Source organism: Aggregatibacter sp. (genome assembly GCF_057314075.1).
On sequence record NZ_DBHLAR010000011.1, the window covers coordinates 56,631 to 114,301 of the forward strand.

A 57,671-nucleotide genomic window follows, 5' to 3' on the forward strand; every position below is an offset into this window, starting at 1 on the left:
TTGGCTCGTGCGGAGATTGCTTACCTAAAGGAGTTGGAGAAGCTCGACCGTCAAAAACAACGACAGAAAAAAGAAAAATCATTGAAAGATTGAAGCCGGACCACGCATTAAATGATTTACTTTATGTGGCTAAAATGCCTCGTTCAAGCTTTTACTATAAAGAGATTAAGCGAAATTATCACGAGGTAAAAGAGACTATCTTATCGCTGTACAAAAAGAACAGAAAACGAGATGGTTATCGCCCCGTGACATTTAAATTACGCCAAATGGGTAACGGATGTAACGGAATTTCATGTTGGGCAAGAAAAGCTTTATTTTTCACCGTTGATGGACTTGGCTAACCGAGAAATTATTGCCTATAACTTTGCAACATGCCCGAAGTTTTCATTGGTGAAAGGTATGCTAGAACAAGGGCTTAGTCGGCTTAAACCGACAGAATGCCCGATTATTCATAGCGACCAAGGCGTATTGTATGGCTCGGCGGAATGGGTAAAGATGTTGGAAGGTAAAGCGGTTCAAAGTATGAGCCGCCGAGGAAATCGCTACGACAATGCGGTGATTAAAAGTTTTTTTGCGATACTAAAATCAGAGTGTTTTTATTCACGGAGCTATCATTCAATCGCTGAATTACAGGCTGAAATTGAAGAATATTTGGTGTATTACAATCAAGAACGAATTAAACTTGATTTAAAAGGATTAAGCCCAGTGCAATACCGAGCTCAATATTTAAGTTAACTAACCTGTCCAACTTTTTGGGGGCAAATCACTTTGTAGAAAATAAATCGATTAACTCATTTGCGTAAAGAAATCGCGAATCCCTACCAACATATTGTTAATGGCGACAGCGGCTAAAATTAATCCCATCACGCGACTAATCACCGCAGCGCCGGTGTTACCAATCCAGCGTTGAATGCGGTTGGCGGCGAGGAATAAAAGATAGGTAATCAACAACACAGAAAGCATGATTAAGGTTGTCATGGTTTGATCGAACAGGCTGAAACGATGGTTGTCAGTGAGCAACACAATCGCCATCATGGCGCCGGGCGAGGCAATAGACGGCACGGCTAACGGATACACCGCCAGTTCGTTGAGATTGGATGAGAGTTTAATTTCTTGTTCCGGTTTGCCTTCACCGAAAATCATGGTCAAAGCGAACAGCAATAACACCAAACCACCGGCAATTTGGAAGGCGGTGAGCGGAATTTGCATGGCTTCTAACAAAGCCTGTCCGGCGATGAGGAAGAAAATCAAAATGCCGGCGGAAATCATGACTGCTTTTAAAGCGATTTTGCGGCGATCTTCCACTGAAAGACCCACTGTTTTGGTTAAATAAACGGGAATAGAACCTATCGGATCGATGACCGCCCACAGCACCACGAATTGAACGACGAGAGAATCAAACATTGGCAACTCCGAGAAAAAAGTGGAAAATAACGCGTCTTTTTACAAATCAATATCTTATATTAAATTCGTTATAAACCAATGCTTTTTTTCACAAATTTAACCCTAAAACGGGGCTTGACTACGCTCCTCGAAAACGCCAATGCCACCATTAATCCGGGACAAAAAGTTGGTCTGGTCGGCAAAAACGGTTGCGGCAAATCCTCCTTATTTGCGTTGCTTAAAAATGAAATGAGCGCCGAAGGTGGTGAGGTTTCTTTCCCGTCAACTTGGGCGTTGGCATGGGTGAATCAAGAAACGCCCGCACTGGATTGTCGCGCCATTGATTATGTGATTCAGGGCGACCGTGAATATAGCCGTCTGCAACAGGCATTACAGCAAGCGAATGCTGACAATGACGGTAATGCGATCGCCACTTTGCATAATCAACTTGATGCTATTGATGCTTGGACGATAGAAGCACGCGCCGGCGAGTTGTTGCACGGTTTGGGCTTTTCTCAGGCGGAATTGTCTCAGCCGGTGAAGGCGTTTTCCGGTGGTTGGCGGATGCGGTTGAATTTGGCTCAAGCCTTGATTTGTCGCTCTGATTTATTATTGCTTGACGAACCGACCAACCACTTGGATTTGGACGCCGTGATTTGGTTGGAACGCTGGTTAAAGCAATATCCGGGGACATTGATTCTAATCTCGCACGATCGCGACTTTTTAGACCCGATTGTCGGCAAAATTCTGCATATTGAACAACAAAAACTCAATGAATACACGGGCGATTATTCTTCCTTTGAATTGCAACGGGCAACGAAATTAGCGCAACAAAATGCGATGTATCGCCAACAACAGCTGAAAATCGATCACTTGCAGCGTTATATCGACCGTTTTAAAGCCAAAGCCACCAAAGCTAAACAGGCGCAAAGCCGTATTAAAGCGTTGGAACGTATGGAAAAAATTGCACCGGCGTATGTGGATAATCCGTTTCATTTTGAATTCCGCGAACCGCTCTCCCTGCCAAGCTCGTTATTAATGATGGAAAACGCCTCTGCCGGTTATGGTTTGGGCGAAAGTGCGGTGGAAATTTTAAGTAAAATTAAACTGAATCTGGTGCCCGGTTCACGTATCGGGCTGCTCGGTAAAAATGGTGCAGGGAAATCCACCTTAATTAAATTATTAGCGGGTGAAATCGCACCGACCGGTGGCACGATTCAATTAGCCAAAGGCGTACAATTAGGCTATTTCGCCCAGCACCAATTAGACACGTTGCGCGCGGATGAAAGCGCCTTGTGGCATTTGCAAAAAATTGCGCCCCAACAAACAGAGCAACAACTGCGCGATTATTTAGGTGGTTTTGCTTTTCACGGCGACAAAGTGAATCAGCCGGTGGCGTCTTTTTCTGGTGGCGAAAAAGCGCGTTTGGTGTTGGCGCTTATTGTGTGGCAACGCCCGAACTTACTCTTGTTGGATGAACCGACCAACCACTTGGATTTGGATATGCGTCAGGCGCTGACCGAAGCGTTGGTGGATTATCAAGGTTCTTTGGTGTTGGTGTCGCACGATCGCCATTTGTTGCGCAATACCGTGGATGAATTCTATTTGGTGCATGACAAGCAAGTGGAAGAATTTAAAGGGGATTTGGCGGATTATCAGAAGTGGCTGAACGAGCAGAATGCACAGCCGGCAGAGATAAAAGCACAAAATGAGCCCAGTGAAAATGAAAATTCTGCTGCCAACCGTAAAGAGCAAAAACGTAAGGAAGCGGAACTTCGCCAACAACTTGCGCCATTACGCAAACAGGCAACGGAGCGAGAAACTCAAATGGAAAAACTGGGGGCTAAATTACAGCAGATTGAAACGGAGTTGGCGGATCCGAGTTTGTACGATGTAGAAATGAAAGCAAAATTAACCGCACTTTTAGCCGAGCAGGTGCAGGTGAAAAAGCAGCTGGAAGAGGTAGAAGTTGACTGGTTGGCACTCCAAGAAAGCATAGAAGACATCATGTCTCAAGCAGAATAAACCGCAAAATAATGCGGTTTTGGAAGCAGTGTCACATTATTTTTAAAAAGATCAAAATTTCACTTGATACTGTATATTGATACAGTTATTATAAGCGCGAATGTTGATAATGATTTTCCCGAGGTAAAAAATGGCAACTCAAGAAGAAAAACAAAAAGCGCTCGAAGCCGCGTTAGGTCAAATCGAAAAACAATTTGGTAAAGGCGCCATCATGAAATTAGGCGACAGCCAAAAATTGGATATTGAAGCGATTTCCACCGGTTCCTTCGGTCTTGACTTAGCGTTAGGGATCGGCGGTTTGCCAATGGGACGTATCGTTGAAATTTTTGGCCCGGAATCTTCCGGTAAAACCACTTTGACGCTTTCTGTGATCGCTGAAGCGCAAAAAGCAGGTAAAACCTGTGCCTTTATCGATGCGGAGCATGCCTTAGACCCAATTTATGCCTCTAAACTGGGCGTGGATGTGAAAGAGTTGTTGGTTTCTCAACCGGATAACGGTGAGCAAGCGTTAGAAATCTGTGATGCCTTAGTACGTTCCGGTGCCGTGGATGTGATTATTGTTGACTCCGTTGCGGCCTTAACGCCGAAAGCGGAAATCGAAGGCGACATGGGCGATTCTCATGTGGGCTTGCAAGCGCGTCTCATGTCTCAAGCGTTGCGTAAATTGACCGGACAAATTAAAAATGCCAACTGCTTAGTGATTTTCATTAACCAAATTCGTATGAAGATCGGCGTGATGTTTGGTAACCCGGAAACCACCACCGGTGGTAATGCGCTGAAATTTTATGCCTCTGTGCGTTTGGATATTCGCCGTGTTGGCTCAATCAAAGAAGGCGATGAGGTCATTGGTAATGAAACGCGCGTGAAAGTGGTGAAAAACAAAGTTGCGCCGCCATTCCGTCAAGTGGATTTCCAAATCCTGTACGGTGAAGGGATTTCTAAAGAAAGCGAATTGATTGATCTTGGCGTAAAACACAAGCTCATCAGCAAAGCCGGCGCATGGTATGCTTATGAAAACGAGAAAATCGGTCAGGGTAAAACCAATGCGATGAAATGGTTAAAAGAGAATCCGGAGCAAGCGAAATTAATTGAAAGCACTTTGCGTGATGAATTATTGGCGCATCCGGAAACGGCCATTACCGCCGACGTTGAAGACGAAGCCGGTGACGCTGATTTCGAATAAAATGAGTGATGTAAAAAAGTGCGGTCATTTTTGCCCGCACTTTTTCTATCTGTTCTTTAACCATAATCACAAGTGACACAATATGTCCTCCCTTGCTCTTAATTATGTGATGAATTTACTTTCTCGCCGTGAATACAGCGAATTTGAACTGCGTTGTAAAATGCAGGAAAAAGCCTTTTCCGAGGAAGACATTGATCAGACTATTACGCATTGCCAGCAAAAAAACTGGCAAAGTGATCAACGTTTTACCGAAAGTTATTTGAACAGCCGTTCTCAACGAGGCTATGGTGTCAATAGAATTAAACAAGAATTGCGCCAGTTAAAAGGTATTGAAAGTGCCACCATTGAAGCGGTTGTCCGTGAATACGATATTGATTGGTCGGCATTGGCGTTAAATGTGTTACGCAAAAAGTTTCCTGATTATAAGGAAAAGCAACCGCCGAAAATGCGCCAAAAAATTTGGCAATACATGCTGTCACATGGTTTTAATCAAGAGGATTTTGCGGATTATGTGGGGTCTGACCCGAGCGAGTTTGATTAGTGTTATATGGTAACTGACATGTTATCGATTTCAACGTAGAATAGCGTTCCACAAAATCATCAGTTAGGAGAAAAAATGACGAAAGTAGTTCATACAGAGAAGGCGCCGGCTGCTATCGGGCCTTATGTACAAGCCGTTGATTTAGGCAATTTAGTGCTGACTTCAGGACAAATTCCGGTCAATCCGGCAACCGGTGAAGTGCCGAAAGATATTGTGGCACAAGCTCGCCAGTCGTTAGAGAATGTGAAAGCGATTATTGAACAAGCCGGACTCACTGTTGCTGATATTGTGAAAACAACGGTATTCGTGAAAGATTTAAATGATTTTGCGGCAGTCAATGGCGAATATGAGCGTTTCTTCAAAGAAAATCATCACCCGAGTTTCCCTGCACGTTCTTGTGTGGAAGTGGTCCGCCTGCCGAAAGATGTTGGCTTAGAAATTGAAGCCATCGCGGTAAGAGCGTAGTTTTGTTCACCGATGTGTTTATAAAAAATCCCGCAAGTGAGTTTGCGGGATTTTTTATGTTTCACCTTGCGTTACAGCAATAAGCTTTCTAATTGCCACAATTCGTTTAAAGTCTCGCGGCGACGAATAAGATACGCTTTATCGCCATCCACCATGACTTCCGCCGTTCTTGGGCGAGAGTTATAGTTGGAAGACATACTTGCGCCGTAGGCACCGGCAGATCGTTGGGCTAAATAATCCCCTTCCGCAATGGCAAGTTTGCGTTGTTTGCCGAGGAAATCGGAGGTTTCGCAAATCGGGCCGACGACATCGTACATTTTTTCTTCACGCGCTAAAGTGCGGTCTATTTCGAGAATGTTCATGTAGGCTTGATACAACGCCGGGCGAATCATGTCGTTCATGCCGGCATCCACAATGGCAAAATTACGGCTTTCGTTGGATTTTAAATACTCTACTTTGGTTACCAAAATACCCGCGTTGGCGGTAATGGCGCGCCCCGGTTCAACGATGATTTCCAGTTCGCTAAAGGCACTCAATTTTTCCCACAACGCTTTGGCATATTCTGTCGGATGTGGCGGGGCTTCATCAGTGTAAGTCACGCCTAAGCCGCCGCCTAAGTCTAAGTGTTTTAAATGAATGCCATCTTGTTTTAATTGTTCCATGAGTACAATTAAGCGATCTACGGCATCTAAAAAGGGTTGTAATTCAGTGAGTTGTGAGCCGATGTGACAATCCATGCCGACAATTTCAATATTTGGTAAGGTGGCGGCTAATTTATAGACTTCTCGAGCCTGTTCTACACTCACGCCGAATTTATTTTCTTTCAAACCGGTGGAGATATAAGGGTGGGTATGAGCATCCACATCCGGATTTACGCGCAATGAAATTGGGGCGATTTTGCCCATATCACCGGCGATTTGGTTAATGCGCAACAATTCTGCTTCCGACTCCACGTTGAAACAACGAATATTGACTTCTAAGGCACGAGCGATTTCTTGGTGAGATTTTGCGACGCCGGAAAAGACTACTTTGGCCGCGTCACCGCCGGCGGCAAGGACTCGTTCCAATTCCCCTTGGGACACAATGTCAAAGCCTGATCCTAATTTTGCCATTACGTTTAAAATCGCAATATTCGGGTTGGATTTCACCGCAAAACACACCAAGTGCGGATGCTCATCGAAAGCGTTATTAAATGCGTGCCAATGGCGTTCAAGGGTGGCTCGGGAATAAACATACAACGGCGTACCAAATTGTTCGGCCAATTGTTTGACCGGCAGATTTTCCGCCATGAGTTGATTGTTTTTATATTGGAAAAAGTCCATAAGGTTGCCTATAAAAAGTTATTTGCTTGTTTTCTGAGCGCTGTCTTGTTCCGGAAAATATAATGGGCCTTTGACGCCGCAGCCGGTACTTAGCGCACACAATGTGATGAGTAAAAATACGGAAATCAGTTTTTTCATTGGTTGCTCCTTGTGCTCAAATTAGACTGTTCTTTTTACCACTAAATCCGGCTTTGTGCTATCACAACGCACAGAAAATCTTTATAATTTCCGCCCTACAGTCATTTATTGGAGTGATTTTATGAATATCGTTGAGTTTCATCAGAAAATCGAGCAAATTTGGGATGAAATTGAAGAGCAACTGGAAGCGCAAGATTGTGATGCCGATTGTGAACGCCAAGGCTCCGTGTTCACGATTACGCTTGGCGATCGCAGTCAAATTGTGATCAACAAACAAGAACCGTTGTTGGAATTATGGTTGGCGAGCCACAATGGTGGTTTCCATTTTGCCTATAAAAACGAGCGTTGGGTCAGCAACGACGGCTTGGATTTTTGGCAGGCTCTAACTGAAGCGCTTGCTAAACATGGTGAGCAGGTGCAGCTCGGTTAATGAATCACCTGACCTCATACGAACCGATGAAAAGTGCGGTGGATTTTCTCGATAAATCGTCGGCAAAATCCACCGCACTTTATGCGACGGCAAAGAATGTGTTGCATTCGGTGTTCGGCTATCAAGCTTTCCGTAAAGGGCAAGAGGAAATTATCCAGGCGGCGCTGAACGGTCAGGACTGTTTGGTCATCATGGCGACGGGCACGGGAAAATCGTTGTGCTACCAAATTCCAGCATTGTGTTTTGATGGGATGACCTTGGTGGTGTCGCCGTTGATTTCTTTGATGAAAGACCAAGTGGATCAACTGCGCGCCAGCGGCGTAGAAGCGGATTATTTAAATTCTTCACAAACGTTTGAAGAACAACAACAGGTGCAAAATAGGGCAATTTCCGGGCAGTTAAAATTATTGTATTTATCTCCGGAAAAAGTCATGACCAACAGCTTTTTCCAATTTATTTCTTTATGCCAGGTGAGCTTTATCGCCATTGATGAAGCGCACTGCATTTCCCAATGGGGGCACGATTTTCGCCCTGAATATACCCAACTTGGCGGCTTAAAAGGCAGTTTCCCGAACGTACCGATTATGGCGCTGACAGCTACTGCAGACCCCACAACGCAACAAGATATTCTGCAAAATCTCCGGCTAAATCGACCGCATTTTCATGTGGGCAGTTTCGATCGTCCGAATATTCGTTACACCTTAGTGGAAAAATTTAAGCCGATGGAACAGCTTTGTCGTTTCGTAGTGGCACAAAAAGGCAAAAGTGGCATTGTGTATTGCAACAGCCGCAACAAAGTAGAGCGCATTGCGGAAACGCTGTGTAACAAAGGTGTGCGAGCGGCGGCGTATCATGCGGGCATGGAAAATAGCTTGCGAGAAAAGGTACAACGGGATTTTCAGCGGGACAACATCCAAGTAGTGGTGGCGACGATCGCCTTCGGCATGGGGATCAATAAATCTAACGTGCGTTTTGTGGCACATTTCGATTTACCGCGTAGCATTGAATCCTACTATCAAGAAACCGGTCGTGCAGGGCGTGACGATTTGCCGGCAGAAGCGGTGTTGTTTTACGATCCGGCGGATTATGTGTGGCTGAACAAAATGTTGATGGAAAAGCCGGAAACGCCACAGCGCCAAATTGAACAGCATAAATTGCAAGCCATCGGCGAATTTGCCGAAAGTCAAACCTGTCGCCGTTTGGTCTTATTGAATTATTTCGGCGAACATCGTCAAACAGCCTGTCAAAATTGCGATATTTGTCTCGATCCACCGAAAAAATACGATGGGTTGTTGGACGCACAAAAAATCATGTCGGCAATTTATCGCACCGGTCAATCTTATGGCGCCCATTATGTCATTGCCGTATTGCGTGGCATGAATAATCAGAAAATTCGTGACCAGCAGCACGACCAACTGAGTGTGTATGGCATCGGCAAAGAACACAGTACGGAATACTGGCAGTCCGTGTTGCGTCAGCTCATTCATTTGGGCTTAGTTCGCCAAATCATTGGCGAGTATGGCAATACGTTACAGCTCACAGAAAACGCCAAGCCGATTTTGCGGGGAGAGATGCCGTTGGAATTGGCAACGCCACGTCTATCGTCTATCGTTACCACTGCGATGATGCACAAAAGTGCGGTCGGTTCTTACGACAAAGATTTATTTGCACGTTTGCGCTTCTTGCGTAAGCAAATTGCCGATAAGGAAAATATTCCCCCGTATATCGTGTTTAACGATGCGACTTTGCAAGAAATGGCGCAATATCAACCGGTTAGCAATATTGAAATGTTGCAAATTAATGGCGTGGGTAGCATTAAACTGGAACGTTTTGGGCAGCCGTTTATGGCGTTAATTCGTGAACATAAAAATGCCCGAAAAACCGAAGGATAAAACACGTTGTTGTGATGAATTTTGCGCCTTTTTATGTGTGTGATCTCACTTATTTTTAGCTAATGACGCAAAATTTTGCTATAATTCCGCCCAATTTTTTACGAATAAAATAGAGAAAGATTATGTCAACAAATACCCCTGAAAATTACGGTGCAAACAGTATTAAAGTACTCAAAGGCCTTGATGCAGTGCGTAAACGTCCCGGTATGTATATTGGGGATACAGACGATGGAACAGGTTTACACCATATGGTTTTCGAGGTCGTGGATAACGCTATTGACGAAGCCTTAGCCGGGTATTGTGATGATATTATCGTGACCATTCATTCCGATAATTCCGTTTCCGTGCAAGATGATGGGCGCGGTATTCCGGTGGATATTCACCCGGAAGAAGGCGTTTCCGCCGCCGAAGTGATCATGACCGTCTTGCACGCCGGCGGGAAATTTGACGATAACTCCTATAAAGTCTCTGGTGGTTTGCACGGTGTGGGCGTGTCTGTGGTTAATGCGTTGTCTGATAAATTACAACTGACTATTCGCCGTCAAGGCAAAGTGCATGAACAATTTTATCGCCTTGGCGATCCCGTTGCTCCGTTAGCGGTCATTGGTGAAACCGACCAAACCGGCACAACCGTACGCTTTTGGCCAAGCCCAACGATTTTTACGAACATTGAATTTGAATACGATATTTTAGCCAAACGCTTAAGAGAGTTATCTTTCTTAAACTCCGGTGTTTCTATTCGTTTAATTGACGAACGCACCGATAAACAAGACCATTTCCATTACGAAGGTGGTATTCAAGCGTTTGTGGAATATATCAATCGAGGTAAAACGCCAATTCATCCGAAACCGTTCTATTTCTCTGCGGAAAAAGACGGTATTGGCGTGGAAATTGCGTTGCAATGGAACGATGGTTATGCCGAAAATATTTACTGCTTTACCAACAACATTCCACAACGCGATGGTGGTACGCACTTGGCTGGTTTCCGTGGGGCGATGACCCGTACGCTGAATAACTACATGGAAAATGAAGGTTATACCAAAAAATCTAAAGTCGCGACTTCCGGTGACGATGCTCGTGAAGGCTTGGTGGCCGTGATTTCCGTGAAAGTACCGGATCCAAAATTCTCTTCTCAAACAAAAGACAAATTGGTTTCCTCCGAAGTGAAAAGTGCGGTGGAATCTTTAATGAATGAGTATTTGCAAACTTATTTATTGGAAAATCCAAACGATGTCAAAATCATCGTGAGCAAAATTATCGATGCGGCACGTGCGCGTGAAGCTGCACGTAAAGCCCGTGAAATGACCCGTCGTAAAGGCGCATTAGATTTGGGCGGCTTGCCGGGTAAATTAGCCGATTGTCAGGAGCGTGATCCGGCGTTATCCGAACTTTATATCGTGGAGGGTGACTCTGCGGGCGGTTCGGCAAAACAAGGGCGTAATCGTAAAAACCAAGCGATTCTGCCGTTAAAAGGGAAAATTCTGAACGTGGAAAAAGCCCGCTTTGACAAAATGTTATCTTCCGCAGAAGTGGGTACATTGATTACGGCGTTAGGTTGCGGTATCGGTCGTGACGAATATAACCCGGATAAATTGCGTTATCACAGCATTATTATCATGACCGATGCGGATGTGGACGGCTCGCACATTCGTACGTTGTTATTGACCTTCTTCTATCGTCAAATGCCGGAGCTGATTGAGCGCGGTTATGTCTATATTGCCCAGCCACCGTTGTATAAAGTGAAAAAAGGTAAACAAGAGCAATACATTAAAGACGATGAAGCCATGGCAGAATTTGAATTGGCGATTGCGTTGGAAAATGCGGCGCTTTATGTGAATGACAATGCACCGGGCATGCAAGGCGTGGCGTTACAAAATCTCGCTTCCGAATATCTTGCAGTTCAAAAAATGACGACCCGCTTGAGTCGTTATTACCCGGAAAGTGTATTAAAAGAATTGATTTATCAACCGGCGTTAACCACCGCGTTAATGCAACAGGAAAGTGCGGTCAATTCTTGGGCTGATTCTTTGGTTGTTTCTTTAAATGGAAAAGAAACCGACGGCAGACATTATCGCTATCGTTTGCAATTCAACGCTGAACGGAACCTGCATGAAGTGGTATTGACGGTAAGAACGCATGGGATTGATACGGATTATTTCTTGAACTTCCAATTTGTGACCGGTAATGAATATGCCCGCTTAATTGCGTTGGGTGAAAAATTGGTCGGTTTATTAGAAGAAAACGCTTATGTGATGCGTGGCGAACGTAAACAAGCGGTGACCTCATTTGAGCAGGCAATTGACTGGTTAATGAAAGAGTCTCGCCGTGGTTTGATGATTCAACGCTATAAAGGGTTAGGTGAAATGAACCCGGAACAGCTTTGGGAAACAACAATGGATCCAAACACTCGCCGCATGTTGAAAGTGTCTATCAAAGATGCGGTGGCGGCAGATCAGTTATTCACCACCTTGATGGGAGATGAAGTTGAGCCTCGCCGTGAGTTCATTGAGAGCAATGCGTTAAGAGCGAATTTGGATATTTAAAATCCATTTAAAAAAAGCACCGCACTTTGAATAATAAAGTGCGGTGCTTTTTTTGTTATTTTCTTAAGGTGACCAATTCGACTTCATGGTTTGCGCCTTTCTTTAGAATTAAGTCTGCGCGTTCTCGCGTTGGTAAAATATTTTCCTTCAGGTTCAATCCGTTAATTTCATCCCAAATTTTCCCTGCCGTGGTAACCGCTTCTTGTTCAGAGAGATTCGCATAATGTTTGAAATATGAGTTCGGATCGGTAAAAGCACTTTGGCGGAACTTCAGAAAGCGGTGAATATACCATTCTTTTAATAAGTCTTCTTCCGCATCAACATAAATAGAGAAATCGACAAAATCAGACACAAACAGCTCATTGGATTGATTTCTATTGGGTTGCAAGACGTTTAACCCTTCTAAAATCAAAATGTCAGGTTGATCGATGACATTAAATTGATTAGGAATAATGTCATAGGTTAGATGAGAATAAATTGGCGCAGTAACATTTGGCTTGCCGGATTTTATATCTGCTAAAAAACGAATCAGTTTTGGCGTGTTGTAAGAAATCGGAAAGCCTTTTTTATGCAATAAATTGTGTTCTTGAAGATAGGCTAACGGGTGTAGGAAACCATCTGTCGTAATCAAATCGACTTTACGTTGTTGTGGCCAATGGCTTAAGAGCGATTGCAGAATCCGGGCAGAGGTGCTTTTCCCTACCGCTACGCTACCTGCAATACTAATAATGTAGGGCACTTTCGTGTTTTGTCCGCCAAGAAAACGGCGCAACACATTTTGGCGACGAATGTTTTCATCTATATAGTAGTTAATCAAACGGACTAACGGCAAATAGATAGTGCGAACTTCGTCAAGGGAAAGTTCTTCATTTATCCCAAGCAGAGGTTTGAGATCCTGTTCGGTTAATGTTAACGGAACCGATTTACGCAATTCTGCCCAACGTTGCCGATCAAATGATAAAAATGGCGTAAGTTGTTCCGACATAGAAGGAGAAACCGAAAAGTCCACGTGCTGAATTACTCTTTTTTAGCCAATGATAGGTTGCAAAATATACCCTATAAATAAGAGATTGAGCAGTAAAATTTTTGCATAATCAGCTAAATTCACCGACGTTAGAGAGTTTTTGCTTGATAATTAAACGAATAACCAAAAAAAACTTTATTTACTAAAAAAAAACTTGTCAGGCATAAAAAAATCCCTATAATACGCCTCACTTGTTTACGACGCCGACTTAGCTCAGTAGGTAGAGCAACTGACTTGTAATCAGTAGGTCATCAGTTCGATTCCGATAGTCGGCACCATTTCTCGTATTCAAGTTCCAACTTAGAGTGGAGGGATTCCCGAGCGGCCAAAGGGAGCAGACTGTAAATCTGCCGGCTCAGCCTTCGAAGGTTCGAATCCTTCTCCCTCCACCATTTCTAAGCGATCGATGGGACAGATGAATTAAGAACGGCGGGCATCGTATAATGGCTATTACCTTAGCCTTCCAAGCTAATGACGCGGGTTCGATTCCCGCTGCCCGCTCCAAGCGCTGATATAGCTCAGTTGGTAGAGCGCACCCTTGGTAAGGGTGAGGTCGGCAGTTCGAATCTGCCTATCAGCACCACTTCTTAATAATCTCTCCATTACAAATTTTAATACTTTGGTTAGTCTGGTAAATTGAACCATCGATAACCGTGTTTGTTTAGAGGGACTCTCAATGTCTAAAGAAAAATTTGAACGTACAAAACCGCACGTTAACGTGGGTACAATCGGCCACGTTGACCATGGTAAAACCACTTTAACTGCAGCTATCACAACCGTATTAGCAAAACACTACGGTGGTGCAGCTCGTGCATTCGACCAAATCGATAACGCGCCGGAAGAAAAAGCGCGTGGTATCACCATCAATACATCCCACGTTGAATACGACACTCCAACACGTCACTACGCACACGTTGACTGTCCGGGACACGCCGACTATGTTAAAAACATGATTACCGGTGCGGCGCAAATGGATGGTGCTATCTTAGTAGTAGCAGCAACTGATGGTCCTATGCCACAAACTCGTGAGCACATCTTATTAGGTCGCCAAGTAGGTGTTCCTTACATCATCGTATTCTTAAACAAATGCGACATGGTAGATGACGAAGAGTTATTAGAATTAGTTGAAATGGAAGTTCGTGAACTTCTTTCTCAATATGACTTCCCGGGTGACGATACACCAATCATTCGTGGTTCTGCATTACAAGCGTTAAACGGCGTAGCAGAATGGGAAGAAAAAATCCTTGAATTAGCTCAAGCATTAGATACTTACATTCCTGAACCTGAGCGTGCAATCGACCAACCGTTCCTTCTTCCAATTGAAGACGTGTTCTCTATTTCCGGTCGTGGTACAGTAGTAACTGGTCGTGTAGAGCGTGGTATCATCCGTACTGGTGATGAAGTTGAAATCGTAGGTATCAAACCAACTGCGAAAACAACCGTAACCGGTGTTGAAATGTTCCGTAAATTACTTGACGAAGGTCGTGCAGGTGAAAACATCGGTGCATTATTACGTGGTACAAAACGTGAAGAAATCGAACGTGGTCAAGTATTAGCGAAACCAGGTTCAATCACTCCACACACTGATTTCGAATCTGAAGTGTACGTATTATCCAAAGAAGAAGGTGGTCGTCATACTCCATTCTTCAAAGGTTACCGTCCACAATTCTATTTCCGTACAACTGACGTAACCGGTACTATCGAGTTACCGGAAGGTGTGGAAATGGTTATGCCTGGCGATAACATCAAAATGACCGTATCCTTAATCCACCCAATCGCGATGGACCAAGGTTTACGTTTCGCTATCCGTGAAGGTGGCCGTACAGTAGGTGCTGGCGTGGTAGCTAAAATTATCAAATAATTGATAAAACCCAATTGAAAAGGCGTATCGAATGATACGCCTTTTTGTTTTCATCATGTTGATAAAACGAATCTGATGAAAATACAATAAAAAATGACCGCTCTTTATTTCATTAAAGTGCGGTCATTTTTTTTCTATTATTTTTTATTTTCTAGCAAGTGGTGGAACGAAACAAATGCCCATATCCCAAGGTTGTTCGATCCATGTGTTTTGTGGGATATCAACTACATAATCATCAACTAATTCAGCACCGGCTGGTTTTGCGAAAATAGTAACGAAATGAGCATTCGGGTACATCTCACGAATAGCGCGCGCAGTGTTTCCGGTGTCCACTAAATCGTCAATGACGATAAATCCTTCCCCACCGTTTTCTAATTGAGCTGCATGTAAGACCTGCAATTCACCTTGTTTATCGTGGTTATAGCTGGCGATACAAATGGTTTCTACATGACGAATACCTAACTCACGGGCAAGTACTGCACCAGGAAATAAACCACCACGGCTGACTGCGACAATGCCTTTCCATTGGGAAGCCGGAAGTAAACGTTCAGATAATTTGCGTGCGTGCATATGGAACATATCCCACGTCACAACATATTTTTCACTCATAAACACACCTTTTTAAAATTTTACGGGCATCGCCCTGGAAATAAAAATTGCGTTAGGATAACCCGAAATGGCATTTTATGCTATTATTTTCCCTAATTTTTTAAGGAGGAACTATGTCAGAAATACAACAATTAAATCCGAATTTATTATGGAAATGGTTTGATCAAATTTGTGCAATCCCACATCCATCCTACCAAGAAAATGAACTTGCGGAATTCATCATCAACTGGGCAAAAGGGAAAGGCTTTTACGCGGAACGGGATGATGTAGGCAATGTGTTAATCCGTAAACCGGCAACAAAAGGCATGGAAAATCGTCCAAAAGTTGCTTTACAGGCGCATTTGGATATGGTGCCTCAAGCCAATGAAGGTAGCTCACATAATTTTGCCACCGATCCTATCCGTCCTTATATTGATGGTGAGTGGGTACGTGCCACAGACACAACCTTAGGGGCAGACAACGGTATTGGGATGGCATCGACGTTAGCGATTTTAGACAGTGATGATATTGCTCATCCGGATTTGGAAGTGTTACTCACCATGACAGAAGAACGTGGCATGGAAGGGGCTATCGGATTGCGCCCAAATTGGCTACAAAGCGATATCATGATTAACACTGACACAGAAGAAAACGCAGAAATTTATGTGGGTTGCGCCGGGGGCGAAAATGCGAATGTGACATTGCCGGTGGAATATCAAGATAATGCCTTCGCTCACAGTTACCAAATCATTCTGAAAGGCTTGCGTGGCGGGCATTCCGGTTGCGATATTCATACCGGACGTGCTAATGCGATTAAAGTGCTTGCGCGTTTCTTAGCAAAACTCACCCAAAATCAACCGCACTTTGATTTCCTTTTAGGTGACATTCGCGGTGGTTCTATTCGTAATGCTATTCCGCGCGAAGCGTTTGCAACGTTAAACTTCAACGGTGACGTGGCTCAACTAAAAAGTGCGGTAGAAAATTTTGCTGTTTTATTAAAAGCTGAACTGGCACTAATTGAACCGAATCTTACTTTTGATTTGCAGCCCGCTGAGAAATCTGAGAAAACCTTTACTGCGGCTAGCACACAACGTGTGATTCATTTCTTGAACGTCTTGCCGAATGGTGTGATTCGTAATAGCGACGTATTAGAAAACACCGTGGAAACATCCCTCAGTGTTGGCGTATTAAAAACAGAAGAGAATCAAATTAAAGCCACAATTTTAGTACGTTCACTTATTGATAGTGGCAAAGAATATGTTGCTGAGATGTTGACATCGCTTGCTTCATTAAGTGGTGCTTGTGCTGAATTCTCCGGATCTTATCCGGGTTGGGAGCCACAGGCACATTCACCAATTGTTGATTTAACCCATAAAATCTATGCGGACGTCTTGGGCTATGAGCCAACAATCAAAGTGATTCACGCCGGTCTGGAATGTGGTTTACTGAAGAAAATTTATCCGAATATGGATATGGTGTCTATCGGGCCAACAATCAAAAATGCGCACTCACCGGATGAGAAGGTTCATATTCCGGCAGTGCAAATTTATTGGTCGTTAATCACGAAATTATTGGCAGAAATTCCAGCAAAATAAATTGCTTTGGAAAAGAAAAACCCGCTCTCGATGGAGCGGGTTTTCTCTTTTTATACGCTTCAAAAATGCATTAAAAACTGACCGCACTTTTTAGTTTTTTCAGTGCGTTAGTCTCTAGCTGACGAACACGTTCCGCAGAGATGTTGTATTTTGCGGCCAGGTCTTGCAAGGTCGCCTTCGTTTCATCTAACCAGCGGGCTTTGATGATGTCTTGGCTACGTGCATCAAGATTATTTAACGCTACCGCAAGTTGATCTGTGGCTTGTGCCTCATAGTTTTCGTTTTCTAACTCGGCAGCAAAATTGGAGCCTTTGTCTTCCAAGTACAATGCCGGCGCATAGGTTTCTTCATCATGATCATCTGTTGGCAAATCAAATGCCACATCAGCACCAGTCATGCGTGATTCCATTTCCACCACATCTTGCGGGGATACGCCCAACTCATTCGCCACCATGTCCACTTCATTTTCATTAAACCAACCTAAGCGTTGTTTGGTTTTACGTAGATTAAAGAACAATTTACGTTGTGCTTTGGTTGTCGCGACTTTCACAATACGCCAGTTACGTAAAACATATTCGTGAATTTCTGCTTTGATCCAATGCACCGCAAAAGACACTAAGCGAACGCCTACTTCTGGGTTAAAACGCTTAACTGCTTTCATTAAACCGATATTGCCTTCTTGAATTAAATCCGCTTGTGGCAAGCCATAACCGGAATAACCACGGGCAACATGGATAACAAAGCGCAAGTGAGATAACACGAGTTTTTTTGCTGCTTCAATATCTTCGTTGTAATACAAACGTTCCGCGAGTTCCTTTTCCTCTTCCGCCGTTAGCATCGGGTATTCATTCGCTGCGCGAATATAGGCTTCTAAGCTTCCTTGGAGAACTAACATCATGGTTTGAGTTTCTTTATCCATCATCTTCCTTCTTACTAAAGTCACCAGGCTTGATTGAGAGAGCCCAGTTATAACACAATTTATGAGAATTTCAATCGGTTTTAGCGATTGGAATTCGTCTTTTCATCGTTTATATGACCAATTTTTTGTCTGAAAGTTCTTTTATTTTACTAAAAAACGATCGCGCATCATGAGGTAAATTGTCCCTAAAATCAATAGGCCAATCATCGTTGAAGCAAACCAAAATAGGGATAGGCCAATAACGCTTAGGATAGGGTCTGATGTACCTTGATAAATATGCAATCCCACGTTTGCCATGGATGCTAGTCCAAACGAGAATGCCCAAAATGAAACCGTGAAACCATTTTGGAATAGCCAAGGCAATAAACGGATTAAGAACAACAGTTGCAATACACCATAACCGACGAATAGCTTCACCAATAAATCTATCTCACCACCATTTAACGTTAAGTAAGTGGAACAACCCACAAATGCCGGTGCAAGTTGAATACCTATCGCTGGTCGGACGGCAGGTGCAACGGGCTCTAAATTGCGTAAGCGCTGCAAAATTGCGGGTTCAAGGCTTAGCCATGAAAACACACCGGCACCAAAAAAGAGCATTCCCAACTCGTTATACCCCAAATAGCCTAATGCTGTGCCACTGACAAAATTAGTTGCTACGGTTGGTAAATACATAATCGGTGTTGCGGCTTCTGCTTTGTGAATGCCGCGCCATAACCCAGCAACGCGGAAAGCAGCGAAACCTAACTGCCCTATGATCCCTAATGCAATTAATCCTATGGATAATGGAAAGGCATATGGCAAGACAGCCAAGCCAATTAAAATGGTGGTGATGGGAATTAAACTGATAAAACAACCCAGAATTAAGTGATGTAATTCTTCTTTGGCTTGTTGAGGGAAACGTAACCATTTCACGCTATAAGCCACAATAAATATCAACCAAATGATAGTCGCTAAACCTAGCAAGGTTTCGCTAACAATCGAAGGCAGTCCTAGAGTATGTGTGCCATAACGCCAAGCCAAGCCTAATGCGGACAAACCTAAAACAATACTGAAATAATTGACAGGAATAGGAAATGGTTTTTGCTGTTCCATTAGTGAGCCTCAATGTGATAATACAAGTCTTGTTCAATCACGCGCAGTAATAAATCAATATTCGGATGTTTACCCGGAAATTGACGAGCATCTTCCGTATGCTCAGCGAAGAGTTGCAAGCCTTTCTGTGCCGAAGTGCGGTCTAATTTTCCGTTAAATTCTTCTGCAAGCGCGTTATATACCCATAATGAGCCTAATTTGCCGGGGACAGCCGGAATTTGGTGAACCTGTTTGCCGTTTTCTAAAATTTTGATTTCATTTAAATGGTCAATTGTGGGCAATGTGGCTAAAATTTCGTTAAATGTCATGGTGTTCCTATAATTAACTGATGGTTTGTTGACTATCCACTTCACCGTACTTGCCGATAAAACGTACTTCCGGTTGTAATTGGATGTCGAAGCGAAGCGCCACCAAATGATAAATGTGATGCGCCAATTCAACGACATCAGATGCGGTGGCATTGCCTTTGTTTATAAGAACCAAAGCTTGCTGTTGATGTACCGCTGCGCCGCCGATTTGGTAGCCTTTTAAGTTGCATTGGTCAATAAGCCAACCTGCGGCTAATTTTATGCTGCCGTCTGCTTGTGGGAAATGCGGAATTGTCGCGTATTCTTGTTGTAGACGCTCAAATTGTTGGGCGGAAACAACAGGATTTTTGAAGAAACTGCCGGCGTTACCAAATTGTTTCGGATCGGGCAATTTACTTTGGCGAATAGCACAAATTTCTGAAAAAATGCCGGCGGAACTGACCGCACTTTTATCTAGGTTTGCCAAGTTGCCGTATTTCAATACCGGTTTCCAATCTTTTGCCAGTTTTAATCCGACGGCTGTCACGACATAACCTTTTGCATATTTATGTTTGAATACACTTTCCCGATAACCAAATTCACATTCGATATTGGTTAAACGGAATTGCTCGCCGGAGGCTAAGTTTAATACCTCTACATAGTCGCACACATCTTTAAATTCGACGCCATAGGCACCGATATTTTGGATGGGGGCGGAACCGGCGCAACCCGGGATTAAGGCGAGATTTTCCAAGCCGTAAATGCCTTGTTCGATGCTCCATTGCACTAAATCGTGCCATACTTCGCCACCATTAACGTGTAAATAATGGAAATGTGGGTCTTCTTTGTGTTGAACGCCGAGTAGGCGGTTAATGAGTACGACACCGGCAAAATCCTCGACAAATAATACATTGCTACCTTGCCCTAAAAACAACACAGGCAGATTTTCTTGTTGGCACTCGTCCCATACTTGTTTCAGTTGCGGAATGGATGAGATTTCAATGATTTTTTCGGCATGCGCCGGAATAGCAAAGGTGTGGAAGGATTGTAAATTCTGCATAATTTCCTCTGAATTAAGATGATGCGTGCGCCAGCGTGACTTTTACTTCTGTGCCGCCACTTGCTTGATTGGTAATGGCGAGCTTGGCGTTGAGTTGTGCGCTACGCTCATGCATGATGTTAAGTCCGTAATGTCCATCTGGTTCTTCTAAACTTGGAATGCCGATACCGTTATCACGCACAATTAGCTCTTGTTCGCCATCTTCGTTGGTACGAGCGATGACTTCAATGAGTGTTGCTTGTGAGTGTTTAATGGCATTGAGTACCGCCTCGCGTACGATTTGCAAGGCATTGACTAATTGTTGAGCATTAAAACTTTGCGAGGGCAAAGAACAATCTACGCTCATTTGAATATCTGTTTGATTGCGTAAGGAATCAATCACTTGTTCTAACGCGAGTTTCAAATTGGCTTCCTGAATGGTTAAACGGAAAGTGGCTAACAGTTCGCGTAACTGGCTGTAACCATCACTCAAGGCTTGTTCAAACTGTTTAATGATCATCAAACTTTTTTGTTTAGAATCGGGTTCGTCTTTATTTAAGTTATGTTTAAGCAGTGTCAGTTGAATTTGTAAAAATGCCAAAACTTGTGCCAATGAATCATGTAATTCACGCGCAATAATAGAACGTTCCTCCATGAGCAATAACTGTTCTTGTTGACGTTGTGTGCGCTGGAAATACAAGGAGCGGCTTAGCATTTGCGCTAAGTTTTGCATGGTGCGTAAATCAGGGCAAGGAAGCCCAGCTTGCCAATACAACACCGCCAAGGTTTCTCCTTCAATCGTCACTTCTGTTTGTTGTAATTCTAAGTGGTCATTTTTCTCACCTAAGCAAATGTGCCAATGTGCCATATCCAATACATCTAGCTCCAGATAGCGCAAGTGTTCGCTGAGCATGATGTTTTGTAAGACTAATTGCAAAATTTTACTGTCAATTTTATTGGTTGTGACAAGTTGTGAACAATGATACAGCGTGCTTAAAGAGTGGTTAGTTTGTTGTAATTTTTGGGTTTTTTCGTTTACCGTCGCCTCCAAGCCAGAATATAACTTGCTTAAATCCGAGGCCATTTTGGTGAAAGTACGTGCCAAATGACCTAATTCATCTTCTTTCTTAAGATCTAAGGGAATATGGTTGAAATTTCCCATTTGTACTTGAATACTGGCGCGTGTTAGTTGCTCTAATGGCGTCACGACGGCTTTTCGAGTATACCAATTTACATAAGACACCATGGCGACGATGAGTAGCATAGAAAAAATAATGACAAATAATGCCCAAATCCATCTTTCTTCTGCTGAATGTTGTAAGGCAAACACGAATTGATCCACTTGCGCCACATAATTGGCAATGTTTTTTTTGTATTCTGAAAGGTCACCTTCTCGTGCTAGATATTCCATGCCTTCCCAGCGTTTAATCAAATTGTGATAGGCATCTTTTACTTCTTTTGAAGCGAAAGGATGATAATTAATTTCTAGCAGAGACTTTGAATGTAAGCTAATTCGGTATTGGCGTAGGCTTGTTTCCACCATTTGGGGAGTGTGTTCGATTTCATAGAGTAAGCGGTAACTCTGCATTCGTAAGGAACCGGACACATTAATTGCTTCTGCATAGGAACGATTACCTTCCATTAGTGTTAAACTAAATGCGCTGATAATGCCAACAAAGATTATAATTATAATGAGATAGTTAGCTATGCGGGTAGAAACAGAATGCTTGATTTTCACAATAAAAAACCTTGATGGAAAACGTGAAGCTAGTTTAACAAAAAGTGCGATCTTTTTTATAAGAGTTTTTTTATGGAGAATAAGGGCAAACCCAAAATGGAGTTTGATCTAAAACAAATTGAGAGTAGAAGATTAGGTAAATACTCATTTATGGTTATGTTAATTGGCGATGAAGGAATTAAGATTTAGGATCTAAAAATAGATTAGTAGGTAAAGACGAATGACAACGCCTGATGTTTCACGGCGCCATTTTTTACGTGGTTCTTTCTTGTCATCGTTACGGACAGAACAACAAAAAAAACACGGTTTTAATGGTATTCGACCACCTTGGAGCAAAGATAATCAAGTATTTATTCAGCATTGCACCCGTTGCGACGACTGTATTAAAGTGTGTGAAACACATATTTTAATTAAGGGTGAGGCTGGCTTTCCGCAAGTACAATTTAGCCAGGGTGAATGTACTTTTTGCCATAAATGCGTGGATGTTTGTAAGCAACCGATTTTTCGTTTAATAGATGAGAAACCTTGGGAACACAAGGTAGAAATCTCCTCTTTATGCTTAACGCAACAGAAAATTGAGTGTCGTAGCTGTCAAGATAACTGTCCAGTGAATGCCATTCAATTCCGCTTACAAGTTGGTGGCATAGCAAAGCCGATGGTAAACGTGGTGAACTGTAATGGGTGTGGTGCCTGTTTAAACAGTTGTCCAGTGAATGCAATAAAAATTATGTATCCTAACAATGATGAATAAAACTGAAATCTTATCAATGGAAGAAGCGAAAGACTGGCACGTTGTCGGTTTGGTGGTGCAAGGAAACCCCAAAAAAATACCGGCAATTCGTACCGCACTTTTAGCCATTCCACACACAGAAGTGCCAACTTTTGATGAAAAAATCGGCAAGATTGTTGCGGTAATGCAGTCTCACGATCAGCATATTTTGCTTAACAACATGGAATCTGTGAAAGATATTGACGGTGTTATTACCGTCTCGCTGATTTATCATCAACAAGATGAACAGCCTGAATAACTCAAAAATCATATAGTAGGGGGAAAACACTATGAATTTAAGTCGTAGAGACTTTATGAAAGCGAATGCTGCTATGGCTGCAGCAACCGCAGCCGGACTTGCAATTCCGGTGAAAAATGTAGAAGCCGCTGAAACCGAAATCAAATGGGATAAAGCGGTATGTCGTTTCTGTGGTACCGGTTGTGCTGTATTAGTGGGAACAAAAGACGGTCGCGTTGTGGCATCCCAAGGTGACCCGGATGCAGAAGTAAACCGTGGTTTAAACTGTATCAAAGGCTATTTCTTACCGAAAATCATGTACGGTAAAGACCGTCTAACCCAGCCAATGTTACGTATGAAAGACGGCAAATACGATAAAAACGGTGATTTCACACCGGTTAGCTGGGATGTCGCCTTTAAAACCATGGCAGAAAAATTCAAAGCGGCAATTAAAGAGCTTGGCCCTAATGGTGTTGGGATGTTTAGTTCCGGTCAAACCACCATTTTTGAAGGCTACGCAAAATCCAAACTTTGGAAAGCCGGTTTCCGCTCTAACAACATCGACCCAAATGCCCGTCACTGTATGGCATCTGCGGCGGTTGCATTCATGCGTACTTTCGGTATGGATGAACCGATGGGTTGTTATAACGACATCGAAAATGCCGAAGCTTTTGTGCTTTGGGGTTCCAACATGGCGGAAATGCACCCGATCTTATGGTCCCGTATTACTGACCGTCGCTTATCCAATCCGGATGTGAAAGTGGCGGTACTTTCCACCTATGAACACCGTAGTTTCGAATTAGCCGATTATGGTTTAATCTTCAAACCGCAAACGGACTTGGTTATTTTAAACTACATTATCAATTACTTAATTCAAAACGATGCCATTAACTGGGATTTCGTTAATAAACACACCAAATTTAAACGTGGTGAAACCGATATCGGTTATGGTTTACGTGATACTCACCCATTACAAAAAGCCGCTAAAAATCCAAACAGCGGTAAGATGTATGACAGTAACTTCGAAGAATTGAAAGCTTTAGTTTCTGAATACACCTTAGATAAAGCTCACGAAATGTCCGGTGTGCCAAAAGATGTATTGGAAGAGCTTGCGAAATTGTATGCGGATCCAAAACGTAAAGTGGTGTCTTATTGGACCATGGGCGCTAACCAACATACACGTGGTGTGTGGGTGAACCACTTAATTTATAACATTCACCTCTTAACCGGTAAAATTTCTATTCCGGGTTGCGGTCCGTTCTCCTTAACCGGTCAACCGTCCGCCTGTGGTACAGCGCGTGAGGTAGGTACCTTTATCCACCGTTTACCGGCAGACTTAGTGGTGACCAATCCAAAACACCGTGAAATTGCAGAAAAAATTTGGAAATTGCCTACAGGATTAATTACAGATGTGTTAGGTTTCCATGCCGTTGCGCAAAGCCGTGCATTAAAAGACGGCAAAATGCGTGTGTTATGGCAAATGTGTACCAATAATATGCAAGGTGGTCCAAACATTAACGAAGAGACCTTCCCGGGCTGGCGTAATCCGGACAACTTTATCGTGGTATCCGACCCATACCCAACCGTTTCTTGTTTAGCGGCTGACTTAATGCTTCCAACTGCTATGTGGGTAGAAAAAGAAGGGGCTTACGGTAATGCGGAACGTCGTACTCAATTCTGGCGTCAACAAGTGAAAGCACCGGGTGAAGCGAAGTCTGACGTATGGCAATTAGTGGAGTTCTCTAAATATTTCACCACCGATGAAATGTGGCCGGCAGAAATTTTAGAGAAAAATCCGGAATATAAAGGCAAAACTTTATATGAGGTATTATATCGCAACGGTAATGTTGATAAATTCCCATTAAGTGACCTTGCTGAAGGTCAATTAAACGATGAATCTTATCACTTCGGTTTCTATTTACATAAAGGCTTATTTGAAGAGTATGCTTCATTTGGTCGTGGTCATGGTCATGACTTAGCGCCGTTCGATATGTATCACAAGGCACGCGGCTTACGTTGGCCGGTTGTTGACGGTAAAGAAACCTTATGGCGTTACCGTGAAGGCTTTGACCCGTATGTGAAAGAAGGCGAAGGTGTGGCGTTCTACGGCTATCCGGATAAAAAAGCGATCATTCTTGCTGTACCTTATGAGCCACCTGCAGAATCACCGGATGAAGAATACGATTTATGGTTATGTACCGGTCGTGTGTTAGAGCACTGGCACACAGGAACAATGACCCGTCGTGTACCGGAATTGCACCGTGCTTTCCCAAATAACGTAGTTTGGATGCACCCGAACGATGCGCAAAAACGCGGATTACGTCATGGCGACAAGATTAAAATCGCTTCACGTCGTGGTGAAATGATTTCTTACTTAGATACCCGTGGTCGTAATAAAGTGCCGGAAGGCTTGGTTTACACCACTTTCTTTGATGCCGGTCAGTTAGCCAATAAGCTCACCTTAGATGCAACTGATCCGCTTTCCAAAGAAGCCGACTTCAAAAAATGTGCGGTGAAAGTGGAAAAAGCTTAATAAACAATGAAAAAAACGACCGCACTTCGGTGCGGTCATTAAGACAATGAAAAAACCGACTGTCACGCCTGAACGCCGAAAATTTCTCAAAGATGCAACCCGTACTGCGGGGGGGCTAGTGGGTCTTGGACTCTTATTAGGTTTACAACAAAAACAAAGCTTAGCCCGTGAGGGGGTGGCATTACGCCCACCATTTGCCATTGAGGATGATGAAAAGTTTGCTGCTGCCTGCATTCGTTGCGGTCAGTGTGTCCAAGCTTGTCCATACGATATGTTGCATTTGGCCTCCTTGCTTTCGCCAATGGAAGCCGGTACGCCGTACTTCATTGCGCGAGATAAGCCTTGTGAAATGTGTCCGGATATTCCTTGCGCGCATGCCTGTCCGAGTGGTGCTTTAGATCGTGATGCACAGGATATTAACCAATCCCGTATGGGACTTGCAGTCTTGTTGGATCATGAAACCTGCCTGAATTGGCAAGGGTTACGTTGCGATGTTTGCTATCGGGTTTGTCCGTTAATCGACAAAGCCATTACGTTAGAAAGTCATCGTAATGAGCGTACCGGAAAACACGCCATGTTTATTCCGACCGTACATTCAGATGCTTGTACCGGTTGTGGTAAATGTGAAGAGGCTTGCGTATTGGAAGAAGCCGCGATCAAAGTGCTTCCAATGTCCTTAGCGAAAGGTATGCTAGGCAAACATTACCGATTAGGTTGGGAAGAAAAATCTAAAGCTGGGCATTCACTTGCGCCAAATGATTTAATTTCCATGCCGACCCGACTACCGGACGGCGTCGCTCCACCGGCGGGAGCCATTCCTGCGGCAGGTGTAGAAGAGATTCCGGAACCTATTTTGGCACCGGTATTAGGAGGTAAGTAATGGCTAATGCACCAAAATTTGCCGGACGAGAAGCCAGAGAAAAGCTAGGGTGGTGGCACGCCAATCGTTTCTTATTTTGGCGACGTCTAACCCAATTAAGCATTTTGTTGATGTTTTTAAGTGGACCTTACTTCGGCGTTTGGATTTTAAAAGGCAATTATAGTGGAAGCTTGCTATTTGATGTGATTCCATTAAGCGATCCGTTAATTACCTTAGAAAGTCTTGCCAGCGGTCACTTACCGGGAATTCTCACACTCAGTGGCGCATTAATTATTTTTATCACCTATGCGTTACTGGGCAGCAAAGTATTCTGCGGTTGGGTTTGTCCGCTAAATGTCGTCACTGATTGTGCTGCTTGGATTCGCCGTAAGTTAGGCATTCGCCAAACGGCAAAAATTCCACGCAGTTTACGCTACGCCATCTTAGTGATGATTTTAGCCGGTAGTGCCGTCAGTGGCTTATTATTATGGGAATGGATCAATCCCGTTGCCGCCTTAGGAAGAGCCTTAATTTATGGCTTTGGTGCAACAGTGTGGTTAATTCTCGTTGTCTTCTTCTTTGATTTGTTCATTGTTGAACACGGATGGTGTGGACACCTCTGCCCAATCGGGGCAACTTATGGCGTTATCGGTGCAAAAAGCTTGCTTCGGGTCAAAGTCATTGACCGCGCAAGATGTGATAATTGCATGGACTGCTACAACGTTTGCCCTGAACCGCAAGTGTTACGTTCACCATTACACGGAAAAAATAGCGAAAGCCTCCTTGTGCTTTCACAAGATTGTATCAGTTGCGGACGTTGTATTGACGTTTGTCCTGAAAAAGTATTTACCTTTAGCCATAGGTTTAATAACGACATTCCTGTCGTCACATTAAACCAATAAAAATAAAAAAATTTCCATCATTCGGGGGAGTGATTAAAAATGACTAGAAAAAACCTCTTTACTTTTGGTAGTGCTGTATTGACGGCATTGTTTGCAACATCCGTCATGGCAGACCAAGCCAACACAGGTGCCGGCGACTTTTTCAATAATTCACCGGAGAGTGTCAAACCGGCATTCCACGATGCACCAAAACAAAGCGAATTGCCGGCATTAAACTATGTTAACCAACCACCAATGGTGCCACATAGTGTAAAAAACTACCAAATCACAAAAAATGTTAACCAATGCTTAAACTGCCACAGCGTTGAAGCCTCTCGTGTTACCGGTGCAACTCGTATCAGCCCGACACACTTTGCTGACCGCGATGGTAACATTGGCTCTAGCGCATCTCCACGTCGTTATTTCTGTTTGCAATGTCACGTATCTCAATCGGATGTTGAGCCAATCGTGCCAAACGAATTCAAACCAATGAAAGGTTACGGACAATAAGAGGTGACTATGTCAGACAAAAAAAGCAACATCCTCAAGAGATTCTGGCACTGGTTTAGATCGCCTAGCCGTATCGCAGTAGGAACTATCATTGTATTGTCATTTATCGGCGGTATTCTATCTTGGGTAGGATTCAACTATGGTTTAGCACAAACAAACACGGAAGAATTCTGCGCAAGTTGCCACACCAATGATGCTTATCCGGAATATTTGCACAGTGTACACTATCAAACCCGTACCGGTGTGGGCGCAAGCTGCCCGGATTGCCACGTTCCACATGAATTTGGCCCGAAAATGTGGCGAAAAGTGGTGGCGGCAAAAGAAGTGTATGCCCATTATATGGGCTTAACCGATACCCTTGAGAAATTTAACGCCCGTCGTCCGCACATGGCTGAAAATGAATGGGCACGGATGAAAGGCAACGATTCACAAGAATGTCGCAACTGCCACAAAATGGATCGTATGGACTTCTCCCAACAAAAAACCGTGGCACAAAAAATGCATAAATTTGCTCAAGAAAATGGTAAAACCTGTATTGATTGCCATAAAGGTATCGCGCATAACTTACCGGATATGAGCAAAGTGGCACCGGGCTGGTTACAAGGTGCAGAGGCTAAACCGGAAGCGTCAAAAGACAAAAAATAAATTGGCTAACTGAAAACATTACGTTTTCTTACCGCACTTTAAAAACAAATAGGCACCTTCAAGGTGCCTATTTTGATCTCTCTTAAATTTATTTTACTTTCTGTGCAAATGTTTTATCACTTAAGATGCGCAACGGCTGCATATCGCTATCGCCGACAATTACCCGAGTTGGGTCAGAACGTAAACAGCTCCCGGCATAATGTCCACCTACGGTAAAAGTGCATACCTGTACATATTGATCTTCTACTTTCGGTAAACACCAAAGTTGCTGGTAAATGTTTTCCTGTTTATCAAAACGGCCGTTTGTACTGTCTAACACGGTTTTACATTCGCCAATGAGTTTCACATTATCCCCACGACGACCGGCAATTGGTTTTTGTGCATAGCCATTTTTAATTAGTTCTGGTGTCAGTTCAAATCCCGCTTCCAACAAATAACGGTGATTTGGAAACAACGACCATAACACCGGCAAAATGGCTTTGTTACTTGGAATAGCTGTCCACAAAGGTTCATAAACCAGTACTTCCGGACGAAGTAACACGTCAATTAACCGCACTTTATCTTCCGGATAACCGGTGCGAATCGGCGGAGCAACTTCACGCCCTGTCGCATCTTCACGTAATTGTTCCAGCACGGTTTCCCACGCCCAGGTTTTCCATACGCTTTGGACACGCTGATTTTCATCGTCTAATAATTGTCCGCGCGTATCCCAGTGGAGGCCTTCCGTGCCGTGAATAATCTTCGTTTTAAAACCGGCTTGTGTCAGGGCATCACGCATAAACAAGGCATGATAATCTTCTTCAGCATCGTAATCCTGCATAATATGGACTAACGATGTCGCATGGCTGTGTTTCCATGTATCTGCCAACGCATTAAGTAAACCTTCGCTCGGATCCTGCCCCGCAGTGAGGCCGGCTTGTGTCGCCCAACGAGGCAAGATTGCGCCCGCTTCAGCATGACAAGAGGCGGAATCAGCATTGTATTCATACACTTTCAAACCGCGCTCATCGAGACAGAAATCTAATCGTCCACTGATGGTTTGATAACGACGATTTTGCCAAGATAACCGCAGGCGAGGCCAAAGCAGTTTTGGGATGTTGAAATATTGCAATAAGCTATCGTCTTTGAGTACTTTGTCGGTAGCGTGCAAATACATGAGATGCAATTCATTTGTGGCGCGAATCAGTTCATGTTGTGCGCTTTCGGAAAGCGCAAAATAACGATATTGATCACCATGATTCACTCGATGTCCTTGCATTGCTTGAATATAAGCCGCCTCTAACGGTTTTTTTTCATCCAGCCAGTTTGCTGAAAATTGCCCTTGATTCTCAATGTGTTCCGCATAAATGTTGAGTTTATTCGGTTCGGGCATAGGTTGTGGCAGGCTGAATTCCTCGTTGTCCGTTTGAATCATCCAACCGAGAATTTCTGTATCCTCGAAAGTATCCTGTAAGCGATAACCATCCTCTGTTACCATCATTGGCAATTCACGGGTCCATTGTTGACCGCTCGGCAGGCGAGAATGAATCACATTTTGTTCTGCGATACGGACTTTGTCTGCCAGTACCTCGGTGATAATCGCCACATGACCGGTGTGTTTGAACTCGCCCCCTTCTTGCCAAATCAGCAACGCGCCACATTCCGGCGCTCGCTTGCCACCATTGGCAAAGGCTTGTAGCGGTAACAATGCGTCATTCACCACTTGGCGTAGAAAACGCAGGGAAAAAATTTCGTACGCCATGCCCACATCAGTGAAGACCATGCCGTAATTGAGATAAAGATAGCGACGGGCGAATTCCACACATTGCCACTTATAGCCCATGTATTCGCCACCCAGGTAGCTACGAAAAGCGGCGTCGTCAGGGTATTCCTGCGAATCTGCCGTATTATAGTCTGAAGAATAAATGGCAACGCCGCCGGGCGCATAACCCAACAAGCTGCCGAAAGGATCATATGTTGTGATATTAGGAGAACGATCCGGCATAACAACTCCGAAAGAGTAAATTAAAGCCGTAGTATAGATCTTTTACTTTTTATCCCCCAACGAATTTATCAAAAAAATCACCGCACTTTGGCGGTGATTAACTATTTATTCAGTAATGCGGTGAGTTTTTCAAATACGCTTTGTGGCGTAATATCGATCAAACTTTGATGATATCCTTCTGCGCTGTCGGTGCTTTTACGCACTTTTATCAAATCACCTTCAATTAAACGGATGATTTCAGCTTTATCGGATAATGGCGGTGTGTAAGTTGGGCTGGTTGGGCCGTAAAGCGCCACTAACGGGCGAGCTGTGGCTGCCGCGATATGCATTAAACCACTGTCGTTACTCACGATCGCCGTGCAGTGAGCAATTAAATCTACCGCCTGATTCAGATTGGTTTGTCCCGCTACATTTAAACAAAACGGTTGCAACTCGGCAGGCAATGCATTGCGAATTTGTTCGCCGGCTTCTACGTCTTTCGGTGAACCAAACAATTCCACAGCATAGCCTTTTTCAATCAACATTTTGGCCAGTTTAGCGTAATGATAATGCGGCCAACGTTTTGCCGGGCCAAATTCAGCGCCCGGACAAAAACCAATAATCGGACGATTGCCTAAAAGTGCGGTCTGTTTTTCAAATGTTTTTAAGGTTTCTGCCTGTTGGGTTGGCTCAACGGTTAAGTAAGGTTTTAAAACGGGAATATCTGCTGCCTTCGGCACCGCATCTTTTTCAAACGCCAATGCCACATAACGTTGTACCATCATCGGGTAATCCCGTTTGTTGTTACGTAAGTCATTGAGTAAAAAATAACGACTTTCCCCTTTCCAACCACGACGCACAGCAATTTTCGCAAATAAAGGGATAAACGCGGATTTTAAAGAATTCGGCAACACAATCGCCATGTTGTATTGATGTCGTAATGCTTTACCTAAATGATAACGTTCACACAGCGCAAATTTGCCGTGTCCGAGCGGCATTTCAATGGCGTTACGCACTTCCGGCATGCGTGCCAGCAACGGCTTGCACCAATTCGGTGCCATCACATCAATTTGGCAATTTGGATATTGAAGTTTTAATTGTTGGTACAAACTGTGCGACATCATCATATCGCCGACCCAAGAGGGGCCGATAATTAGGATATTCATGCTTTGCCTTATGCTAAAAGTGCGGTTAATTTAATTCCCGCATTAATTTATTTAACGCGAGTAATGCGGTTTCTAATTCATTTTTTGCCTGTTCGATCAATTCTAAGGGCTCTGGCAAGTCTTCGCTATCGACGGCAGATTTATCTTTTAGCCAGGAAATATCCAAGCTATCGCCTTTATTTTTGGCGATCCATTCACGACTGAAACTGCGCCAACGGCTATTTTCCGCCGTATGTTCTCCCTCAGTGAAAGACCATTCGCCTTCTTTGCGGGCATGGAGTACTTCCTGCAAATTTTCATCGTTAAATTTGACCGCCCTTGTCGGGTCAAAAACCTGCTCAAATGCTGCCAAGTGATGTTCCGTAAAAGGCGTACGTTTACCAAAGCTCGGCATATTGGTGCGTAAATCATACACCCAAACCTGCTGAGTGCTATTTTCTGCATGGTTAGAAACTTTGTTGAAAAATAACACATTAGTTTTAACGCCTTGTGCATAGAAAATGCCGGTTGGTAAACGCAAGATGGTGTGTAAATTGCATTTGTTCATTAAGTCGTGACGGATATCCGTGCCTTTGCCCGCTTCAAACAAGACATTATCCGGCAATACAACGGCGGCACGTCCGCCTTCTTTTAAATTTCGGTAAATATGCTGTAAAAAGGCAAGTTGTTTATTGGTTGTCTCATAAGTCAAATCATCGCGGGTAATCGCCGCATCACCGCCTTTAGAAGTGCCAAAAGGTGGATTAGCAAGAATAATGTCTGCCGATTTTAAGCGCTTTCCGGCCTCACCAAGGGTGTTTCCTTGCAACACCGCGCCTTGTGGACCGCCTTCAATGTCATGTAATAGGCAATTCATCAACGCCAAACGGCGGGTATTCGGCACCAGTTCGACACCGATAAACGCGTGCTTACTTTGAAATTGCTGTTCTTCAAAACTAATGTCCATGTAATCGCCGGTTTGTTTGCGCATATATTGATCCGCGGCGATTAAAAATCCGGCAGTACCGGCGGCGGGATCTTGAATGGTTTCTTTAGGCTGCGGTTTAATGCAACGCACCATAGCGTTAATGAGGGCGCGAGGCGTAAAGTATTGACCCGCGCCGGATTTAGTTTCCGTGGCGTTTTTTTCCAATAATCCTTCGTATAAGTCGCCCAACCCGTCTTTTTGCACCGTAAACCAATCCATTTCATCAAAATTACGAATCAGTTGTTCCAGGTGTTTAGGTTCACGCAAATGGGTTTGCGCATTATCATAAATCGCCATTAACAGCGGATTTGTATGCACCACTTTTTCGTCGTCTTTGCCGGTGGATAGAATCAATAACATCTTTTTGTAATCATCGAGTAACGCTTGTCCAGCCCGTCCGCTAAGGTCTTCCCAACGGCAACCTTTCGGCAATAAATGTTCGATTGGGTTACGCTCGTCATCGCTTTTGATCAATTCTTTTTCATGAGTCATTTTGATAAATAACAGCATGACCAATTCGGTGAGATATTGGTTGTAATTAATCCCGTCATCCCGCAAAACATCGCAGAGATTCCAGAGTTTTTGAACGATTTCGTTGTTGGTCATAATTCAATTCCTTTTTGTTTCAACCATTCTCTACCTTTCGGGGTTATTAGATAAGCTTGTTCCGGATGATTTGGGGTTTCTAGGAATTTGTAAGTTAACAGTTCCTCTTTTAAGAGAGGGGCTAAATAAGCTGTTCGGACATAATTTAAATTTCTGTTTAATGCTTTTGCGATGGATTCAGCTTGTGTAGCAGATTCCATACAAAGTATGAGAATAATTTGATGAACTTTGTCTTTTGTCGCTTTTTTTGCTAATCCTTGTAACTGCAACATCAGCAACTCTCTAGATTTATCGATGAACTCTTCAGGTTTATGAATGAACTCTTCAGGTTTATGAATGAACTCTTCAGGTTTATGAATGAACTCTTCAGGTTTATCGATTAGCTCTTCAGATTTAGTGATTAAGTTTTCAGGTTTACGATTAAATTGTTCAAGTTCCTTGTCTTTGGCTAAATCGGATAAAACATAGTACGTGTGTTGTCCTTTACCTAACATGATGAGCAGTTCTTTTTTACGAAGTTTCATTAATAATTTACTGGAAGATAGCGTATCCAGTCCGGTAATTTCTCTTAATCCGGAGTTATCTACATACCCCGTTTCTTTGGCAAGTATGAGTGCGGATGATTCTTCATCAGACAACTCGTAATCTGCAAATAATTTTAACCAGTTGAGTTGTTCTTCTTGCATTAAATGTTGCAACAAGAACACCGCTCGAAATTGGTTATCATCTTGATTGCTATAAAAGACCGGCGGGGTTAATTTTGCTTCCTTCAATTTTTTGCGCATTGTATTTATACCGCTGCCTTTTGTTTCGGCATAACGTAAATCATAAAGAACCGTTGCAATTAACGGGTTGCGGGTAATCGATTTGGGGCTACCTAAATCATCAATATTTTTTAAGGAGTAGCCTGCATTTTGTAATTCTAGACGGTTGCTGAAACGGTTAATTTGTGATGGTTGGTTTTGTGAATAATCACGGTGCATGAGCATATTTACTACAGCCTCACGGACAACGCGTTGCGGCAAAATAGATTGATCGCTTCTCTGTAATGCGTTTTCTTCCAGATTAAAATAGTTTGGCATATCATCCAAGATAACGCCCTCTAAGCGAGGAACAACACTAATTAGCGACTCTCTAAAATCTTTGGTATAGAGAAAACGCTGATCGCTTTCTTCAACCCATTGCGTGCCGATATGGCGAATGTAATCGATACGTGCCATAGGTAAGTGTTTGCGCAATGCCACATCAGAGCCAAATAACAGTAGACCGGCGATATTCGGCTGAATTACGCCATCTTTTTTTCGGATAAGATTAAATGCATTCAATAACTCTACATCGTCAAATTCAAGTTCAGAAGCATTAGGTTGTACTCTTGCGCGCAATTTACGGTAAAGCGTGATTTTTTCAATATCGATGTCTTTCCACGACACATTGGGTAAGAACGTATTTTCATACGATAAACCTTGTTTTTCGGTAAAGATGAATTGAAGTTCTTCCACATTTGCTTCATAGTCACCATTAATGCCTCTTCGCCAAATACCTGTCTTAGAAAAATTTTTCTTATTTTTACCCGCACTTTTGAAGCCACAAGGTTTGGAGGCTGGGTCCAGTTCAAACACTTTAATGGCAATAACGGTTTTATTTTCAATTGTCGCAATGCCGGCATCAATATTAACCACGACAGTGAATTGGTTGCGGCAATTTGTTTGAATTTGGTCAAGTACAGTATCCGGATTGTTTACACCTGAAACCCAATGTGTTGGATTGGCTTCATTTGGTTCACTAATGCCTAATAACAAGTAGCCGTATTCAATGCCACTTTCATTTGCAAAAGCACAAATTGTCTGCATAACGGAATCACTGACAGCATCTAAACAACGTTTTGCTTCAATATTTTTTATTTCTGATTTCTGCTGTTTTAGTTGTGTATAAAGCTCAAAAATTTCCTTCGGATAAATCATACGTTCCCCTGAGTTTCTGTCACTTTTGAGTTACGCCATGCCGCCGACAATTCCCCGCTGAAGGCTTTGGCTAAAATGGATTGGGTGAGCAAATTGACGTTCTCCAATGCCGCCTTTACTTGTGTTTCGATTTCGTCGGCAAGGGCGAAGTAGGTTTCGACTTTTTGGACGATTTGGGTTTGTTCTGTTATTGATGGCAACACAATGTTCCAATTTAATACAAATTCTTTTGGAACACGTTTATGCCCTACCGAACCGCTCATATTTAATGTGCCATTTTGTCTGAAACTGTCAGTATTTAAATTAAAATATAAATACTTCGGTAGAATACTTTCATTACATCTAAAAACCATAAATTCAGTTGAACCCGCTCCAATACCGTTTATCAAATTTTGCGCAACTGCACTTTTCCCATTTTCAAAACAAGGTGTAATTTTTGCTAAAAGCACATCATTATTTTTAAAAAACGTAAATCCTTTTTTAACGTCTTTCCAGTGTTTTTGTTCAAAAGTTAGATGTTCTGAAACGTTTTCAGACATTAAATGCATTGAAGAAAAAGAAACAACTAAATCATCTTCTAGTTTGTCTTTTTTAGGAGAAAAGGTTACAAAATTGCTAATTTTTCCTTCAGATAAAATCGCTCCATTCTCCTCTCTCCATTCCTCCGTCAATCGCCCGCTCACCGCATCTGCCAGCACCGATTGTCTGAATTGTTTTAACAGGGCTGGGATGGCTTCTAGACGTTGTTTGGTTTGTGCCACCTCGTCCAAAAGTGCGGTCAGTTTTTGGGATAAATATTGTTGTTCGGGGAGAGGGGGGATGGGGAATTCAAAATTCCATAATACCGAAGGATCAACGTGAGGGATGCCAGTCCCCTTTGTATTAGAATTTATATCTGAAAATTTAGAATATAAGAAATAAAATCCATAAGTATGATTTACCTTAGGAAATGATATTTTCATTAATGTGCTACCTAAAGCTCCAGTACTTCCTGAACCCACTAAACCTGCTCTTGCACCATCCCACACCATTAACAGGTCAGAATTTTGACATAGCCTAGCATTTTTTCCATCTGTCCAAGATTTGATAATGCCCTTTTCGAATCCCTGAATATCGATATAGGGTATTGTAAAAATATCATTTTTTTCATCATTTAAATTTGATGGTTTTTTGCCTTTTTCATACTGTACTACACTTCCTAATTTTTTTAGTTCCCACCCTTCCGGCAATACATCTTCTTTCATCACTCAAAAACTCCTTAAATTTTGACCGCACTTTTCTTTCGTTTTTATCGGTTGAGCGGGTTAACTGACGTTTTCCCACAGGGCTTCATTGATTTCTTCCAGCAATGGTTCCAGCTGGTTCTTCAACAATAAATCCACGCCTTTGGCGCCGCGATATTCGCGGGATTGCTCAAATAATTCGTTAATGCGGGCGCGGTCGATGATTTCATCGTGGTTAAGAATCAGTTGTTTGCGTAGGCGTTCCAGCCAGTCTTTTTGCGCTTTGTTCCAATCGTGTTTGGCATAGATTTTCTGCATGGCGTGTTCCACCCGTTGTTCAAAAGGAATTAGCGCGTCGCCCAAGGCCGCTCGGCGAATATGGGCGAGAATGCCGGCGGCGATCATCTGGTTGGTTTTTTCATTAAAGGCGCGATTGAGCGCGGTTTTATTGAACCCTTCCTTGTTGAGGGTAAGCTCGATTTCTTTTAATTGTTGGCGGGTGAGATTGCGCGGGCGGTTAATAATCGCCTGTAACGCCATGTTTTCGTTTTTTTGACTGGAGATATACTGCACAAAACGGGAAATATAATCATCGGCATTGCCTTTGGTGTCATAAAGGACTTTGACCTCGCGAATCTCATCAGGGTGGTGGGACAAAATCGGGTTGTGTTCGCTGCCGATTTCCGCGCGAATCTGTTCCAGTTGATATAAAAAATCCTGATGTTGCTGGAAGAATTGCTGCGCACCTTCCACGCCGAGTTTTTGCAGGTATTGATGCAGTTGCGCCGGTTTGCAGCCCCATTCTTGTTCGCATCCCGCCAAGAAGGTTTTGAGTTGCGGGTTCTTGTGCGCCTTATGTTCCGCTTTGCGCAACACGCGCATGATTTTTTGCGTGATTTGGGCAAACACCTCATTTTTGTGCGTTAATTCTACCGCACTTAGATCGGCATTTAGCTCCTCAATGAGCTGCTCCAAAGGAATTTTCACATCTTTGACAATCGGCTTCATAGTATCGACCTCTTCCAAGGCTTCATACAAGCCGACGGCATCGTAAATATGGAAAACCTCTTTGCCTAATTTTTCACATTTTCGGGTGGCGCGCCCTTTCATTTGTTCATACAACACACGGGATTTGACGCGACGCAGGAAAACCAAGTTGCAGATTTCCGGCACGTCGATGCCGGTGGTGAGCAAGTCCACCGTGATGGCGATATTCGGATAACGTTCATTTTTGTAACGTTTAATCAACTTTTCCGGATCATCGCTTTGTCCGGTGATTTTGGCGACGGCGGCTTGGTTATAAAGTTCGCCGTAAAGGGCAAAAAATTCCTCATCCAAAATACGTTTCACCATGTCGGCATGTAAATCCGTGGCACAGAAAATTAAGGTTTTTCCTTCGTCTAGCGGGCTGATTTTTTTTACCAATTCGCGACAAACCACCCGATTGAAATTTTCATTAATCACGCGCTTATTGAAGGCTTCGACGTCAAAATTCATTTCATCTTCCAATTCGGCTGAAATAATTTCTCCGGAGAAGGTATCAATGGCTTCCACCGCTTCGCCTTTGTCAAAATGAATGCCGTCTTGGCTTAATGCGGTTGCAATAGAGATTGCCGGTTCGTGATCTACCAAGAAATCATCGATTACCGCTTCACGATAAGAATAGGTAAACACTGGATGTCCGAAAATCTCAGTCGTATGTTTTGCCGGTGTGGCGGTTAAGGCGATTTTGACCGCGTCGAAATAATCCAGCACGCGACGATAAGTGGAGAGGTACTGCGCATTATCGCGAATTTCCAATTCGGCATCTGTCATTTCTTGATCGAGAGTGTAGCCTCGGTGTGCTTCATCAACAATAATGCAGGCAAATTGGTCGATAGGCGGCGGGTTATCGGAATAAAACAACTGTTTCACCATGGCTTGCACGGTGGCGACTTTTACTTTGGTTTCCGGTGCCACTTCACCGTTTAAGGTAAAATTATAATGCTCGGTCAAGGATTTATTTTGCTCCAGAGGCATTTCCCTAAACGTGTCATGAGCTTGGGTGCCGAGGGATTTTCTATCCACCAAAAATAAAATGCGGTTAAAGCGTTCGGCTTTCAGCAAACGATAAATTAAACCGACAATGGTGCGGGTTTTCCCCGTGCCGGTAGCCATTGCCACCAGAATGTCACGTTGTCCGAGAGAGAGTACCTTTTCCACTGCATGAATGGCATTGATTTGGTAGTAGCGCAGATTTAAGTAATCGACCGGTTCGTTTTCCAGTTTTTCTTGGGCTGCTTCCGGCTCATTGCGTAGCATGTCCAGTAATTTTTGCGGTGAGTGGAATGTATTGAGCGGACGTTTTAAATGGGAATGATGGCGAACGTCCCGAAACCATGTGCCGGATTTTTCTGCAATTTGTTTGGTGAGGGCGCGCCCGTTACAGGAATACACGAAGGGAAGCAAATAATGCCCTTCTTCATCATCCGCCCATGCTACTGTACGTTTGGCAAGTTCCCACGGGGCTTTGATGTCCTTTATCTCAATATGTTTGGCATAACGTTCCGCTTGTCTAATCTTGCCGGCAACATCCGTATTGGCTTTTTTGGCTTCTACGGCGGCGACCGGCATTAAACCGCAGAACAGCACATAATCTGCACGTTCCCTACCGCAAGGATATTCCGCAATGGCTTTATTTTTCCCTCTTTCAGGGCGTGCGCCCTTGGCGTAAACCAGATTTTCCGAATTCGCTTCCCAACCGGCATCACGCAATTGCTGATCGATAATTAACAGGCGGGTTTGTTTTTCGTCCAAATCCCATTTCTTTCTGCTGTTTGCCAAACGCTGATTCAGTTTGGATTGGTAGGCTTGTTTTTGTTTTTCCGTTTGTTGTGCCAGTTCGGCACGCAAGGCATTCAGTTCTGCTTCATATTTTTCGCGTAGCTGCTGTTCCTGTTGTTCACGGAAAGCGTTGGATTTTTCTACCGCACTTTGCTGACTTTCTGCACTATCCGCTTTGCCCTGCGTTTGTAAAATATCCTGGCTGAAAGGTGCTGGCTCAAATTCTTCCTGCCCGTCGGCAAAGGTGCAGTAAAACCACACGGCCAATTGCCACGCCAGCGCGATACTTTGAATCGCCGATTTACGATCGCTTTCGTAAGTGTGCGTTGCGTCATTGCCTTGTTTGCGTAAATAGTGAAATAGCGTCAGGATGTCTTGGTCAAGATCGAGATCGTATTTAAATTTTCGCAGTAAATCGTTTTGGGTTAATGAATTGCCCTCAGCAATGCGGTAATGCACGGCAATGGTTTTGGCAATGAGTTCGGCAAATTGACGGGTTTTGATTAACGCGGTATTCGGGTCGTGCCAGAAGTATTTTTCCGCATTGGAGGCTAGGGTAAATAGTGTCGGGTAGGCTTGCAGAAAATCAAAATTGGATTGTGCCATGATGGAATTTCCTTGGATTTTTATAAAACAGGGAAAAACGGTAAAAATATGAGATTAATGGGCGGAAATTATCCGCCCGAGTTTTATTATTTACTATTCAACCACGCCATATATTCCGCTACGCCTTCTGCCACGGTTTTAAACGGTTTGTTGTAGCCGGTAGCGCGGAGTTTGGTTAAATTCGCTTGGGTGTATTCTTGGTAGCGGGATTTTAAATGTTCCGGGAATGGGATGGTTTCCACTTCGCCTTTGCCATGGAATTTTATCACTGCTTTTGCTACTTCAGCGAAAGATTCTGCGTTTCCGGAGCCACAGTTGAAAATACCGGAAATGCCGTTTTGCCAGCACCAAATGTTCACCGCAGCAACGTCGCCTACATAAACGAAATCACGGCGGAAGTGTTCGCTACCGGCGAAGAGTTTCGGATTTTCACCTTTGAGAATTTGATTATTTAAGTGGAACGCGACACTTGCCATAGAGCCTTTGTGGCCTTCACGCGGGCCGTACACGTTGAAATAACGGAAGCCGCACACCGGTGATTGCGCTTCAGGTAAAATGGCGCGCACATATTGGTCGAATAAGAATTTGGAATAGCCATACACGTTCAACGGACCTTCAAATTCGCGTTCTTCGCGGAATTCGGTTTTGTCGCCGTAAGTGGCGGCACTGGACGCGTAGAGGAACGGAATTTGGCGATCTAAGCAGTAATGCAACAACTCTTTGGAATATTCGTAGTTGTTATGCATGATGTATTTACCATCCCATTCTGTGGTGGCAGAACAGGCGCCTTCATGGAAAACGGCATCGATATCGCCTAAATCATCGCCGGCGATAATGGAGGCGATGAAGTCTTCTTTGTCGCAATAATCAGCGATGTCTAAATCCACCAAATTAATGAATTTTGTGCCGTCTTTTAAGTTATCTACCACTAAAATGTCTTTACGACCCATGTCGTTTAATGCTTTGACGATATTGCTGCCGATAAAGCCTGCGCCACCGGTTACGATAATCATAGTTCTGTCCTCTTACTAGATATGAAAGTTGTCGCTCATTGTAATTGATTTACTCATCAAGGTAAAAGCATTCAAAATTAAGTTAGGCTTGATTGTTCGATGATTGATGCTGTTGGTAAAGCCAATGTTCAAAAAATGTTGGTTTTTTTGTGAGAGGTTTTAAATGTGTTTTTTCTTATAAAAACGTCGCCAAAAGCAATCGCACTTTTAAGCCCCAATAGCTTGTCCACCCTGTTGTTGCCAAGTCCATTTTGCCATTATGCAAAATGATAATCGTGGGCGTGACGCTTACTTCCCATTGATTTGCCATCTCTCCCTGCGGGTCGTTGACCGTGGTAAAACCATATTGATGTTCCGCCAGATAATTCGCCACATCTTGTGTAGAACCTGAACGCAATGCAACGGAAACCACAGGATAGCCTTCTTTTGCCAGATCATTAATTGCTGACGAGGTGTAACGACAGTAACTACACCAGGTTCCCCAAAAATAAAGTAGTGTTGGCTTGTTTTGATCCAGTTGTGGCAGAAAAAACGGGTTGCCTTGTAAATCGTATAACGCCGTAGCGTTGAGATTATCCGGTACAGTCGGTTTGCGAATAAAATCTAAGATACTGCTCATGATCACTAAAGTAAGCAATAAAGAAACCGCGTTTTTTAGTAATTTTTTGATATTAATCGATGTCATGGCGGTCTTTGGCTGCGTGTTTAGTGCCTTTAGCTAACATTCTGAGCTGTAAAATCAACCGCTCTTTTAACTGTTCCCGTTCTGTTTTACTCATGTCCAAGGCGTTGGCGCCGGCAGTAAAGACAATGGTTACCATGCCTTCCGCCTGTACGTAGGCAATGTATTGGGAATAGTTGTTTTTGTGAGCGATGTACTCTGCCAGTTCATCAATGAAATGTTTGATTTCACGGGCGGCTGCGGTACGGAAGGATTGGGATGTGCCGGAACTTTCTCGCAATAACAGGCGGAATACGTTTGGGCTGTTATTGATGAATTCAAAGAAGGTTTCCACCGAAATCACAATGACGCTGCCGCCGTTGGCGATACGTTTACGTGCTTGTCGCATGAGTTGACGTAGGGTTAGTCCCGCTTCGTCAACCATGGTGAGACCTAATTCGTTCATATCGCGAAAATGTCGATAAAATGAGGTCGGCGCAATGCCGGCTTCGCGAGACACTTCCCGTAGGCTTAAATTGGAAAAACTTTTTTCTGCCGTCAGCTGGTTGAACGCGGCATCAATGAGAGCTCGACGGGTTTTTTCTTTTTGTTGTGCGCGAATACCGACCATGCTTTACTCCATTAATCTAAAAGGGGTTTAACTGAGTTAGAAATGGCTTCAGCAATGCGTTCATAACGTACACGCAATGGGGAACCGGGACGGTAAACTAAAATGACATCACGCGCCGGCTGCGGTGCATGACATGGCAGATATTTTACCCCGCCACGAGCACCTTCGCTAAGAACGGCAAGTTGTGGCATTAAGGTCATACCGGCACTGGCCGCTACCATGTTACGCAAGGTTTCCAAACTGGTTGCTTGGTAATGTGAATTTTCTTTTGCGCCGGCAGTGAAACAATAGCCAAGGGCTTGATTCCGCAAACAGTGTCCATCATCTAACATTAACATTTCACGATCTTTCAACATGCTCATTGGAATGCTCTCTTCTTTTGCCCAAGGGTGGGTTTCGGAAACGGCCAGTAGCATTTTTTCGTTAAATAGCGGCACTTCGATGAACGGTTCTGTTTCACGCACGGAGGCGACAATAGCGCAATCTAGTCGCCCGGTTTCCAATTGTTCCAATAATTGATGGGTTTGTGCTTCGTACAAGAATAATTCGAGTTCAGGAAAAGCCTCCTGTAACATTGGAACAATATGCGGCATTAAATAAGGCCCAATCGTTGGAATGACGCCAACATGCAATGGACCGGTCATTTCTTTGCCTTGATTACTTGCCATTTCTTTTAATAATTTCACTTCACGTAGGATGGTTTTGGATTGATCAACTAACAGTAAACCTGATTGAGTGAATAAGACTTTGCGGCTAGTACGTTCCAATAAAATAATGCCGAGCTCGTCTTCCAATTTACGAATTTGGCCGCTTAAGGTGGGTTGACTGACATGACAAGAATCTGCCGCACGACGAAAATGCTTGTATTCAGCAAGAGCAACAAGGTATTCTAAATCGCGAATATTCATAGGTCCTCATTATAGAAAGTAACAATTAAAAGAATAGAATTAATTGATTGTGACTATATCATAATTTTACCTATAATTCATCGTCATTTAGAATCTGTTTAGGTTTTTTACAGCAGTTTCTAATCCGTTCCACATCATTAATAGGAGAAAAATCATGTCCAATATGGAAGGTAAAAAAGTTCCTCAAGTGACATTCCGTACTCGCCAAGGCGACCAATGGGTTGATGTAACTTCATCCGAATTATTTGATAACAAAACTGTTATCGTTTTCTCTCTACCGGGTGCATTTACCCCAACTTGTTCTTCTTCCCACTTACCACGTTACAACGAATTAGCACCAGTATTCAAAAAATACGGTGTTGACGATATTCTTGTGGTTTCCGTGAACGATACTTTCGTTATGAACGCATGGAAAGAAGATGAAAAAGCCGACAACATCACTTTTGTTCCGGATGGTAACGGTGAATTTACCGAAGGCATGGGTATGTTGGTAGGTAAAGAAGATTTAGGTTTCGGTAAACGTTCATGGCGTTATTCTATGCTCGTGAAAAACGGCGTAGTAGAAAAAATGTTCGTTGAGCCAAATGAGCCGGGCGACCCGTTCAAAGTGTCTGATGCCGACACTATGTTGAAATACCTTGCACCACAACACCAAGTTCAAGAATCCATCGCGATCTTTACTAAACCTGGTTGCCCATACTGTGCAAAAGCAAAACAAATGTTACATGACAAAGGCTTAAGCTTTGAAGAAATCGTATTAGGTCATGATGCAACTATCGTGAGCGTGCGTGCGGTTTCCGGTCGTGCGACTGTGCCACAAGTCTTCATCGGTGGTAAACACATCGGTGGTAGTGATGATTTAGAAGCGTATTTCGCGAAATAATCAGCCTATAGACTGAATAAAAAAGGGCGTCATGTTGACGTCCTTTTTGTTTTTTTGGGGGTTAATAATGTGGTGGCGGAGTTTCTTCTGTTTGACTGGCGATATTGGAAGGCTGCATGTCTTTCATTTTATTCACCACATAACGGAGTTGTAGCTGCATTTTGTCCAAAATAAATTGTTGCTCGATTAACGCCTGATTCAATTCTTCAATCACCGTTTCCTGAAAGGTGACTTTCATTTCCAGCTCGGCAATTCGTTGTTCTAAATGTTGCTGTATCGACATAATAATTTCCTAAATAAATGTTGTGAATTTGTTGAATCCGTTTTACCCTATCCAACGCATCTGTCACTTATTATAAAGGATTGAACACAATGTTAAAAATTCAAAAAGTCTCCGCTTTAGCGCTCATGTTAAGTGCGGTCATTTCCAGCAACGTTTTAGCAGCAGAGCAAAACGATGCTAAATTCAAAGAAGAATCTTCTTATGCCGTTGGTGTGTTATTTGGTACTGATTTACAAGGCCTTATCAATGCCCAAAAAGGCGTTATCGACTATGACAACGCAAAAGTGGTGGCCGGGATTGCCGATGTATTAAGCGGCAAAGTGAAATTGGAAGACAACAAAGACATTGCGACTGCCTTGCAAGGCATTGATGCTAAATTAAAAGCAGAGAGTGAAAAACGTGCCGCTGCAGTGGCACAGAAAGCCGAAGAGGAAGGCAATAAATTTGCTGCGGAATTTGCTAAAAAAGATGGCGTGAAGAAAACCGCGTCTGGTTTATTGTATCGCATTGAAAAAGCGGGTGCTGGCAATGCGATCAACGCGACAGATGTCGTAAAAGTACACTATACCGGCAAATTACCTGACGGTACGGTGTTTGATAGCTCCGTACAACGTGGTACTCCAGCAGAATTTCCGTTAAATCAAGTAATTAAAGGCTGGACTGAAGGCCTGCAATTAGTGAAAAAAGGTGGCAAAATCGAATTGGTATTACCACCGGATTTAGCTTATGGCAAAGATGGTGCCGGTGCGAGCATTCCACCAAACTCAACACTTTATTTTGACGTTGAAGTCTTAGATGTGATTCCTGCGAAAAAATAATTAAAAAAACGACCGCACTTTTCGGTGTTGAACTGATAAGTGCGGTCATTTGTTTGAATAAATATCAACACGCTCTTTCATGCTCACAGATAAACGCTCTTTTACCGACGAAGATCGCACGATTTTAAATTCCTATATTGCCGTGGTTGACGGTGTCAGTGCGCTCATCGGGCAACATTGTGAAATCGTTCTCCACTCTTTTGAGGATTTAGAACACTCCGCCATTTACATTGCTAACGGACATAACACCAACCGCCAAGTGGGTTCGCCCATGACGGATCTCGCGTTGCGTTCTTTGCACAATATGAAATCGGAAAGCGTTAGCAAACCGTATTTTACCCGCGCCAAGAAAAGCAGTGGCTTGATGAAGTCAGTGACTATCGCGATTCGTAACAGCACAAAACGTATTATTGGTCTGCTTTGCATCAACATTAATTTAGATGTGCCTATGTCGCAATTTCTGCAAAATTTTATCCCTGCATCGGAGCATGGTGAAACCTCTGCGGTGAACTTTGCCAGTTCAGTGGAAGAGTTGGTGGTTCAAACCGTGGAAAAAACCATTGAGGAAGTGACTTCCGACCGTATGGTGGCAAATAATAATAAAAACCGCCAAATCGTGGTTTCTTTGTATGAAAAAGGCATTTTCGACATTAAAGATGCGATCAATTTGGTGGCGGAACGTCTCAATATTTCCCGTCATACCGTGTATTTATATATTCGCCAAATTAAACAGGATCAGGATGAGTAATCATGGATTATGTATTGGTGGTTAAACAGCCAGTTTATGGGAGCCAAGGCGCTTTTCTTGCCTATCAGTTAGCGCAAGAGCTGGTTCAAAAACATCATATCCGCCAAATCTTTTTCTATCAAGACGGTGTCAGCAATGGCAATGCTTTGGTGTACCCGGCCAATGATGAATTCAATTTAGTCAAAGCGTGGCAAGTGTTTTCTCGCCAATTTAATGTGCCATTACATTTATGTGTCGCTGCGGCACAACGTCGGGGCGTGGTGGACAGTGAATCAGCGGCGGATAAAAGTGCGGTCAGTTTGGCAGACGTTTTTCAACTTTCCGGTTTAGGTGAATTTAGCCAAGCCTTGCTACAAGCCGATCGAGTAATTACCCTATGACAAAACTTGCTTTTATTTTTCGTCATGCCCCTTATGGCACGGCCAATACACGGGAAGGATTAGATGCGTTGCTTGCTGCGACGGCATTTTGTGCCGAAGAAGAGATTGCGGTGTTTTTCCTAGATGACGGCGTGTTGAACTTGCAAAAACAGCAACAAGCGGATGTTGTGTTGCAAAAAGACACGGCAAGTGCGTTGAAATTATTAGATTTATACGATATCGAACAGCGCTATGTGTGTGCCGATTCAATGCAGCAATTTCAGCTAAAACCGGCGGATTTCGTCTTGGATTGTGACGTGTTGTCGCGTCAAGCGTTGTTAAAACGCCTACAACAATGTGAAAAAATTCTGACTTTCTAATTATGCTTTATACTTTTTCTCAAGCGCATTATTCACAAACGGAACTGGAACAGTATTTGCTAAATGCCACGGCGCAAGATGCGGTGGTGTTATGGCAAGATGGCGTGTTATTGGCGTTAAAACAGGCAGATGTGTTGGCGCGTTGTCATGCTTCCTGTTTTGCCTTAGAGAACGATATTTTGGCGAGAAATTTAACCGCACTTCTGCCAAATGATGCAAAAGTGCGGTCCATTTCTTTAGCGGATTTTGTTGTGCTCAGCGAACAATATTTTCCTCAAATTGCGCTATAAAAAACGCGTTAAATTTCATATTCCACGCAAACGGGAATTTTTGCCTGCAACAAGAATTGCTTGGTACGTTCCTGTTGGGGATTTTCGAAAAATTCGCGCGCGTTGTTTTGTTCTACCACGTTGCCGTCAGCCATCAAAATGACGCGATCGGCTACATCGCGGGCAAATTGCATTTCATGGGTGACGATAATCATCGTCCAACCTTCCTGTGCCAGCAGTTTTAAGGTTTGTAGCACTTCGCCCACCAATTCCGGATCTAACGCCGAGGTGGGTTCGTCCAGTAGAATAATATCCGGTTGAACCGCCAACGCGCGGGCAATGCCCACCCGTTGTTGTTGACCGCCGGAGAGTTGCGACGGATATAAGTGCATTTTGTCTTTTAAGCCCACCTTGGTGAGCAATTCCACAGCACGTTGTTCCGCTTCTACTTTGCTTTTCTTTTGCACCACAACCATGCCTTCCATCACATTTTCAAGTGCGGTGCGATGAGGGAACAAATTGTATTGCTGAAACACCATAGATGAGCGACGACGCAATGCCAGTTCGTCCGCTTTGCTGATTTTCTTGGCAAAATCTAAGAAAAGGCTGCCGTCGGTAAAACGCAGTGTGCCCTGTTCAGCGCGTTCCAATAGATTTAAACAGCGCAAGAAGGTGGTTTTGCCTGAGCCGGAAGGGCCGAGAATCGCCACGACTTCGCCTTTTTCAATGTGAAAATCGATCCCTTTTAGCACCGGATTGCCATTAAATGTTTTATGAATGTTGTTCACTTCTAACATGTGATTTCCTTAGGCCTTGAGATGACGGGAGAGGCGTTTTTCCAAGCGATCTTGTGCAAAGGATAAAACCAAACAAATGCACCAGTAAATCAGCGCGGCTTCGCTATAAATCATAATAAATTCATAGTTCTCTGCGGTAATGTTTTGTGCCACGCGAAACATTTCCGTCACTAATACTAACGATGCCAAAGACGTATCTTTCACGTTGCTGATAAAGGTGTTTGCCAATGGCGGCACCGATACGCGTAAGGCTTGTGGCATGATGGTGCGAGTGAAGGTTTGATAATAATTCATGCCAATGGAATAGGAGGCTTCCCATTGTCCTTTTGGAATGGATAAAATCGCCGCGCGAATGGTTTCTGAGGCATAAGCGCCAATGTTAATGGAAAAGGCGATAATCGCGGTGGGGAACGGGTCGAGCTTAATGCCCACTTCCGGCAGCCCGTAGAAAATAATGAAAATCTGCACTAACATCGGCGTACCGCGAATGGTAGAAACATAAATACGGCAAAGTATTTGCAATAAACGCATGCCGAGATTTGGCTTTTCCACAATGCGAATCAACGCCACAACTAACGCGATAGCTACTCCGGCAAAGAAAGAAATCACCGCCAGCGGAATGGTTTTATCAATGGCGGCTTCCAACATAGGCCAAAAAGAGCTGATGACCTCATCAGCTCTTTCTGCATTCATAAAGGGAAGTGACGCGAGAAAATTATTGAGTAATGTCATCGCCGAACCATTTGATTGAAATTTGTTTTAAGGTGCCGTCTTTTCTTAACTCTTCCAATGCTTGGTTGATTTTTTCGATCAACGGTTCTTCTCCTTTTAACACGGCGAAGCCGGAAGGCACTTTTTCGTCACGTTTTACGGCAATTTTCAAACCGGCATTCGGTTGCTTTTTGAAGTAATCCAAAACAGCCAAGTGATCGTTCACTGTTGTTTCGGCGCGATCTTGCGTAATTAATTTCAACGCTTGTGCCAAACCGTCCACCACGATTAATTCTGCCCCGTTGGCTTTGGCGATTTTGCCGTAGTTACTGGTTAAGGATTGTGCTGCTTTTTTGCCTTTTAAATCTTCAAAGGTTTTAATGCTGTCGTCGCCTTCTTTGGTCACGATAACCGCAGTGGAATAGTTATACGGCGCAGTGTAAAGGTATTTTTTCAAGCGTTCCGGGCTTGGGTTGGTTTGGTTGGCGATTAAGTCGAAACGTTTGGCGTTTAAACCCGCATACATAGAATCCCATTGGGTTTCGTTAAATTGAATGGTTAAGCCTAAACGTTGTGCCACCGCTTCAATCACCTCCACATCAAAGCCGGTCAATTTGCCGCTGTCATCGTGGAAGGTGAAAGGGGCATAAGTGCCTTCGGTGCCCACTAATAAGGTTTTGGTTTTTTCTACACGGTCAGAAATTTCACCCGCCATGGTTTGAGTGGCGACACCCAATGCCAAACCGGATAACAGTAATACGTTTGTGAAAATAGATTTTTTCATCAGTTATTCCTCTCTTGCAAATTGACTTAATAAGACTAAAAGTGCGGTGAATTATTACAGTAAATTTACACCCAATAAAATAATCATTTTCTCTATCGTATAACCAAAAGAAATAAAATGATGGCACCAAATTAACGGTATTTATCCAAGAAACGGTAATAGTGCACGCCAATTTTTAATACGAGGTTTTTGACCAATTTTCCGCCGAATACTGAAGGCACTTTTAATTTACTGAAGATGGCCAAGCGTTCGTCGTTGCCTAAAATGGCTTCTGCGACAACACGTCCCGCCAAACCGGTGAGCGCCACGCCGTGGCCGGAATAACCATGGGCGAAATAAATATGTGGCGAAATGCGTCCGAAATGCGGATTGGAATTGATGGTCATGTCGATAGGACCGCCCCAACCGTAATCAATTTTAACGTTTTCCAACTGTGGGAAAACGCGCAACATATTGTGTCGCATGACCTCAATCATGTTTTTCTCGGAACTGGAATCGCTACCAAACAATAAGCGGTTGTCGGCGCTTAAGCGGTAATAATCCAGCAAATAATTGCTGTCGCACACAGACATGCCGTTGTTGATCACGGAATCAGCCGTGGCTTGATCAAGCGGTTCGGTGGCGATGATAAAACTTTCTACCGGCAGAATTTTGCGTGCAATGCCGTGGTGAATGCTTTTCGGCAAGGCGGCGATGTAGGCATTGGTTGCCAGCACCACATCTTTGGCGATGACAGCGCTTTGATCGGTTATCACTTCAATTTCTGTCGCCTTTTCACGCAAATCTACTACAGGTGATTGCTCATAAATACGCACGCCCAAATCCAAACAAGCTTTTGCCAAACCTAAGCAATAATTGAGCGGATGCAAATGCCCGGAATTACTGTCATACAACGCACCGCAATAAATCTTACTGCCGAGATGTTGTTCTAGTTTTGCCTTGTCCCACAATTGCATATTTTGATAGCCGAAAATCTCGTGGCTGGCTTTTTCAACGGCGATTAAATCTTCCATGCGACGCTCGTTGAGCGCCAATGTGGCATAGCCTTTCTTCCAATCGCACTGAATACCGTATTTCGCAATGCGTTCATCAATAATATCAATGGCTTCTAAGGACATTTCCCATAGCTTACGGGCGGTTTCTAAGCCTACTTGCTCGATATATTCATCGATGCCGTCTTCAAAACCGTTAATGGCTTGCCCGCCACTACGCCCAGATGCGCCAAAGCCAACCCGCGCGCCTTCCAGCACAATCACGCTTTTGCCCTGTTCAGCAAGTTCTAATGCCGTGGATAAACCGAAAAAGCCTGCACCGACAACACACACGTCAGCCGATTCTTTTTGATTTAACGGCGGTAACTCAAAATGTTGGTTACGGGTGACGGAATAATAGGATTCAATATGTTCTTGATGTGAAAACGCTAGCATAAATCAACGCCTGTAATGGAAAGTGGGTGCATATTACTACGCAAGGGGGAGAAGTCAATATTTGAACGAATGGCAAAAATGAACGATGAATTTTCTATGGCTTAAGCGTGGAAACATATTCCAAAAAAACACCGCACTTTGCTTTATGTTAAGGGGATTGATTAACAAAGTGCGGTCTATTTTAAAATCGTTTTTCGATTTCCAAGGAAACTTGGTTATTTTTACGTTGATAAAACGCCGGGATATTACTGTCGATGTTAAGTCGTTGATAACTTACCTTCGGCATTATGCCTTGCCATTGGAGCATTGGTGACCAGAGCTTAAATGTCATCTGTTTTTCTTTATCTTTGCGGGTGACGGGGAATAAGAAGTGTTCATCACCAAAAAGGCGGGTGCCGTAACGGGCATCTAGGCTAAAGCCAATTTTTTCTCTCCATTCATAGGAAACACCAAGTTGTAACCCTTTACGAATGTAAGATTCTTGTCGATCGCGGGCATATTGCCGTGACCAGTCGCCTCCACCGTAGATGACCAATTCAGGCATTGGATTCCAAGCCAGAATAAGCGTTGCTTGGTTTTGGGTTCCGTTATAGGAATTTGCATGACTTTTATTGACGTAATAGCGCCAATAACGAGCAAGGGAAAGATTAACCTGCCAATGAGGAGAAAACCATTGGCTATATTGTGTTAGTAGGCCATATTTACGGTTGTAAAAATGGCCGGAATACCATTCAAATTCCACTGTCGGCAGTAAGCGAAAGGATTTCACAATATCTTGATACTGGTAACCTAGCTGCAATTTTGTACGTTCTTCGTTGTATTTTCGATTATCCCAGTAATAAATGCCGTCAGCCCCTATTTTGCTAAAGATAAAATGATTTCCTTCAAGGTTTTTGGCGCGAGTTAATGAGGCAGCATAGCGTAAACCATTGGCAGATTGAGGTAAGGCTTTTTCATCACGAATGAAAGTACGATTACCGAGTCGAATTTCTCGTTGATTGGACGCATTATTTACATTATTGGTTTTTTCGTACAACAAATTGCCATCAAATTGCCAACTTTGGGCGTTTTTCATGGCGTGTTGGTATTGTTGAATTAATTGTTGTAAACCTATTGGTAGAGGCGTGTTAGAGAGTTTCTCACTTTCTTTTTGCGCTTGTTTGAATTGTTTATTTTCAAACAACATCGCCATGTAATCGAAGCGAACATAGGGCAAATCAGGATTTGCTACTAAAATATCGTGATAATTCTGAATTGCGTCGGAGTGTTTACGTTGGGCACGTAGCAAAGCCCCTTTTGCATAGCGGTATAAATTTTGATCGGCATGAGGAATGCGTTGGTAAATGAGTAGTAAATCAGCTAACAAATCCCACTGACTGCCAATGAGAGCTTGATTAATTAAATTTTCCGTTAATGCTAAATTCTTTTCTAGATCCTGTTGAGTGAGCTGAATTCCGCCGGTTTGTTTTGTTATGGATATTTGTTGGGCGGTATTAGCAACAACCGGTTGAGGCATCATCTCTATAGGGCTCCAAGTCGGCTTATCAGTCGGTTCAGCAAGTGCCGATAGAGATAGAAAAAGAAAACTCCCCAATAATTTATGTGTTAATTTTTTTTTCGTTATTTTATTCATGAGTTATTTTTCCGAAAATAAGACATCCGATCTGAATCGGATGTCTTATTAAGTGCCCGTTATTGTTGTTTTTCACCGCCAAAGCCGACGTTCCACTCGCCTTCTTTGCTGTTACGGGAGCCGGTGACATAACCTGCAACTTCTTCTGCTTTCGGTCCGAAAATGGAAGCATAGTAGTAGTATGCTTTCATTTTTTCCGTTTCTGCGCTGCCACTAATGCCTTTCACCCTACCAGCGGTTGATAGCGGATTAAATGGTGAGCCGGAACCAATGTTACCTTCTTTTAGCGTAATCTTACCGGTTGAATTAATGCCGGTTATGCTACCGCTTCCTTTTTTGCTATCAAAGTCGATAGCATAGGTCAACTCACCGGTTTCAACACCTTTCCCAAAGTTAGCAAAGGCTTTTCCTTGGTAAGTTGCTTTGCCTTTTAGCGATTTAATGACATCATCAGATGTCGGTAACCCGCTGATTAATTTCACTTGGAAGGTGTTTTCTTTACCTAAACGTCCTTTAGGATCAGGTTTACCGTCATATTGATATTCTGTCGGCAACGTGGCAATCACAACAGAATAAGGCTGTTGATAAAGATACATGGTACCTTTTTCACGCGTTTCAACGATTTTGTTATCTGGGTAAGCAACAAGTAATTCTTTTCCTTTTGCATCATATTTTCGTTCTAATAAACCGTCTGGCAACGCAGTAATGTCAATGCGATCGGTCATGTTATAAGTATGCCCATTGATCGTTAAAGTCATGTCTTTTTCACCGCTTGACCAGTTACCTGATTGTGGGCCTTTTACTGTTTGAATCGCTATTACGGATTTACTTGCAAGCACTTCTTTATAATTACGTCTGTAATCAAGGGACTTGCTTGCATTTTTGCTGTGTGATGCTTCACCTTGTAATGGTGGTTCTGAATTATTTGAACTACAAGCCGTCACGCTTAAAATAAGTAAGCTAACATAAGTTAGTTTTCTTAACATAATTGCTCCTTATGAATTTCATTATTAATATTTTCCTTTTGGTAAAATCAAACATCAGTAATACCGGCGAATAATCGTAATATATGAACATATATAGCGCAAGGTAAAAGATAATTTTAACTCCTTATTTTCACTATCTTTATTGATCGAAAACAATTTTGTTAAGGTGTCAATTCTGCTTTATCGTTACAGTTAAATTCTGAGCTAAAGAGATTTTTGAGATAAGTCACTTGGAAAGTGCGGTAGGAATTTGATGTGTTTTTGATTAAAACAAAATATCAACGGTGGGGAGTAAATCTTGCCTTTGCCGGCATGCGTTCTTGAATACGTGCGCGGTTGAGTGCGAGGGCGGTTTCTGTGGGCTCGTAATCTTGCCATAAGGCGGGATCTGGGGGTAAATCTTTGTTCCAAATGTATTGCACGTTAAACCCACGCGCTTTGCATTCGGCGTGCAGAAGATCATAACGTTTTTTTAAAAAAGCCATTTTGTTGAAGAAGAAACGCACATGCCCTTCGCCTAATTTGTATTCTGCCGGTTGCCCTGTTAAATGGTATTTGCCTTTGGCAACGGCATTGGGAATGCGAGTGAGTTCGCGGTGTTCGGCGAGCAAATGTTGATCGCACAATTCGGTGGGTGGCACCAGGTTGATTCGAGTCATGTTTTCTCTATAAAGTTAAAAATGATGCGTCATACTAGAAGATATAAGCGATATCGTCCAATGCCTTTTTTATTGGCATCCATAAAAGTATAAAGTGCGGTCAAAAATTGACGTGTTTTTTGACCGCACTTTAGTTTTTTGATTATTGCAACGCTTTCAATGCCTTGCGATATTCTTTTGATTGTTGCAATAAAATTTTAGCGGCTTCGCGCAGTTTATCCACGTCAGATTCCGGCAAATAGAAAGAGGTACCGATGTTGAGTACATCGTTTTTCAGCTGCCCTTCCGGTAGATTTTTTAAACTTAAATTCACAAAATAAATCTTAATTTTTACGTCTTTTTTACGCTTAGCATAGGCGTTCCATTGTTCGGCAAATTTTTGTGAATATCTCACCGTAGATTCCGTGGTTTTATCAATCGGAACATTTATGACTGTATTCACCACTTCTTTAATGCCCGGCACGTCGGCAGATTTATCAATGTGGCTGGTACGCTCGTTTTGTGCATTGACGTTGACCACGACAATATTGCGTAAATTGTAGTGTTTAAGCTCGGCATAGAATTTGCGCATGCTGAGTAAATTCGACATATCTAACAAACTGGCTAAACCTAGATTGTCTGTTAAGCCACCGTCCACCAGATGTAAATACGGTCTTTCCTCGCTATTTTGGTAACGCGCCACACGTTTTTTCATGGCTTCAAAATTGGTCAATAACAGCCGATTTTTCGGTTGTGTGAGCATCAGTAAGTCTTTCTTGCTTTCCGCATGGCAGGTGCCGCCGTGATTGTTTTGAGTGATTGGCGAGAAAATTAACGGCACGGCACTAGAGGCCGCCACTGCACGGGCGATTTCAACATCATTGAGATCCACGCAAAGCCAATCAAAGAAATCTTGTGTAAAGGAAATTTTTTGCTCCGCGGTCATGTCGGTGGCGTTAATGACAGCAAACGGCCCTTTACGTTGTTCAAGATCGGCAAATTTTTTTCCACCGTACAATGCGAGATTGAGTTGCTCTTGTAACAAATCGCTACGCCCGAATTGTGGGGAGGTAAGGCGAGGGACGTTGCTCACAGAAAGGACTTCGTTAATGACTTTTTTCTGGAAATTCTTTTTCAAAAAGAACTCATTAAATTTTGGAATAATGTCTTGTCCTTCTAACGCAAAATACGCTGCCAGCACGGAACCACCTGAGACACCATACACTACGTCAATATTTTGTAACAACGTATCGCCTTTTTCTGTTGGGCGTATTGTCGCATGTTGGAACTGTTCTAATACGCCGTAACCTAAGGAGGCTGCGCGTGAACCACCGCCCGAAAAGGCGACAATCACCAAATTTTCTTTTTGCAATGCCTGTCGCATGGTATTTTCTAAGCGATAGCCTTTTTCCGGCTCAATTTGTTCAATGGTTTTGGTGGGGTGATAAATAATGGAATGGCATGCGGTAAGTAAAGCCAAGATGCCAGCAAGTAAGGTGCATTTGAAAGGAAAGTGAAGGTGTTTCATAACAATATCCCTTTGCTGTGATTGGATAATTTTTATTCTACCTTGCTTATAAGCAAGGGGAAAGGGTGGTTAATCAAACATCGTGGATTTTGACCGTTGGTTACGCCATTGAGTCAGCCTAAGTGCGGTAAGAATCTGCAATGTTTTACATAAAAATACGCTGAAAAATCACCGCACTTTATTCCATAAAAATTCACCGTGTTTGCCCGAAAGCACGGGACAAGTGTTTAAAATCTGCTATACTGCCCGCCGAGTTTTTACTCAGTTCCTTTATGAAATTTAACCACTCGCTATTGTTAGCTTTGGAGGACAATAAATTGAAAAATTTGTTTGCAAAAACGCTTAAATCTCTCGGCTTGACGCTGACTCTCCTTTCCACCACCGCTTTTGCGCAAGAAAAACTCTACGTTTATAACTGGACCGATTACGTCCCTTCCAACCTCGTTGCCGAATTTACCAAAGAAACCGGTATTGAAGTGATTTATTCCACGTTTGAAAGCAACGAAGAAATGTATGCCAAACTCAAACTGATTTCTGACAATGCCGGTTATGACTTGGTGTTTCCGTCAAGCTATTATGTGAACAAAATGGCAAAAGACGGTATGTTGCAAAAGCTCGATCACAGTAAGTTAAGCAATTTCAAACAAATTCCGGACAATTTATTGCATAAAGACTTCGACCCGAACAACGAGTATTCCTTGCCTTATGTTTATGGTTTGACCGGTCTTGCGGTGAACTCGGAAGACATTGACCCGAGCACCATCACCAGCTGGGCAGATTTATGGAAACCGGAATATAAAGGCAAAGTATTGCTGACCAGTGACGCGCGTGAAGTTTTTCATATTGCGTTGTTGTTAGACGGCAAATCACCGAATACGACTAACGAAGAAGAGATTAAAGCGGCTTATGAACGTTTGGTGAAACTTCTGCCGAATGTGGCGGTGTTTAACTCTGACTCGCCGGAAGTGCCTTATGTGCAAGGCGAGGTGTCATTAGGCATGATTTGGAATGGTTCCGGCTATTTGGCGCATAAAGAAAACGACAAAATTGCTTTTGTGTATCCGAAAGAAGGCGCGATTTTCTGGATGGATAATTATGCGATTCCCAAAAGCGCAAAAAATGTGGAAAATGCCTATAAATTCATCGATTTCCTATTACGTCCTGAAAATGCCAAAGTGGTGTTGGAACGATTGGGTTATTCCATGCCAAATAATGGGGTGAAAGCCTTGTTGGAACCGGCCATGGCGGAAAATCCAACGCTCTTCCCACCGGCTGAAGAAGTAGAAAAAGGCATTATCCAAAGCGATGTAGGATCTGCGGTGGATATTTATGAAAAATATTGGAATCAATTAAAAACCAATTAATTTCTATTCTGCCAACAAATACATGAAAAACGACCCGCACTTAATATATAAAGTGCGGGTCGTTTTTTACTTAAGTTATCAAATGATAAAAATCTACAGGACTAACATTTATTTTATAAGATGAAACCTATTGATTTCATTATATGATAGGGTGTCTTAAAAGTTGCTTTCTGAACTAAGTGGGGGTATATTCCTAGTGCTTTTTGGCTATGCGCAAAGATAGCTATCTTAATGATTCAACGCGTTTTTCCACTCTCCAAATAAAGGAATACATTATGACTAACCAGTTAGATTCTCTCCGCGAACTTACCGTTGTTGTTGCCGATACCGGCGACATTGATGCCATTCGTCAATATAAACCTGAAGATGCCACGACAAATCCATCTTTGATTTTGAGTGCAGCAGCGCTACCACAATATGCCGCGTTAATTGATGAGGCGATTGCTTATGGTAAACAACAAAGTCAAGACAAAGCACAGCAACTTGTTGATGCGGAAGATAAATTGGCGGTCAACATTGGTTTGGAAATCTTAAAATTAGTACCGGGCCGCGTTTCTACGGAAGTGGATGCTCGTCTTTCTTATGACACCGAGGCGACCGTTGCAAAAGCAAGAAAACTGATTGCGTTGTATGAAGCGGCAGGCATTAATAAAAATCGTATTTTGATTAAAATCGCCTCTACATGGCAAGGTATCCGTGCTGCGGAAATCTTAGAAAAAGAAGGCATCAACTGTAACCTCACCTTATTATTCTCCGAAGCGCAAGCACGCGCTTGTGCAGAAGCCGGTGTTTATTTGATCTCACCATTTGTGGGCCGTATTTTAGACTGGTATAAAGCCAACACCGATAAAAAAGAATATGCGCCGGCAGAAGATCCGGGCGTGATTTCTGTGACCAAAATTTACAATTACTACAAACAATATGGCTATAAAACCGTGGTGATGGGCGCCAGTTTCCGTAACGTGGGCGAAATCATTGAATTAGCCGGTTGCGACCGTTTAACCATTGCTCCGCCACTATTAAAAGCACTAC

The 57,671-nt window shown here is 43.2% G+C and carries 54 protein-coding genes, 4 tRNA genes and 1 pseudogene (2 of these 59 cut by a window edge); 30 read left to right on the top strand and 29 right to left on the bottom strand.

The features are described 5' to 3' along the window. Together ACO5E4_RS07745 and ACO5E4_RS07750 are read left to right on the top strand one after the other, a co-directional pair. Window positions 1-93, top strand: partial view of a transposase gene (locus tag ACO5E4_RS07745; protein WP_454906788.1) — the end only. It extends 282 nt beyond the left edge of the window; 93 of the gene's 375 nt are visible here — the last part of the coding sequence; its start codon lies beyond the left edge, outside the window; it ends in the stop codon at window positions 91-93. A gap of 228 nt (window positions 94-321) precedes the next feature. Further along, window positions 322-735 (top strand): annotated as a pseudogene (locus ACO5E4_RS07750) (transposase); the annotation flags it as partial. Between the two features lie 51 nt (window positions 736-786). On the opposite strand, the gene ACO5E4_RS07755 reads toward ACO5E4_RS07750, so the two are convergent. Further along, window positions 787-1,404: a MarC family protein gene (locus tag ACO5E4_RS07755; RefSeq protein WP_048749193.1), complete on the bottom strand. Its 618-nt coding sequence runs from the start codon at window positions 1,402-1,404 to the stop codon at window positions 787-789. A gap of 78 nt (window positions 1,405-1,482) precedes the next feature. Between ACO5E4_RS07755 and ACO5E4_RS07760 the strand changes: the two genes are divergently transcribed. The 4 genes from ACO5E4_RS07760 to ACO5E4_RS07775 all read left to right on the top strand — a co-directional run bounded on the left by ACO5E4_RS07760 (window position 1,483) and on the right by ACO5E4_RS07775 (window position 5,597). Further along, a complete protein-coding gene (locus tag ACO5E4_RS07760; RefSeq protein ID WP_485862634.1) occupies window positions 1,483-3,408 on the top strand; it encodes an ABC transporter ATP-binding protein in 1,926 nt (641 codons plus the stop codon). Between the two features lie 130 nt (window positions 3,409-3,538). Continuing rightward, the gene (gene recA, locus ACO5E4_RS07765) at window positions 3,539-4,591 is read left to right on the top strand and encodes a recombinase RecA (RefSeq protein WP_230621926.1); all 1,053 of its coding nucleotides are present in this window, start codon (window positions 3,539-3,541) and stop codon (window positions 4,589-4,591) included. A gap of 82 nt (window positions 4,592-4,673) precedes the next feature. Next, complete coding sequence (gene recX / locus ACO5E4_RS07770) at window positions 4,674-5,132, top strand: recombination regulator RecX (RefSeq protein WP_485862635.1); 459 nt, start codon at window positions 4,674-4,676, stop codon at window positions 5,130-5,132. Window positions 5,133-5,207: 75 nt separating this feature from the next. Further along, complete coding sequence (locus tag ACO5E4_RS07775) at window positions 5,208-5,597, top strand: RidA family protein (protein WP_485862636.1); 390 nt, start codon at window positions 5,208-5,210, stop codon at window positions 5,595-5,597. A 71-nt stretch (window positions 5,598-5,668) separates the two neighbouring features. Here the strand turns inward: ACO5E4_RS07775 and lysA are convergent, their stop codons facing one another. Together lysA and lptM are read right to left on the bottom strand one after the other, a co-directional pair. Then, window positions 5,669-6,919, bottom strand: a complete 1,251-nt coding sequence (gene lysA / locus ACO5E4_RS07780) for a diaminopimelate decarboxylase (RefSeq protein WP_485862637.1) — start codon at window positions 6,917-6,919, stop codon at window positions 5,669-5,671. A gap of 18 nt (window positions 6,920-6,937) precedes the next feature. Then, entirely contained in the window at window positions 6,938-7,057 is a 120-nt protein-coding gene (lptM, locus tag ACO5E4_RS07785) for an LPS translocon maturation chaperone LptM (protein WP_230621930.1), read from the bottom strand. 121 nt (window positions 7,058-7,178) lie between these two features. Here lptM and cyaY point away from each other — a divergent pair, with 121 nt between their 5' ends. From cyaY to gyrB, 3 genes are all read left to right on the top strand, one after another. Then, a complete protein-coding gene (cyaY, locus tag ACO5E4_RS07790) occupies window positions 7,179-7,487 on the top strand; it encodes an iron donor protein CyaY (RefSeq protein WP_021615942.1) in 309 nt (102 codons plus the stop codon). Further along, complete coding sequence (recQ, locus tag ACO5E4_RS07795) at window positions 7,487-9,379, top strand: DNA helicase RecQ (protein ID WP_485862638.1); 1,893 nt, start codon at window positions 7,487-7,489, stop codon at window positions 9,377-9,379. Before cyaY ends, recQ begins: the two co-directional genes overlap by 1 nt. Window positions 9,380-9,501: 122 nt before the next feature. Continuing rightward, window positions 9,502-11,922: a DNA topoisomerase (ATP-hydrolyzing) subunit B gene (gene gyrB / locus ACO5E4_RS07800; protein ID WP_485862639.1), complete on the top strand. Its 2,421-nt coding sequence runs from the start codon at window positions 9,502-9,504 to the stop codon at window positions 11,920-11,922. Window positions 11,923-11,977: 55 nt separating this feature from the next. Here the strand turns inward: gyrB and coaA are convergent, their stop codons facing one another. Next, window positions 11,978-12,907: a type I pantothenate kinase gene (coaA, locus tag ACO5E4_RS07805; RefSeq protein ID WP_485862640.1), complete on the bottom strand. Its 930-nt coding sequence runs from the start codon at window positions 12,905-12,907 to the stop codon at window positions 11,978-11,980. Window positions 12,908-13,148: 241 nt separating this feature from the next. Between coaA and ACO5E4_RS07810 the strand changes: the two genes are divergently transcribed. The 5 genes from ACO5E4_RS07810 (at window position 13,149) to tuf (ending at window position 14,807) form a co-directional block, all read left to right on the top strand. Next, a tRNA-Thr gene (locus ACO5E4_RS07810) sits at window positions 13,149-13,224 on the top strand. Between the two features lie 29 nt (window positions 13,225-13,253). Then, window positions 13,254-13,338, top strand: a tRNA-Tyr gene (locus ACO5E4_RS07815). 37 nt (window positions 13,339-13,375) lie between these two features. After that, window positions 13,376-13,450 (top strand) — tRNA-Gly (locus ACO5E4_RS07820). A 3-nt stretch (window positions 13,451-13,453) separates the two neighbouring features. Next, window positions 13,454-13,529: transfer RNA gene (locus ACO5E4_RS07825), tRNA-Thr, on the top strand. A 93-nt stretch (window positions 13,530-13,622) separates the two neighbouring features. Next, a complete protein-coding gene (tuf, locus tag ACO5E4_RS07830) occupies window positions 13,623-14,807 on the top strand; it encodes an elongation factor Tu (RefSeq protein ID WP_109092123.1) in 1,185 nt (394 codons plus the stop codon). Between the two features lie 144 nt (window positions 14,808-14,951). Here the strand turns inward: tuf and gpt are convergent, their stop codons facing one another. Next, window positions 14,952-15,416 (bottom strand): xanthine phosphoribosyltransferase, encoded by a 465-nt coding sequence (gene gpt, locus ACO5E4_RS07835; protein WP_485862641.1) that lies wholly within the window; start codon window positions 15,414-15,416, stop codon window positions 14,952-14,954. Window positions 15,417-15,529: 113 nt separating this feature from the next. Between gpt and ACO5E4_RS07840 the strand changes: the two genes are divergently transcribed. Beyond that, complete coding sequence (locus ACO5E4_RS07840; RefSeq protein ID WP_485862642.1) at window positions 15,530-16,990, top strand: aminoacyl-histidine dipeptidase; 1,461 nt, start codon at window positions 15,530-15,532, stop codon at window positions 16,988-16,990. Between the two features lie 70 nt (window positions 16,991-17,060). On the opposite strand, the gene rpoH is transcribed toward ACO5E4_RS07840, so the two are convergent. From rpoH to narQ, 5 genes are all read right to left on the bottom strand, one after another. Continuing rightward, the gene (rpoH, locus tag ACO5E4_RS07845) at window positions 17,061-17,909 is read right to left on the bottom strand and encodes an RNA polymerase sigma factor RpoH (protein ID WP_485862740.1); all 849 of its coding nucleotides are present in this window, start codon (window positions 17,907-17,909) and stop codon (window positions 17,061-17,063) included. Window positions 17,910-18,050: 141 nt separating this feature from the next. Then, the gene (tehA, locus tag ACO5E4_RS07850) at window positions 18,051-19,004 is read right to left on the bottom strand and encodes a dicarboxylate transporter/tellurite-resistance protein TehA (protein ID WP_485862643.1); all 954 of its coding nucleotides are present in this window, start codon (window positions 19,002-19,004) and stop codon (window positions 18,051-18,053) included. After that, window positions 19,004-19,312: a DUF2322 family protein gene (locus tag ACO5E4_RS07855; RefSeq protein WP_485862644.1), complete on the bottom strand. Its 309-nt coding sequence runs from the start codon at window positions 19,310-19,312 to the stop codon at window positions 19,004-19,006. Before ACO5E4_RS07855 ends, tehA begins: the two co-directional genes overlap by 1 nt. Before the next feature lie 13 nt (window positions 19,313-19,325). Further along, window positions 19,326-20,351 (bottom strand): UDP-N-acetylmuramate dehydrogenase, encoded by a 1,026-nt coding sequence (gene murB, locus ACO5E4_RS07860; protein WP_485862645.1) that lies wholly within the window; start codon window positions 20,349-20,351, stop codon window positions 19,326-19,328. A gap of 13 nt (window positions 20,352-20,364) precedes the next feature. Continuing rightward, window positions 20,365-22,068: a nitrate/nitrite two-component system sensor histidine kinase NarQ gene (narQ, locus tag ACO5E4_RS07865; RefSeq protein WP_485862646.1), complete on the bottom strand. Its 1,704-nt coding sequence runs from the start codon at window positions 22,066-22,068 to the stop codon at window positions 20,365-20,367. Between the two features lie 220 nt (window positions 22,069-22,288). On the opposite strand from narQ, the gene napF reads away from it, so the two are divergent. Genes napF through ACO5E4_RS07900 form a run of 7 tightly spaced genes read left to right on the top strand, consistent with a single transcriptional unit; the run spans window position 22,289 to window position 28,503 of the window. Continuing rightward, complete coding sequence (gene napF, locus ACO5E4_RS07870; protein ID WP_485862647.1) at window positions 22,289-22,819, top strand: ferredoxin-type protein NapF; 531 nt, start codon at window positions 22,289-22,291, stop codon at window positions 22,817-22,819. Further along, window positions 22,812-23,096, top strand: coding sequence for a chaperone NapD (locus ACO5E4_RS07875; RefSeq protein WP_209363500.1), 285 nt, complete (start codon window positions 22,812-22,814; stop codon window positions 23,094-23,096). Before napF ends, ACO5E4_RS07875 begins: the two co-directional genes overlap by 8 nt. 31 nt (window positions 23,097-23,127) lie before the next feature. Then, window positions 23,128-25,608: a nitrate reductase catalytic subunit NapA gene (gene napA / locus ACO5E4_RS07880; RefSeq protein ID WP_485862648.1), complete on the top strand. Its 2,481-nt coding sequence runs from the start codon at window positions 23,128-23,130 to the stop codon at window positions 25,606-25,608. Between the two features lie 46 nt (window positions 25,609-25,654). Continuing rightward, window positions 25,655-26,488: a ferredoxin-type protein NapG gene (gene napG, locus ACO5E4_RS07885; RefSeq protein WP_209363496.1), complete on the top strand. Its 834-nt coding sequence runs from the start codon at window positions 25,655-25,657 to the stop codon at window positions 26,486-26,488. After that, entirely contained in the window at window positions 26,488-27,369 is an 882-nt protein-coding gene (gene napH / locus ACO5E4_RS07890) for a quinol dehydrogenase ferredoxin subunit NapH (protein WP_485862649.1), read from the top strand. Before napG ends, napH begins: the two co-directional genes overlap by 1 nt. A gap of 39 nt (window positions 27,370-27,408) precedes the next feature. After that, window positions 27,409-27,858 carry a nitrate reductase cytochrome c-type subunit gene (locus tag ACO5E4_RS07895; RefSeq protein WP_296025645.1) on the top strand — a complete coding sequence of 150 codons (450 nt, stop codon included), beginning with the start codon at window positions 27,409-27,411 and terminating at the stop codon, window positions 27,856-27,858. A 9-nt stretch (window positions 27,859-27,867) separates the two neighbouring features. Next, window positions 27,868-28,503: a NapC/NirT family cytochrome c gene (locus tag ACO5E4_RS07900; RefSeq protein WP_021616331.1), complete on the top strand. Its 636-nt coding sequence runs from the start codon at window positions 27,868-27,870 to the stop codon at window positions 28,501-28,503. A gap of 88 nt (window positions 28,504-28,591) precedes the next feature. Here ACO5E4_RS07900 and gss read toward each other — a convergent pair whose 3' ends face one another. The 10 genes from gss to oxyR all read right to left on the bottom strand — a co-directional run bounded on the left by gss (window position 28,592) and on the right by oxyR (window position 43,031). Then, the gene (gene gss, locus ACO5E4_RS07905; protein ID WP_485862650.1) at window positions 28,592-30,487 is read right to left on the bottom strand and encodes a bifunctional glutathionylspermidine amidase/synthase; all 1,896 of its coding nucleotides are present in this window, start codon (window positions 30,485-30,487) and stop codon (window positions 28,592-28,594) included. 101 nt (window positions 30,488-30,588) lie between these two features. After that, window positions 30,589-31,632, bottom strand: a complete 1,044-nt coding sequence (gene waaF, locus ACO5E4_RS07910; protein WP_485862651.1) for a lipopolysaccharide heptosyltransferase II — start codon at window positions 31,630-31,632, stop codon at window positions 30,589-30,591. A 25-nt stretch (window positions 31,633-31,657) separates the two neighbouring features. After that, entirely contained in the window at window positions 31,658-33,205 is a 1,548-nt protein-coding gene (locus ACO5E4_RS07915) for a class I SAM-dependent DNA methyltransferase (RefSeq protein ID WP_485862652.1), read from the bottom strand. Next, window positions 33,202-35,166, bottom strand: a complete 1,965-nt coding sequence (locus ACO5E4_RS07920) for an ATP-binding protein (protein ID WP_485862653.1) — start codon at window positions 35,164-35,166, stop codon at window positions 33,202-33,204. Before ACO5E4_RS07920 ends, ACO5E4_RS07915 begins: the two co-directional genes overlap by 4 nt. Further along, window positions 35,163-36,410, bottom strand: coding sequence for a restriction endonuclease subunit S (locus ACO5E4_RS07925; protein ID WP_485862741.1), 1,248 nt, complete (start codon window positions 36,408-36,410; stop codon window positions 35,163-35,165). Before ACO5E4_RS07925 ends, ACO5E4_RS07920 begins: the two co-directional genes overlap by 4 nt. Before the next feature lie 60 nt (window positions 36,411-36,470). Continuing rightward, on the bottom strand, window positions 36,471-39,818 hold the full coding sequence (hsdR, locus tag ACO5E4_RS07930; RefSeq protein ID WP_485862654.1) for a type I restriction-modification system endonuclease: 3,348 nt from the start codon (window positions 39,816-39,818) through the stop codon (window positions 36,471-36,473). Between the two features lie 86 nt (window positions 39,819-39,904). After that, the gene (rfaD, locus tag ACO5E4_RS07935; RefSeq protein WP_485862655.1) at window positions 39,905-40,831 is read right to left on the bottom strand and encodes an ADP-glyceromanno-heptose 6-epimerase; all 927 of its coding nucleotides are present in this window, start codon (window positions 40,829-40,831) and stop codon (window positions 39,905-39,907) included. A 175-nt stretch (window positions 40,832-41,006) separates the two neighbouring features. After that, a complete protein-coding gene (locus ACO5E4_RS07940; RefSeq protein ID WP_485862742.1) occupies window positions 41,007-41,507 on the bottom strand; it encodes a protein disulfide oxidoreductase in 501 nt (166 codons plus the stop codon). Continuing rightward, on the bottom strand, window positions 41,503-42,123 hold the full coding sequence (fabR, locus tag ACO5E4_RS07945) for an HTH-type transcriptional repressor FabR (RefSeq protein ID WP_288677821.1): 621 nt from the start codon (window positions 42,121-42,123) through the stop codon (window positions 41,503-41,505). Before fabR ends, ACO5E4_RS07940 begins: the two co-directional genes overlap by 5 nt. A gap of 11 nt (window positions 42,124-42,134) precedes the next feature. Continuing rightward, window positions 42,135-43,031 carry a DNA-binding transcriptional regulator OxyR gene (gene oxyR, locus ACO5E4_RS07950; RefSeq protein ID WP_485862656.1) on the bottom strand — a complete coding sequence of 299 codons (897 nt, stop codon included), beginning with the start codon at window positions 43,029-43,031 and terminating at the stop codon, window positions 42,135-42,137. A 154-nt stretch (window positions 43,032-43,185) separates the two neighbouring features. Here oxyR and pgdx point away from each other — a divergent pair, with 154 nt between their 5' ends. Further along, the gene (pgdx, locus tag ACO5E4_RS07955; RefSeq protein WP_006719770.1) at window positions 43,186-43,914 is read left to right on the top strand and encodes a hybrid peroxiredoxin PGdx; all 729 of its coding nucleotides are present in this window, start codon (window positions 43,186-43,188) and stop codon (window positions 43,912-43,914) included. A 61-nt stretch (window positions 43,915-43,975) separates the two neighbouring features. On the opposite strand, the gene ACO5E4_RS07960 is transcribed toward pgdx, so the two are convergent. Further along, window positions 43,976-44,197 (bottom strand): SlyX family protein, encoded by a 222-nt coding sequence (locus tag ACO5E4_RS07960; RefSeq protein WP_485862657.1) that lies wholly within the window; start codon window positions 44,195-44,197, stop codon window positions 43,976-43,978. An 89-nt stretch (window positions 44,198-44,286) separates the two neighbouring features. Between ACO5E4_RS07960 and ACO5E4_RS07965 the strand changes: the two genes are divergently transcribed. From ACO5E4_RS07965 to ACO5E4_RS07985, 5 genes are all read left to right on the top strand, one after another. Then, on the top strand, window positions 44,287-45,015 hold the full coding sequence (locus tag ACO5E4_RS07965) for an FKBP-type peptidyl-prolyl cis-trans isomerase (protein WP_485862658.1): 729 nt from the start codon (window positions 44,287-44,289) through the stop codon (window positions 45,013-45,015). Window positions 45,016-45,094: 79 nt separating this feature from the next. Then, the gene (locus ACO5E4_RS07970) at window positions 45,095-45,763 is read left to right on the top strand and encodes a helix-turn-helix transcriptional regulator (RefSeq protein ID WP_485862659.1); all 669 of its coding nucleotides are present in this window, start codon (window positions 45,095-45,097) and stop codon (window positions 45,761-45,763) included. Between the two features lie 2 nt (window positions 45,764-45,765). Further along, entirely contained in the window at window positions 45,766-46,143 is a 378-nt protein-coding gene (tusD, locus tag ACO5E4_RS07975) for a sulfurtransferase complex subunit TusD (RefSeq protein ID WP_485862660.1), read from the top strand. Continuing rightward, on the top strand, window positions 46,140-46,502 hold the full coding sequence (gene tusC / locus ACO5E4_RS07980; RefSeq protein ID WP_485862661.1) for a sulfurtransferase complex subunit TusC: 363 nt from the start codon (window positions 46,140-46,142) through the stop codon (window positions 46,500-46,502). Before tusD ends, tusC begins: the two co-directional genes overlap by 4 nt. Window positions 46,503-46,504: 2 nt before the next feature. Continuing rightward, window positions 46,505-46,792 carry a DsrH/TusB family sulfur relay protein gene (locus ACO5E4_RS07985; RefSeq protein ID WP_485862662.1) on the top strand — a complete coding sequence of 96 codons (288 nt, stop codon included), beginning with the start codon at window positions 46,505-46,507 and terminating at the stop codon, window positions 46,790-46,792. A gap of 8 nt (window positions 46,793-46,800) precedes the next feature. Here the strand turns inward: ACO5E4_RS07985 and ACO5E4_RS07990 are convergent, their stop codons facing one another. The 8 genes from ACO5E4_RS07990 to ACO5E4_RS08025 form a co-directional block, all read right to left on the bottom strand. Beyond that, on the bottom strand, window positions 46,801-47,568 hold the full coding sequence (locus tag ACO5E4_RS07990; protein WP_485862663.1) for an amino acid ABC transporter ATP-binding protein: 768 nt from the start codon (window positions 47,566-47,568) through the stop codon (window positions 46,801-46,803). Window positions 47,569-47,577: 9 nt separating this feature from the next. After that, window positions 47,578-48,300, bottom strand: a complete 723-nt coding sequence (locus tag ACO5E4_RS07995) for an amino acid ABC transporter permease (RefSeq protein WP_485862664.1) — start codon at window positions 48,298-48,300, stop codon at window positions 47,578-47,580. Beyond that, window positions 48,284-49,063 (bottom strand): amino acid ABC transporter substrate-binding protein, encoded by a 780-nt coding sequence (locus ACO5E4_RS08000; protein WP_485862665.1) that lies wholly within the window; start codon window positions 49,061-49,063, stop codon window positions 48,284-48,286. Before ACO5E4_RS08000 ends, ACO5E4_RS07995 begins: the two co-directional genes overlap by 17 nt. Window positions 49,064-49,194: 131 nt before the next feature. Beyond that, window positions 49,195-50,490 carry an NAD(P)/FAD-dependent oxidoreductase gene (locus ACO5E4_RS08005; protein ID WP_485862666.1) on the bottom strand — a complete coding sequence of 432 codons (1,296 nt, stop codon included), beginning with the start codon at window positions 50,488-50,490 and terminating at the stop codon, window positions 49,195-49,197. A gap of 181 nt (window positions 50,491-50,671) precedes the next feature. Next, a complete protein-coding gene (locus ACO5E4_RS08010) occupies window positions 50,672-52,009 on the bottom strand; it encodes a surface lipoprotein assembly modifier (protein WP_485862667.1) in 1,338 nt (445 codons plus the stop codon). A 173-nt stretch (window positions 52,010-52,182) separates the two neighbouring features. After that, the gene (locus ACO5E4_RS08015) at window positions 52,183-53,109 is read right to left on the bottom strand and encodes a factor H binding protein domain-containing protein (RefSeq protein ID WP_485862668.1); all 927 of its coding nucleotides are present in this window, start codon (window positions 53,107-53,109) and stop codon (window positions 52,183-52,185) included. A 278-nt stretch (window positions 53,110-53,387) separates the two neighbouring features. Further along, window positions 53,388-53,768: a pyrimidine dimer DNA glycosylase/endonuclease V gene (locus tag ACO5E4_RS08020; RefSeq protein WP_314955926.1), complete on the bottom strand. Its 381-nt coding sequence runs from the start codon at window positions 53,766-53,768 to the stop codon at window positions 53,388-53,390. A gap of 142 nt (window positions 53,769-53,910) precedes the next feature. After that, entirely contained in the window at window positions 53,911-55,275 is a 1,365-nt protein-coding gene (locus ACO5E4_RS08025) for a patatin-like phospholipase family protein (protein ID WP_485862669.1), read from the bottom strand. A 317-nt stretch (window positions 55,276-55,592) separates the two neighbouring features. Here ACO5E4_RS08025 and ACO5E4_RS08030 point away from each other — a divergent pair, with 317 nt between their 5' ends. Beyond that, window positions 55,593-56,639: an extracellular solute-binding protein gene (locus ACO5E4_RS08030; RefSeq protein ID WP_485862670.1), complete on the top strand. Its 1,047-nt coding sequence runs from the start codon at window positions 55,593-55,595 to the stop codon at window positions 56,637-56,639. Window positions 56,640-56,914: 275 nt separating this feature from the next. Continuing rightward, window positions 56,915-57,671, top strand: partial view of a transaldolase gene (tal, locus tag ACO5E4_RS08035; protein ID WP_032998029.1) — the 5' portion only. Its footprint extends 197 nt past the window's final position; the window shows 757 of its 954 coding nt (coding positions 1-757); it begins with the start codon at window positions 56,915-56,917; the stop codon falls past the right edge of the window.

Bases quoted from the DNA above. Each gene is read 5' to 3' on its own strand.
- ACO5E4_RS07990 (WP_485862663.1), bottom strand. From the start codon at position 47,568: ATGTTAGAAGTGAACAACATTCATAAAACATTTAATGGCAATCCGGTG.
- ACO5E4_RS07855 (WP_485862644.1), bottom strand. From the start codon at position 19,312: ATGACATTTAACGAAATTTTAGCCACATTGCCCACAATTGACCATTTA.
- napF (WP_485862647.1), top strand. From the start codon at position 22,289: ATGACAACGCCTGATGTTTCACGGCGCCATTTTTTACGTGGTTCTTTC.
- recQ (WP_485862638.1), top strand. From the start codon at position 7,487: ATGAATCACCTGACCTCATACGAACCGATGAAAAGTGCGGTGGATTTT.
- ACO5E4_RS07755 (WP_048749193.1), bottom strand. From the start codon at position 1,404: ATGTTTGATTCTCTCGTCGTTCAATTCGTGGTGCTGTGGGCGGTCATC.
- rfaD (WP_485862655.1), bottom strand. From the start codon at position 40,831: ATGATTATCGTAACCGGTGGCGCAGGCTTTATCGGCAGCAATATCGTC.
- ACO5E4_RS08025 (WP_485862669.1), bottom strand. From the start codon at position 55,275: ATGAAACACCTTCACTTTCCTTTCAAATGCACCTTACTTGCTGGCATC.
- ACO5E4_RS08010 (WP_485862667.1), bottom strand. From the start codon at position 52,009: ATGATGCCTCAACCGGTTGTTGCTAATACCGCCCAACAAATATCCATA.
- ACO5E4_RS07915 (WP_485862652.1), bottom strand. From the start codon at position 33,205: ATGACCAACAACGAAATCGTTCAAAAACTCTGGAATCTCTGCGATGTT.
- gpt (WP_485862641.1), bottom strand. From the start codon at position 15,416: ATGAGTGAAAAATATGTTGTGACGTGGGATATGTTCCATATGCACGCA.
- tehA (WP_485862643.1), bottom strand. From the start codon at position 19,004: ATGGAACAGCAAAAACCATTTCCTATTCCTGTCAATTATTTCAGTATT.
- pgdx (WP_006719770.1), top strand. From the start codon at position 43,186: ATGTCCAATATGGAAGGTAAAAAAGTTCCTCAAGTGACATTCCGTACT.
- coaA (WP_485862640.1), bottom strand. From the start codon at position 12,907: ATGTCGGAACAACTTACGCCATTTTTATCATTTGATCGGCAACGTTGG.
- ACO5E4_RS07900 (WP_021616331.1), top strand. From the start codon at position 27,868: ATGTCAGACAAAAAAAGCAACATCCTCAAGAGATTCTGGCACTGGTTT.
- ACO5E4_RS07995 (WP_485862664.1), bottom strand. From the start codon at position 48,300: ATGACATTACTCAATAATTTTCTCGCGTCACTTCCCTTTATGAATGCA.
- recA (WP_230621926.1), top strand. From the start codon at position 3,539: ATGGCAACTCAAGAAGAAAAACAAAAAGCGCTCGAAGCCGCGTTAGGT.
- napG (WP_209363496.1), top strand. From the start codon at position 25,655: ATGAAAAAACCGACTGTCACGCCTGAACGCCGAAAATTTCTCAAAGAT.
- ACO5E4_RS07960 (WP_485862657.1), bottom strand. From the start codon at position 44,197: ATGTCGATACAGCAACATTTAGAACAACGAATTGCCGAGCTGGAAATG.
- gyrB (WP_485862639.1), top strand. From the start codon at position 9,502: ATGTCAACAAATACCCCTGAAAATTACGGTGCAAACAGTATTAAAGTA.
- ACO5E4_RS07840 (WP_485862642.1), top strand. From the start codon at position 15,530: ATGTCAGAAATACAACAATTAAATCCGAATTTATTATGGAAATGGTTT.
- cyaY (WP_021615942.1), top strand. From the start codon at position 7,179: ATGAATATCGTTGAGTTTCATCAGAAAATCGAGCAAATTTGGGATGAA.
- ACO5E4_RS08015 (WP_485862668.1), bottom strand. From the start codon at position 53,109: ATGTTAAGAAAACTAACTTATGTTAGCTTACTTATTTTAAGCGTGACG.
- napH (WP_485862649.1), top strand. From the start codon at position 26,488: ATGGCTAATGCACCAAAATTTGCCGGACGAGAAGCCAGAGAAAAGCTA.
- ACO5E4_RS07895 (WP_296025645.1), top strand. From the start codon at position 27,409: ATGACTAGAAAAAACCTCTTTACTTTTGGTAGTGCTGTATTGACGGCA.
- tuf (WP_109092123.1), top strand. From the start codon at position 13,623: ATGTCTAAAGAAAAATTTGAACGTACAAAACCGCACGTTAACGTGGGT.
- tusC (WP_485862661.1), top strand. From the start codon at position 46,140: ATGACAAAACTTGCTTTTATTTTTCGTCATGCCCCTTATGGCACGGCC.
- rpoH (WP_485862740.1), bottom strand. From the start codon at position 17,909: ATGGATAAAGAAACTCAAACCATGATGTTAGTTCTCCAAGGAAGCTTA.
- hsdR (WP_485862654.1), bottom strand. From the start codon at position 39,818: ATGGCACAATCCAATTTTGATTTTCTGCAAGCCTACCCGACACTATTT.
- ACO5E4_RS08000 (WP_485862665.1), bottom strand. From the start codon at position 49,063: ATGAAAAAATCTATTTTCACAAACGTATTACTGTTATCCGGTTTGGCA.
- ACO5E4_RS07970 (WP_485862659.1), top strand. From the start codon at position 45,095: ATGCTCACAGATAAACGCTCTTTTACCGACGAAGATCGCACGATTTTA.
- lptM (WP_230621930.1), bottom strand. From the start codon at position 7,057: ATGAAAAAACTGATTTCCGTATTTTTACTCATCACATTGTGTGCGCTA.
- ACO5E4_RS07985 (WP_485862662.1), top strand. From the start codon at position 46,505: ATGCTTTATACTTTTTCTCAAGCGCATTATTCACAAACGGAACTGGAA.
- ACO5E4_RS07965 (WP_485862658.1), top strand. From the start codon at position 44,287: ATGTTAAAAATTCAAAAAGTCTCCGCTTTAGCGCTCATGTTAAGTGCG.
- ACO5E4_RS07920 (WP_485862653.1), bottom strand. From the start codon at position 35,166: ATGATTTATCCGAAGGAAATTTTTGAGCTTTATACACAACTAAAACAG.
- fabR (WP_288677821.1), bottom strand. From the start codon at position 42,123: ATGGTCGGTATTCGCGCACAACAAAAAGAAAAAACCCGTCGAGCTCTC.
- ACO5E4_RS08020 (WP_314955926.1), bottom strand. From the start codon at position 53,768: ATGACTCGAATCAACCTGGTGCCACCCACCGAATTGTGCGATCAACAT.
- oxyR (WP_485862656.1), bottom strand. From the start codon at position 43,031: ATGAATATTCGCGATTTAGAATACCTTGTTGCTCTTGCTGAATACAAG.
- napA (WP_485862648.1), top strand. From the start codon at position 23,128: ATGAATTTAAGTCGTAGAGACTTTATGAAAGCGAATGCTGCTATGGCT.
- ACO5E4_RS07760 (WP_485862634.1), top strand. From the start codon at position 1,483: ATGCTTTTTTTCACAAATTTAACCCTAAAACGGGGCTTGACTACGCTC.
- murB (WP_485862645.1), bottom strand. From the start codon at position 20,351: ATGCAGAATTTACAATCCTTCCACACCTTTGCTATTCCGGCGCATGCC.
- ACO5E4_RS07775 (WP_485862636.1), top strand. From the start codon at position 5,208: ATGACGAAAGTAGTTCATACAGAGAAGGCGCCGGCTGCTATCGGGCCT.
- ACO5E4_RS07925 (WP_485862741.1), bottom strand. From the start codon at position 36,410: ATGAAAGAAGATGTATTGCCGGAAGGGTGGGAACTAAAAAAATTAGGA.
- ACO5E4_RS08005 (WP_485862666.1), bottom strand. From the start codon at position 50,490: ATGCTAGCGTTTTCACATCAAGAACATATTGAATCCTATTATTCCGTC.
- lysA (WP_485862637.1), bottom strand. From the start codon at position 6,919: ATGGACTTTTTCCAATATAAAAACAATCAACTCATGGCGGAAAATCTG.
- ACO5E4_RS07875 (WP_209363500.1), top strand. From the start codon at position 22,812: ATGAATAAAACTGAAATCTTATCAATGGAAGAAGCGAAAGACTGGCAC.
- waaF (WP_485862651.1), bottom strand. From the start codon at position 31,632: ATGAATATCCTAATTATCGGCCCCTCTTGGGTCGGCGATATGATGATG.
- gss (WP_485862650.1), bottom strand. From the start codon at position 30,487: ATGCCGGATCGTTCTCCTAATATCACAACATATGATCCTTTCGGCAGC.
- tusD (WP_485862660.1), top strand. From the start codon at position 45,766: ATGGATTATGTATTGGTGGTTAAACAGCCAGTTTATGGGAGCCAAGGC.
- recX (WP_485862635.1), top strand. From the start codon at position 4,674: ATGTCCTCCCTTGCTCTTAATTATGTGATGAATTTACTTTCTCGCCGT.